The sequence below is a fragment of the Actinacidiphila bryophytorum genome (genome assembly GCF_016916835.1).
GTDB lineage: Bacteria > Actinomycetota > Actinomycetes > Streptomycetales > Streptomycetaceae > Actinacidiphila > Actinacidiphila bryophytorum.
On sequence record NZ_JAFFIX010000031.1, the window covers coordinates 1 to 55824 of the forward strand.

The 55824-nt window shown below is 73.6% G+C and carries 54 protein-coding genes and 1 pseudogene (1 of these 55 only partly in view); 29 read left to right on the plus strand and 26 right to left on the minus strand.

What is annotated here, in order from left to right; genetic code table 11:
- Positions 1-312: pseudogene (locus JT723_RS31115) on the minus strand (discoidin domain-containing protein); the annotation flags it as partial.
- Between the two features lie 388 nt (positions 313-700).
- On the minus strand, positions 701-1612 hold the full coding sequence (locus JT723_RS31120; RefSeq protein WP_205048206.1) for an aldo/keto reductase: 912 nt from the start codon (positions 1610-1612) through the stop codon (positions 701-703).
- 206 nt (positions 1613-1818) lie between these two features.
- Between JT723_RS31120 and JT723_RS31125 the strand changes: the two genes are divergently transcribed.
- The 6 genes from JT723_RS31125 to JT723_RS31150 all read left to right on the plus strand — a co-directional run bounded on the left by JT723_RS31125 (position 1819) and on the right by JT723_RS31150 (position 11339).
- A complete protein-coding gene (locus tag JT723_RS31125) occupies positions 1819-2928 on the plus strand; it encodes a PP2C family protein-serine/threonine phosphatase (RefSeq protein ID WP_251513123.1) in 1110 nt (369 codons plus the stop codon).
- A 106-nt stretch (positions 2929-3034) separates the two neighbouring features.
- Positions 3035-3856, plus strand: coding sequence for a slipin family protein (locus JT723_RS31130; protein WP_205048207.1), 822 nt, complete (start codon positions 3035-3037; stop codon positions 3854-3856).
- Positions 3857-3888: 32 nt separating this feature from the next.
- Entirely contained in the window at positions 3889-4620 is a 732-nt protein-coding gene (locus JT723_RS31135; protein WP_205048208.1) for a class I SAM-dependent methyltransferase, read from the plus strand.
- A gap of 105 nt (positions 4621-4725) precedes the next feature.
- Entirely contained in the window at positions 4726-6144 is a 1419-nt protein-coding gene (locus JT723_RS31140; protein ID WP_205048209.1) for an SMI1/KNR4 family protein, read from the plus strand.
- Between the two features lie 76 nt (positions 6145-6220).
- A complete protein-coding gene (locus JT723_RS31145) occupies positions 6221-6601 on the plus strand; it encodes a CU044_2847 family protein (RefSeq protein WP_205048210.1) in 381 nt (126 codons plus the stop codon).
- Positions 6555-11339 carry an NACHT domain-containing protein gene (locus tag JT723_RS31150; RefSeq protein ID WP_205048211.1) on the plus strand — a complete coding sequence of 1595 codons (4785 nt, stop codon included), beginning with the start codon at positions 6555-6557 and terminating at the stop codon, positions 11337-11339. Before JT723_RS31145 ends, JT723_RS31150 begins: the two co-directional genes overlap by 47 nt.
- Positions 11340-11374: 35 nt before the next feature.
- Here the strand turns inward: JT723_RS31150 and JT723_RS31155 are convergent, their stop codons facing one another.
- Positions 11375-12190 carry a methyltransferase domain-containing protein gene (locus JT723_RS31155; RefSeq protein ID WP_205048212.1) on the minus strand — a complete coding sequence of 272 codons (816 nt, stop codon included), beginning with the start codon at positions 12188-12190 and terminating at the stop codon, positions 11375-11377.
- A gap of 354 nt (positions 12191-12544) precedes the next feature.
- Here JT723_RS31155 and JT723_RS36525 point away from each other — a divergent pair, with 354 nt between their 5' ends.
- Positions 12545-14164 carry a carbohydrate binding domain-containing protein gene (locus tag JT723_RS36525; protein ID WP_205048213.1) on the plus strand — a complete coding sequence of 540 codons (1620 nt, stop codon included), beginning with the start codon at positions 12545-12547 and terminating at the stop codon, positions 14162-14164.
- 140 nt (positions 14165-14304) lie between these two features.
- Here JT723_RS36525 and JT723_RS35580 read toward each other — a convergent pair whose 3' ends face one another.
- Both JT723_RS35580 and JT723_RS31175 read right to left on the minus strand, forming a co-directional pair.
- Positions 14305-15069 (minus strand): transglutaminase domain-containing protein, encoded by a 765-nt coding sequence (locus JT723_RS35580; protein WP_240166473.1) that lies wholly within the window; start codon positions 15067-15069, stop codon positions 14305-14307.
- A gap of 60 nt (positions 15070-15129) precedes the next feature.
- On the minus strand, positions 15130-16293 hold the full coding sequence (locus tag JT723_RS31175) for an epoxide hydrolase family protein (protein ID WP_205048214.1): 1164 nt from the start codon (positions 16291-16293) through the stop codon (positions 15130-15132).
- Positions 16294-16407: 114 nt separating this feature from the next.
- On the opposite strand from JT723_RS31175, the gene JT723_RS31180 reads away from it, so the two are divergent.
- Positions 16408-17007 carry a TetR/AcrR family transcriptional regulator gene (locus JT723_RS31180; protein ID WP_205048215.1) on the plus strand — a complete coding sequence of 200 codons (600 nt, stop codon included), beginning with the start codon at positions 16408-16410 and terminating at the stop codon, positions 17005-17007.
- A gap of 29 nt (positions 17008-17036) precedes the next feature.
- Here the strand turns inward: JT723_RS31180 and JT723_RS31185 are convergent, their stop codons facing one another.
- Positions 17037-17717, minus strand: coding sequence for an SDR family oxidoreductase (locus JT723_RS31185; protein WP_205048216.1), 681 nt, complete (start codon positions 17715-17717; stop codon positions 17037-17039).
- A gap of 55 nt (positions 17718-17772) precedes the next feature.
- Here JT723_RS31185 and JT723_RS31190 point away from each other — a divergent pair, with 55 nt between their 5' ends.
- Positions 17773-18144, plus strand: a complete 372-nt coding sequence (locus JT723_RS31190) for a winged helix-turn-helix transcriptional regulator (protein ID WP_205048217.1) — start codon at positions 17773-17775, stop codon at positions 18142-18144.
- A gap of 44 nt (positions 18145-18188) precedes the next feature.
- Here the strand turns inward: JT723_RS31190 and JT723_RS31195 are convergent, their stop codons facing one another.
- The 3 genes from JT723_RS31195 to JT723_RS31205 all read right to left on the minus strand — a co-directional run bounded on the left by JT723_RS31195 (position 18189) and on the right by JT723_RS31205 (position 22208).
- A complete protein-coding gene (locus tag JT723_RS31195; RefSeq protein WP_205048218.1) occupies positions 18189-19064 on the minus strand; it encodes an SCO6745 family protein in 876 nt (291 codons plus the stop codon).
- A 177-nt stretch (positions 19065-19241) separates the two neighbouring features.
- Entirely contained in the window at positions 19242-20648 is a 1407-nt protein-coding gene (gene pntB, locus JT723_RS31200; protein ID WP_205048219.1) for a Re/Si-specific NAD(P)(+) transhydrogenase subunit beta, read from the minus strand.
- A 6-nt stretch (positions 20649-20654) separates the two neighbouring features.
- The gene (locus JT723_RS31205) at positions 20655-22208 is read right to left on the minus strand and encodes a Re/Si-specific NAD(P)(+) transhydrogenase subunit alpha (protein ID WP_372441397.1); all 1554 of its coding nucleotides are present in this window, start codon (positions 22206-22208) and stop codon (positions 20655-20657) included.
- 236 nt (positions 22209-22444) lie between these two features.
- Between JT723_RS31205 and JT723_RS31210 the strand changes: the two genes are divergently transcribed.
- Entirely contained in the window at positions 22445-23875 is a 1431-nt protein-coding gene (locus JT723_RS31210; RefSeq protein WP_205048221.1) for a serine/threonine-protein kinase, read from the plus strand.
- Here the strand turns inward: JT723_RS31210 and JT723_RS31215 are convergent.
- Positions 23857-24933 carry a sigma-70 family RNA polymerase sigma factor gene (locus tag JT723_RS31215; RefSeq protein ID WP_205048222.1) on the minus strand — a complete coding sequence of 359 codons (1077 nt, stop codon included), beginning with the start codon at positions 24931-24933 and terminating at the stop codon, positions 23857-23859. The two genes, JT723_RS31210 and JT723_RS31215, sit on opposite strands and share 19 nt — an antisense overlap.
- A gap of 206 nt (positions 24934-25139) precedes the next feature.
- On the opposite strand from JT723_RS31215, the gene JT723_RS31220 reads away from it, so the two are divergent.
- Together JT723_RS31220 and thrS are read left to right on the plus strand one after the other, a co-directional pair.
- Entirely contained in the window at positions 25140-25868 is a 729-nt protein-coding gene (locus JT723_RS31220) for an SDR family NAD(P)-dependent oxidoreductase (protein WP_205048223.1), read from the plus strand.
- Between the two features lie 197 nt (positions 25869-26065).
- Positions 26066-27289, plus strand: coding sequence for a threonine--tRNA ligase (gene thrS / locus JT723_RS31225; RefSeq protein WP_205048224.1), 1224 nt, complete (start codon positions 26066-26068; stop codon positions 27287-27289).
- 15 nt (positions 27290-27304) lie between these two features.
- Here the strand turns inward: thrS and JT723_RS31230 are convergent, their stop codons facing one another.
- Positions 27305-27748 (minus strand): MarR family winged helix-turn-helix transcriptional regulator, encoded by a 444-nt coding sequence (locus JT723_RS31230; protein WP_205048225.1) that lies wholly within the window; start codon positions 27746-27748, stop codon positions 27305-27307.
- A gap of 140 nt (positions 27749-27888) precedes the next feature.
- On the opposite strand from JT723_RS31230, the gene JT723_RS31235 reads away from it, so the two are divergent.
- A complete protein-coding gene (locus tag JT723_RS31235) occupies positions 27889-28869 on the plus strand; it encodes an NAD-dependent epimerase/dehydratase family protein (protein ID WP_205048226.1) in 981 nt (326 codons plus the stop codon).
- Positions 28870-28889: 20 nt separating this feature from the next.
- Here the strand turns inward: JT723_RS31235 and JT723_RS31240 are convergent, their stop codons facing one another.
- The 3 genes from JT723_RS31240 to JT723_RS31250 all read right to left on the minus strand — a co-directional run bounded on the left by JT723_RS31240 (position 28890) and on the right by JT723_RS31250 (position 31078).
- Entirely contained in the window at positions 28890-30137 is a 1248-nt protein-coding gene (locus tag JT723_RS31240) for an amidohydrolase (RefSeq protein ID WP_240166474.1), read from the minus strand.
- A gap of 90 nt (positions 30138-30227) precedes the next feature.
- Positions 30228-30410 (minus strand): DUF6126 family protein, encoded by a 183-nt coding sequence (locus JT723_RS31245; protein WP_205048228.1) that lies wholly within the window; start codon positions 30408-30410, stop codon positions 30228-30230.
- Entirely contained in the window at positions 30407-31078 is a 672-nt protein-coding gene (locus tag JT723_RS31250) for a helix-turn-helix domain-containing protein (RefSeq protein ID WP_205048229.1), read from the minus strand. The genes JT723_RS31245 and JT723_RS31250 overlap by 4 nt, the downstream gene beginning before the upstream one ends.
- Before the next feature lie 140 nt (positions 31079-31218).
- On the opposite strand from JT723_RS31250, the gene JT723_RS31255 reads away from it, so the two are divergent.
- Positions 31219-32247 (plus strand): NAD(P)/FAD-dependent oxidoreductase, encoded by a 1029-nt coding sequence (locus tag JT723_RS31255; protein ID WP_205048230.1) that lies wholly within the window; start codon positions 31219-31221, stop codon positions 32245-32247.
- Between the two features lie 208 nt (positions 32248-32455).
- Here JT723_RS31255 and JT723_RS31260 read toward each other — a convergent pair whose 3' ends face one another.
- Positions 32456-33100: a hypothetical protein gene (locus JT723_RS31260; RefSeq protein WP_205048231.1), complete on the minus strand. Its 645-nt coding sequence runs from the start codon at positions 33098-33100 to the stop codon at positions 32456-32458.
- A 36-nt stretch (positions 33101-33136) separates the two neighbouring features.
- On the minus strand, positions 33137-33859 hold the full coding sequence (locus tag JT723_RS31265; protein WP_205048232.1) for a polyamine aminopropyltransferase: 723 nt from the start codon (positions 33857-33859) through the stop codon (positions 33137-33139).
- Between the two features lie 205 nt (positions 33860-34064).
- Here JT723_RS31265 and JT723_RS31270 point away from each other — a divergent pair, with 205 nt between their 5' ends.
- Positions 34065-35870 (plus strand): hypothetical protein, encoded by a 1806-nt coding sequence (locus JT723_RS31270; RefSeq protein WP_205048233.1) that lies wholly within the window; start codon positions 34065-34067, stop codon positions 35868-35870.
- Here JT723_RS31270 and JT723_RS31275 read toward each other — a convergent pair.
- The gene (locus JT723_RS31275; RefSeq protein WP_205048234.1) at positions 35862-36473 is read right to left on the minus strand and encodes a TetR/AcrR family transcriptional regulator; all 612 of its coding nucleotides are present in this window, start codon (positions 36471-36473) and stop codon (positions 35862-35864) included. The genes JT723_RS31270 and JT723_RS31275 overlap by 9 nt on opposite strands.
- A 157-nt stretch (positions 36474-36630) precedes the next feature.
- Between JT723_RS31275 and JT723_RS31280 the strand changes: the two genes are divergently transcribed.
- On the plus strand, positions 36631-37569 hold the full coding sequence (locus JT723_RS31280) for an alpha/beta fold hydrolase (protein ID WP_205048235.1): 939 nt from the start codon (positions 36631-36633) through the stop codon (positions 37567-37569).
- 16 nt (positions 37570-37585) lie between these two features.
- Here the strand turns inward: JT723_RS31280 and JT723_RS31285 are convergent, their stop codons facing one another.
- Positions 37586-38461 (minus strand): LysR family transcriptional regulator, encoded by an 876-nt coding sequence (locus tag JT723_RS31285; RefSeq protein WP_205048236.1) that lies wholly within the window; start codon positions 38459-38461, stop codon positions 37586-37588.
- A gap of 395 nt (positions 38462-38856) precedes the next feature.
- On the minus strand, positions 38857-39603 hold the full coding sequence (locus JT723_RS31290; protein WP_205048237.1) for a phosphotransferase family protein: 747 nt from the start codon (positions 39601-39603) through the stop codon (positions 38857-38859).
- Positions 39604-39771: 168 nt separating this feature from the next.
- Between JT723_RS31290 and JT723_RS31295 the strand changes: the two genes are divergently transcribed.
- The 3 genes from JT723_RS31295 to JT723_RS31305 all read left to right on the plus strand — a co-directional run bounded on the left by JT723_RS31295 (position 39772) and on the right by JT723_RS31305 (position 42740).
- Entirely contained in the window at positions 39772-40806 is a 1035-nt protein-coding gene (locus tag JT723_RS31295) for an aldo/keto reductase (RefSeq protein ID WP_205048238.1), read from the plus strand.
- A gap of 181 nt (positions 40807-40987) precedes the next feature.
- On the plus strand, positions 40988-41773 hold the full coding sequence (locus JT723_RS31300) for a LamG domain-containing protein (protein ID WP_205048239.1): 786 nt from the start codon (positions 40988-40990) through the stop codon (positions 41771-41773).
- Positions 41774-41867: 94 nt separating this feature from the next.
- A complete protein-coding gene (locus JT723_RS31305; RefSeq protein ID WP_205048240.1) occupies positions 41868-42740 on the plus strand; it encodes a VOC family protein in 873 nt (290 codons plus the stop codon).
- Between the two features lie 265 nt (positions 42741-43005).
- On the opposite strand, the gene JT723_RS31310 is transcribed toward JT723_RS31305, so the two are convergent.
- Positions 43006-43674, minus strand: a complete 669-nt coding sequence (locus tag JT723_RS31310; protein ID WP_205048241.1) for a TetR/AcrR family transcriptional regulator — start codon at positions 43672-43674, stop codon at positions 43006-43008.
- Between the two features lie 171 nt (positions 43675-43845).
- Here JT723_RS31310 and rpmG point away from each other — a divergent pair, with 171 nt between their 5' ends.
- The 3 genes from rpmG to JT723_RS31325 all read left to right on the plus strand — a co-directional run bounded on the left by rpmG (position 43846) and on the right by JT723_RS31325 (position 45126).
- The gene (gene rpmG, locus JT723_RS31315; protein ID WP_205048242.1) at positions 43846-44010 is read left to right on the plus strand and encodes a 50S ribosomal protein L33; all 165 of its coding nucleotides are present in this window, start codon (positions 43846-43848) and stop codon (positions 44008-44010) included.
- A 69-nt stretch (positions 44011-44079) separates the two neighbouring features.
- On the plus strand, positions 44080-44331 hold the full coding sequence (locus JT723_RS31320) for a type B 50S ribosomal protein L31 (RefSeq protein WP_205048243.1): 252 nt from the start codon (positions 44080-44082) through the stop codon (positions 44329-44331).
- Between the two features lie 147 nt (positions 44332-44478).
- Positions 44479-45126 carry a hemerythrin domain-containing protein gene (locus tag JT723_RS31325; RefSeq protein WP_205048244.1) on the plus strand — a complete coding sequence of 216 codons (648 nt, stop codon included), beginning with the start codon at positions 44479-44481 and terminating at the stop codon, positions 45124-45126.
- Between the two features lie 261 nt (positions 45127-45387).
- On the opposite strand, the gene JT723_RS31330 is transcribed toward JT723_RS31325, so the two are convergent.
- A complete protein-coding gene (locus JT723_RS31330; RefSeq protein WP_205048245.1) occupies positions 45388-45912 on the minus strand; it encodes a GNAT family N-acetyltransferase in 525 nt (174 codons plus the stop codon).
- Between the two features lie 20 nt (positions 45913-45932).
- A complete protein-coding gene (locus JT723_RS31335) occupies positions 45933-46421 on the minus strand; it encodes a GNAT family N-acetyltransferase (RefSeq protein WP_205048246.1) in 489 nt (162 codons plus the stop codon).
- 103 nt (positions 46422-46524) lie between these two features.
- Between JT723_RS31335 and JT723_RS31340 the strand changes: the two genes are divergently transcribed.
- The 3 genes from JT723_RS31340 to JT723_RS31350 all read left to right on the plus strand — a co-directional run bounded on the left by JT723_RS31340 (position 46525) and on the right by JT723_RS31350 (position 48912).
- Positions 46525-47271, plus strand: coding sequence for an SAM-dependent methyltransferase (locus tag JT723_RS31340; RefSeq protein WP_205048247.1), 747 nt, complete (start codon positions 46525-46527; stop codon positions 47269-47271).
- A 139-nt stretch (positions 47272-47410) separates the two neighbouring features.
- Positions 47411-48346: an RNA polymerase sigma factor SigJ gene (sigJ, locus tag JT723_RS31345; protein ID WP_205048248.1), complete on the plus strand. Its 936-nt coding sequence runs from the start codon at positions 47411-47413 to the stop codon at positions 48344-48346.
- 35 nt (positions 48347-48381) lie between these two features.
- On the plus strand, positions 48382-48912 hold the full coding sequence (locus JT723_RS31350) for a GNAT family N-acetyltransferase (protein ID WP_205048249.1): 531 nt from the start codon (positions 48382-48384) through the stop codon (positions 48910-48912).
- A gap of 24 nt (positions 48913-48936) precedes the next feature.
- Here the strand turns inward: JT723_RS31350 and JT723_RS31355 are convergent, their stop codons facing one another.
- Positions 48937-49848 carry an NADP-dependent oxidoreductase gene (locus JT723_RS31355; protein ID WP_205048250.1) on the minus strand — a complete coding sequence of 304 codons (912 nt, stop codon included), beginning with the start codon at positions 49846-49848 and terminating at the stop codon, positions 48937-48939.
- A gap of 55 nt (positions 49849-49903) precedes the next feature.
- A complete protein-coding gene (locus JT723_RS31360) occupies positions 49904-50635 on the minus strand; it encodes a class I SAM-dependent methyltransferase (RefSeq protein ID WP_205048272.1) in 732 nt (243 codons plus the stop codon).
- A gap of 163 nt (positions 50636-50798) precedes the next feature.
- Here JT723_RS31360 and JT723_RS31365 point away from each other — a divergent pair, with 163 nt between their 5' ends.
- Both JT723_RS31365 and JT723_RS31370 read left to right on the plus strand, forming a co-directional pair.
- Positions 50799-51812, plus strand: coding sequence for a hypothetical protein (locus JT723_RS31365; RefSeq protein WP_205048251.1), 1014 nt, complete (start codon positions 50799-50801; stop codon positions 51810-51812).
- 193 nt (positions 51813-52005) lie between these two features.
- Positions 52006-52959 (plus strand): DUF389 domain-containing protein, encoded by a 954-nt coding sequence (locus JT723_RS31370; RefSeq protein ID WP_205048252.1) that lies wholly within the window; start codon positions 52006-52008, stop codon positions 52957-52959.
- Between the two features lie 113 nt (positions 52960-53072).
- Here the strand turns inward: JT723_RS31370 and JT723_RS31375 are convergent, their stop codons facing one another.
- Positions 53073-54518: an ATP-binding SpoIIE family protein phosphatase gene (locus tag JT723_RS31375; protein ID WP_205048253.1), complete on the minus strand. Its 1446-nt coding sequence runs from the start codon at positions 54516-54518 to the stop codon at positions 53073-53075.
- A 129-nt stretch (positions 54519-54647) separates the two neighbouring features.
- Positions 54648-54968, minus strand: coding sequence for an NIPSNAP family protein (locus JT723_RS31380; protein ID WP_205048254.1), 321 nt, complete (start codon positions 54966-54968; stop codon positions 54648-54650).
- A 178-nt stretch (positions 54969-55146) separates the two neighbouring features.
- Between JT723_RS31380 and JT723_RS31385 the strand changes: the two genes are divergently transcribed.
- Both JT723_RS31385 and JT723_RS31390 read left to right on the plus strand, forming a co-directional pair.
- Positions 55147-55596 (plus strand): hypothetical protein, encoded by a 450-nt coding sequence (locus JT723_RS31385; RefSeq protein ID WP_205048255.1) that lies wholly within the window; start codon positions 55147-55149, stop codon positions 55594-55596.
- A gap of 212 nt (positions 55597-55808) precedes the next feature.
- On the plus strand, positions 55809-55824 hold the beginning of the coding sequence (locus JT723_RS31390; RefSeq protein ID WP_205048256.1) for a hypothetical protein. 473 nt of this gene lie beyond the right edge of the window; the window shows 16 of its 489 coding nt (coding positions 1-16); its start codon is at positions 55809-55811; its stop codon lies beyond the right edge, outside the window.

Below are 55824 nucleotides of genomic sequence, written 5' to 3' on the forward strand. Positions count from 1 at the left end.
TCCGTTGCCGAGCGCCGCGTAGCCGGTCTGGTACGTCCTGGTGTACTCGCGCACGTCCGGCCAGGCCACGATCCCGGTGTTCGACGGCGACGGCGGCTGGCCGCCGTTGGCGCTCCAGTGCCACCAGGTGTTGATGGGGGCGCCGTCGCCGATGCAGGCGAACCAGCCCTGGTATCCGACGGTGACCTTGCCGACCACGTCCCCCGGCCCGCTGGCCGCGGACGCTGTGGCGGCGGTGCCCAGGGTGCCGAGGGCCGCGGCGGCGGCAGTGCCCGCTGCGGTGCCGATGAACGTACGACGCGTAACTGACATGGCTGTCTCCGAACGGCGGCGCTCGGCGCGGTCGGCCGGGCGCGACGGTGGACTGAGCGCACGGAAACCTGCTGCTTCAAGCTTCAACTTCAACAGGTGAACCCAGTGCCCCGCGCGCGGCCGTGGCGCGGTGCGCCACGGCCGCGGTGGAATCCGCTTGTTTCGGGCTGACTTGCGGTGGGGGGAGGTGCGCGCAGTCCCATGACACGCACCACGCTGAGCACTTCCGAAAGCGCGGTTTCAGGTACGCAGGGATTCAACTGCTGAAACAAACATCCCGTCAAGGGTCCAGACCAGACACGCGAATTGTCCGCAAAGCGCAGCATTCACGAGACCGATACCGCCATTGCACCCTCTGCAATAACGGCAAAAGATCGGATGAGTTCATTCACGACTTGTCGGACGCCACGGGCCCCGCCGCGTTCAGCAGTGCCATGTCCTGCCCGGTGAGCCGCAGTGCTCCAGCGGCCACGTTCTCCACCAGGTGGTCCGGGTCGCCGGTGCCGGGAATGGCCAGCACGTGCGGCCCCTGCTGGAGCGTCCAGGCCAGCCTGACCTGCGCTGCCGACACCCCGTGCGCGCGGGCGACCGACGCGACCTGCTCGCTGCTGTCCGCGCCCGCCCCGCTCTCCCTGCCCTTGCCCGCGATGGAGTAGAAGGGCACGAAGGCGATGCCCAGTTCACCGCACTCCCGCAGTACGTCCGCGCTGCGCGAGCGGTCGTCGAGGCCGAAGAGGTTCTGCACGCACACCACGGTCGCCACCGCGCGGGCGTCGGCGAGCTGCGCACTGGTGACGTTGGAGACCCCCAGATGGCGGATCAGCCCGGCGGCCTGCAGCTCGGCCAGTGCGCCGAAGTGCTCGGCGACCTCCACCGAGGGCAGGACCCGCAGGTTGACCAGGTCCAGGTGGTCGCGGCCGAGCTGCCGCAGGTTCTCCTCGACCTGGCCGCGCAGCTGGTCGGGCCTGGCCAGCGGCAGCCACTGCCCCGACGGGTCGCGGCCCGGGCCGACCTTGGTGGCGATGACCAGGTCGTCCGGGTAGGGCGCGAGCGCCCGGCCGATCAGCTCGTTCGCCGAGCGGAGCGAGGAGAAGTAGAAGGCGGCGGTGTCGATGTGGTTGACGCCCAGTTCGACGGCGCGGCGCAGCACCGCGATCGAGCGTTCGCGGTCGCTGGGCACACCCAGGTCGAAGGCGGCACTGCCCGTCAGGCGCATGGCGCCGAAGCCGATACGGTGCACCGTCAGATCGCCGAGCTGCCGGCTGCCGGAAGCCGCGGCGGTGATGGTCCGTGAGGCCATGGATGATCGATTTCCTCTCGTAGCGGAGACCGGAGTATCGCCCACCGGCCGCCGCGCCGGGAATGCCCCGCTGGACAGGCAATTGTCACAGCGGAAACGGGAACGATCAGGCCCTGCCGGGAGTTGGATCCAGTAGCCGGGGGCGCGGTCGGCCCCTCGTCGGCGGCAGCGCGGTATTTCCGGTTCGCCCCGATACGCTCGGCGATGTGACGACGACCGAGCAGCTCAGGCGCCGCCGCCCGGCCCCCCGCCGGAGCGGCCGCGCCCCGATGGCGCCGATCGTGCTGACCGTGGTGGTCGGCGCTGTGGCCCTCGCCACGCCCAGGGACTTCGCCGTCAGCCGGCTGCTGCCCGCCGCCCCCGCACTGGCCGCCTCGATGTGGTCGGTCAGCGCCACCGTGGGCCTCGGGCTGCTCGCCCTGGTCGTGGTCGTCACCATCGAGGTGCTCTACCACCAGTCCGCCACCTGGTTCACCGGCGGCGCCCTCGCCGCCGTCACCGCCTGCGCCGGCTACGCCAGCCACATCAGGCTGCAGCGCGAGCGCGCCCTGTACGACGTCCGCTCGGTCGCCGAGGCCGCCCAGTCGGTGGTGCTGCGACCGCTGCCGCAGCGGATCTGCGGTGTCGCCATCGAGACGCTGTACGTGGCCGCCGCCGCGCAGGCCAGGATCGGCGGCGACCTCTACGAGGCCGTCGACACCCGGCACGGCCTGCGGGTGATGATCGGCGACGTGCGCGGCAAGGGCCTCGCCGCGGTCGGCGCGGCAGGCGCGGTGGTCAACTCCTTCCGCGAGGCCGCCTACGACGAACCCGACCTGGCGGCGCTCGCCCGGCGGATGGACACCAGCATGGGCCGCTACAGCGCCACCTTCCCCACCTCGGAGTCCGCCGAGCGGTTCGCCACCGCCGTACTCGCCCAGATCCCGCACGGCGGCGGCGAGGCGACCGTCCTCAACTGCGGCCACCCGCCGCCGATCCTGATGCGCGGCACGGACGTCCGCGCCCTCGAACCGTCCGCACCGTCACCGCCGCTGAACATGGCCGGGCTGATCGGCGGCGACTACACCGTCGACACCGTGCCGCTCGCCCCCGGCGACCGGCTGCTGCTCTACACCGACGGCGTCACCGAGACCCGCAACCGCTCGGGCTCCTTCTTCCCGCTGGTGGCCTGGCTGGGCCGGCAGGGCGCGGCCCCGCCGCGCCGGCTGCTCGACGAGCTGCACGAGCAGCTGCTGCGCTTCAGCGGCGGCGGCCTGGACGACGACATCGCGGCGCTGGTCGTACGCGTCGAGCCCGCGGGCGACCAGCAGGCCTGACGGCAGGGCCGCCGCCCGCCCCTGGCGGTGTCCGCGCGGGGCGGCGGCAGGCGAGGGATGCTGGAAGTGAGCCGGTTTCGGGAGTCAGCTTTCGGGAGGCGGGCGTATGCCGAACATGGGAATCGCCATCGTGCGGCAGTACGAGCGAGGGGTCGTGTTCCGGCTCGGCCGGCTGCGCGGCATCCGCAGACCGGGCATCCACTTCATGATCCCCTTCTCCGACCGCATGTGGAAGGTCAGCCTGCGGACGGTCACCATGCCCGTACCGTCACAGCAGGTGATCACCCAGGACAACGTGTCGATCGGCGTGGCGGCGGTGGCGTACTTCCGCCGGGTGGACGCGGTCAAGGCGATCGTGGAGATCGAGAACGTCGCCCAGGCCGTCGGCCAGATCGCGCAGACCACGGTCCGCAACATCGTCGGCCGCTCGCTGCTCGACCAGGTGCTCACCGACACCCAGACGCTGAACCTGGCCATCCGGGAGATCCTCGACAACATCACCCAGCAGTGGGGTGTGCAGGTCTTCCTCGTCGAGCTCAAGGACATCGAGCTGCCCACGAGCATGCAGCGGGCGATGGCCCGGCAGGCCGAGGCCGAGCGCGAGAAGCGGGCGAAGATCATCGCGGCAGAGGGCGAGGCGCTCAGCGCCGGGCGGCTCGCCGAGGCGGCCGACGTCATCGCCGACCACCCGGTCGCCCTCCAGCTGCGCAACCTGCAGATCCTCGCCGAGATCGCGGCGGAGAAGAACAGCACCATCGTCTTCCCCGCGCAGCTCCTGGACAGCGCCCGGGCCGTCACCCAGTTCGTGGAGGCCCAGGGCAACCCGGGGTCCGACACCCCGCTGCCGAGGATCGACCCGGCGGCGGACACCCCGGCCGTCGAACCCCCGGACCCCGACACCCCGCCGCAGATCAACCCGGGGGAGTGACCGGGGGCGCCCGCGCTTGTAGCGTCGGCCCCATGGCAGACGAGGCCTTCGCACACCAGCGGCTCGCTCCCCTCTACGACCCCCTCGACCCCGACCGCAGCGACCTGGACGCCTACCTCGCGCTCGCCGGCGAGCTGGGCGCCCGGCGGGTCCTGGACATCGGCTGCGGCACCGGCACCTTCGCCCTGCTGCTGGCCGGCCGCGGCATCGACGTCACCGGCCTCGACCCGGCCCGCGCCTCGATCGAGGTGGCACAGGCCAAGCCGGGCGCCGAGCGTGTGCGCTGGATCTGCGGGGACGCCACCGCACTGCCGCCGCTGCGGGCCGACCTCGCCACCATGACCGGCAATGTCGCCCAGGCCATCACCGACCCCGGCATGTGGCAGCAGACCCTGCAAGGCGCCCACCGGGCGCTGCGGCCCGGCGGCCACCTGGTCTTCGAGACCCGCGACCCCGCACGGCGCGCCTGGGAGGAGTGGAATCGCGCGGCCTCCGAGCGCGTCACGCACATACCGGGCGTCGGCGAGGTTCGCACCTGGTACGACCTGCTCGACGTCACCCTGCCGCTGGTCACCTTCCGGGCGACCTTCGTCTTCGGCGCCGACGGGCAGACCCTGACCTCCGACTCGACCCTGCGCTTCCGCGAGCGCACGGAGATCGAGGCGGACCTGGCGGAACACGGCTTCGCCGTACGGGAGGTGCGGGACGCGCCCGACCGGCCGGGCCGGGAGTTCGTCATGGTGGCGCAACGGCCGCGGGAGTGACGGGCGGTCAGACCGCTGCCCCGTCCGGCGGTTGCGCTCTGTGATAATCGTGGCGGGTCCAGGGCGCTCTGGACGCCCCGCAAGCCGAGCCGCCGGAGGCCGCCGTTGCCGTCGCTGTACGACTTCGCCACCTGGGGGCCGCTGCTGCGGATCCTGCGGGCCGACAACGCCGAGCGCCTCGCGGTGCCCGGGGGAGAGGTGTCGGGGCTGATCGGGCGGGGCGGCTGGAGCCTTCCCACCCGCCCGCGGGCACCGCGGCCCGGGCAGGCGCTGCTGATCTCCGACATGCCCGAGTTCGACGCGGCGGACCTGGTCGTCGACGCGCTGACCGCGTCGGGCACCGACCACCTGGCCTTCACCGCCGCCATCTCGCCGGACGGGGCGGCGGTGCTCCACCTGCTCGGCCCCAGCCCTGCCGTCCAGCCCGCCCTGAGCGGGCCGCACCCCGGGGCGATGATCCTCGTGGAGGGCGCGGCCCCCGCGCCCTGGCACCGGCTGCCCGCACCGGTCCCCGGCGCCGCACCGGCCGCCTCTGCCGATCCCGTCCTGCTCGAACGGACGCTGCGCGAACGGCTCCCGGGCGCCGTCGGCGCCACAGACGCGGAGATCGCCGCAGCGCAGGCCCGCCTCGGAGTACCCTTCCCCGAAGAGCTGGCGGCGCTCTACCGGGTCACCCGGGGCAGGGCAGAGGACTGGCCGGAGTACGCGGCGGCCGGCCGTGCGGCGGACGCGGTCGGCTGCGAGGTCCTCCCGCTGGACGAGCTGCACGTCGCCGACGCGGCGTCCCGCCCCTTCCGGTGGGAGTCCGCCGCCACCGCTGCGCTGACCCAGGCGCCGGGCGCCGCCGTGCAGGCACTGGTGGGCTCGCCCGGCTGGATCGCCTTCGCCGACAACGGCGCGGGCGACCGGCTCGCCGTCGACCTGACGCCCGGGCCGGGCGGGCACCTCGGCCAGATCGTCGTCATCCCGCACCAGCAGGACACCGGCGCCTGCCTGCTCGCCGACTCGCTCACCGACCTCGTGGTCAAGGCGCGCACCGACGAGTACGAACCGTACGAGTCCCCGGCCGGCCAGGCCCCCGCGGTCGCCGAGGTCCGCACCCGCGGCCTGCCGGACGTCGAGGCGGCAGCCCACCCCGACCTCGAAGTGCTCCGCATCGGCGCACGGAACGGCCCGCCCCTCAGCCTCGCCCCCGTCACCGCCCTGCCCCGCCTGCGCACCCTGGCCGCCCACCCCGGCGCCCTCGCCGACCCCCTGGAGATCGCCCGGCTGACGGGCCTTGAGTACCTGGAGATCGCCCCTGAGGACTGGCGCGCCCTGCTCGACGCCAACGCCGTCCCCCGCACCCTCGCCGCCGCGTCCGTCCACATCCACGGCGCCCGCCAGGTCCTCCCGGTGGTGGACCTCGTCAACGAGATCCTCGCCCTGTGGCACCGCCCGCCGATCCCCCGCACCACCGTCACGGGCCACCTCGGCGCGGCCCCGCCCGCCGGAAGCGGCGGGCGGCGGGCACGAACCCGGTGACGTCGGACCCGTTCCGCGGACGGGGGCCGGGGCGGGGTCCTACGCTCTGCGGTAGCCGGGGACGACAGGGGGATTCGTGCGCTTCGTGGACTTCACCTTCGACGACGGGACGTCGGTGCTGGTGCGGGTGTCGCCGGGGCCGGGAGACGGCGCCGGGGAATGGGAGGGCGACACCGCGGTCGGTCCCGTGGGCGTCGGCAGCGGTGCGGTCCGGCGGGTGGGGCGTGAGCTGGAGCGTGCGTTCGCCCCGCTGGTGCCGGTGCTCGAAGGGATACGCGGCCAGGCCCGGCGGATGCAGGACGCACCGGACGAGCTGTCCGTGCAGTTCGGGGTGCAGTTCACCTCGGGGCTGAAACTGGCCGTGGTGGGCTCGATGGAGGCGACCTTCACCGTCACGGCGACCTGGCGGGGTGAGACCCCGCAGGCGGGCGCGGGCGACGACGGTGCTGGAGGCTGACGACCGGCTGCGCTCGGCCCTGGTCACCGTCCACACCCCGACCGGCCAGGTCGCCGGCGGCGGGGTGTACGTGCGGCCGGGACCGCCGGGCACCGCCCCGGTCCTGCTGACCTGCGCCCATGTCGTCAGCCTCGCCCTCGGCCGGGACGGGCTCACCGAACTCCCGCCGCAGGGCGCCCACGTCGGCCTGTCCTTCCCCGCGCTGCCCGGCATGCGGGCCGCCGCCCGCGTCACACGGTGGTGGCCGCCGCAGCCGGCGGGCGACGTGCCGGGCCGCTGGACGGGCGACGTGGCCGTACTCGACGCGGCAGAAGCGCTCCCCGAGGGCCTGCGGGCCGTGCCGCTCGCGGTGCCGGAGCTGGGCGACCGGCTGTGGGCCTGGCGGGGCAACGGCGACCCCCGCACCGTCGTACCGCTGCGCGTCAACGGGACGGCGGGCGAATGGCTGGTGCTCCAGGCGCCGCCGACCGGTTTCGCGGTGCAGCCCGGATACAGCGGCGGGCCGCTGTGGGACCGGCGCCGGCAGGCGGTGGTCGGCCTGGTCGTCAGCGCCCACGAGCACACCGCTTTCAGCGCGACGACCACCGCGACCCCCGCCCGCCAGTGCTACGCCGTCCGCGGCGACGTCCTGCTGCGCAGGCTCGCCGACGGCCAGGCCGCGGGCGAGATGCTCGACCCGCGGCTGGTCACGCTGCTGGCGGCGCAGCGGCAGGCCGCCCGCACCTTCCCCTACCGCTCGGTCGGCCTGCACCGCGACGACCTCACCCAGGTATACGTACGCCAGCAGGTCGCGGGCGCCGAGCCGGCCCCCGTCGAGGCCCGGCTGCCGGAACCGGGGGCGGAGGACGGCGGCGGGCAGGACCACCGGCCGCCCACCACCGTCGAGGAGTTCCTGGTCCACCACCGGCATGTGCTGGTCACAGGGCCGCCGGGCTCCGGCAAGTCCACCCTGTCGCTCCAGCTGTCGGCGGCGCCCGTCGTCCTGCCCGGCGCCCCCGGCGGCGACCGGCCGAGCGTGCTGGTCCCCGTCAGGGTGGCGGCCAGGGACCTGGCCGCCAGGCCCGAGGTGGACCTGACGGCCGGTGTCTCCGCGCTCGCCCGCAGGACCGCGCTGGCCCGCACCCAGGCCGACATCGGCGCGGGGCTGTGCGTTCCGCCGTATCCGGCGGCCGGCACCGCCTGGCTGGTGATCGTCGACGGCCTCGACGAGGTGTCGGACCCGCACGAGCGCGCGGAGCTGACCGACCGGCTGCATGCCTTCCTCGACACCGGCAGCGGCCACCAGGTGCTGGTGACGACCCGTCCGCTGCCGCCCAGGGAGCGCGAACGCTGGCAGTCCCGCACCGACCTGCTGCACTGCGCCGTCGAACCCTTCGAGCGCGAACAGCGCCGGCAGTTCGCCCACCGCTGGTTCCGCGACGCCCACCTGGCCGACTCCTTCATCGCCAGGATCGCCGCCGCGCGCCTCGCCGACCTCGTCTCCGTCCCGCTGCTGGCCACGGTGGCGGCGGTGGTCTTCGAGGAGGCGGCAGGCCAGGCGCTGCCCAGCACCGCCTTCGGCATGTACCAGCGGTTCGTGGCGCACCTGTACGAGTCGCGGACGGCTCCTGCCACCTTCGACCTGCGCGGCAGGCTCGCCGCCGTAGCCGGGGGAGAGCAGCTGGCCGAACGCCTCGCGACCGGGCGCATCGACCTGCTGGAGCATGTCGCGACGGCCTGGCTGGAGGGAGCCGACCTGCTCCCGGCTGCCCTGAAGCGGCTGCGCGCGACGGGCACACAGCCGTATCCGCTGCCCACCGACTGGGCCGAGACCGTCACCGCCGTCCTCACCTCGACCGGCCTGGTCGCCCATGACGGCGCTGGGCTCGGCTTCGTGCACCGCAGCTTCGCCGAGCACCTGGCCGCGGCGGCAGAGGCCCGCAAGCTGCCTGCCCGCTTCGACCCGGACGCGCCGCCGTGGTGGGACGCCCTGCGGCACGCGATGGAAGGGTCGCCCACGGATCGCGACGCGCTCGTGCACCGGGCGCTGCTGGCCGACGCCGACGGCCTGCTGGACTGGCTGCTCGCCGGCAACCACAAGGCGCGCGAACTCGGCGCCCGGCTGGTCTTCGAGGGAGTGCCCAGCCGGCCCGCCCACCACACGGCGCTCGCCGAGTCGTTCGCCTACTGGGCGTACAGCGGCCACGCCGTGAACGGCGTGCAGCCCCGGCGGCACGAGGCCGTACTCGTCCGCGCCCTGGACACCGTGCGGCTCGCGCCCGCGCCCGTCCTCGACGTCCTGGAGACCCTGCTCGACCCGGACCGCTTCACCCTCCAGGTGCGCGACGCGGCGATCCGCGCGCTGCTCCGCAACGGCGAGCGCGCGGCCACCGCGACCGCCGCCCTCACCGCCGTGGTCGGTGAACGCGGGCTCACCGGGGCGCAGCGCGTACGCGCCGCCGAAATGCTCATGGACCTCGGCGGGGAGCACCGGGCCGCGGCCAGGGCGGGCCTGGACCGCATGACCGAGGAGCGGCACTGGGTACCGGCGGAGCAGCGGGAGCGGGCGGCACGCCTGGTGCGGGAGATCGACGCCGCCGCGGCCGAGGGTGCGGCGGCCGGCGGGACATCCGCGGAGGAACGCGCGGGGGAGCGGTCCCTGCTCTTCGACCTGGCGGCGCCGCCGCGCGCCCCCGGGCCGGCCGGCCGGGACGAGCCGGCCACGTCCGAGCCGCCGGCTCCCCCTCGCGCCCGCCGCAGGCGCCGACGCGTCCCCAGCTGGGACGAGATCCTCTTCGGTACGGCCCCGCTGTACACGGCGGACGACGAGGCCGCCGACCTGGACGAGGAGCCCGAGGAAGCCGCCGACCTGGACGAGGCGCCCCGCCCCACAGGACTGCCCTACCCGCTGGGGGCCGAGCTGGGCCTGCCCCCGGACGCGTCCCCCGCCGCTACGGGCACGGTCGTCAGGGCCGCCCTGCGGGCCGCGAGCGCCCCGAGCAGCCATGCGGCCGCGCAGGCCCGCCGTGACGCGGCCGCCCCTACCGGCGGGGCGCGTCCCGCGCCCGGGAATCCGCACGGCCCGCAAGGGCCCGGCCTCACCCGCGACGAGTGGGAGGCGCTGGGCAGGTGGCTGTCCGCGCAACCGGGCCTCGCCGTGCTGACCGCCGCGGACCTCCCCGACGACCCGGTCGGCATCGTCGCGCAGAGCGGCCGTCCGCTGGCCGTGGCCGTGGCAGGCGCCCTGATGCACGGCGGCGGACCGAGCACCCGCCTGGCCTGCGCCGTCCTGGCGCGGGTCGTCCACCTCAGCTTCACCGACCCGGCGCCACTGCTCGACGTGTTCACCGGCGCGATGCGGGCCGCACCCGCCCCCTTCGGGGCGTGGGCCGTGGAACCGATGCTCGACGCCCTGTACAGCGGGCTGAACGCCGCCAGGTGGACGTCCTCCTTCCGCGCCGCGCGACAGGTGGAGAGCGACCTGGTCGCATACATCCTGTCCGCCGACCGGCAGCCCGACACGGCGGTGCGGGCGCTGCTGCGCATCGGCGAGGACCACGCAGCCGACGGCCTGGAGGTCCTCGCCGCCCAGCTGCCGGGATTCCCCTACGGCACCGGGCCGTGGTGCGCCGCGCTGCGGGTGCTGGTGCGCCAGCCCGGGTGTGCGCCGGCCGCCGTCGAACTCCTGCGGGACGCCGCCGACGCGGTGACCGCCCCCGAGGACGTGCTGACCGTCGCCGAGACCCTGGTCCCGCACGCCCCCGACACCGCCGCGGAGCACCTGGCCCGCCTGGCGCAGGACGCCACCGCCCCGCCGCACGTCCGGCGGGAGGCCGCACGCCTGCTCGCCGGCCTCCCGGGGAGCCGCCCCACCGCGCACCGCGTGCTCGCGGAACTCGTCGCTGCCGACCCGCCCGCAGCCGACCGGCTGCATCTGGCCCGCGTGCTGTGCGGCATCGACCCGCAGGGCGTGGCGAAGGCCGCGGATCTGGGCTTCGGGCTGCTCCGGCAGACGCAGCTGCACGCCACGCTCAGGGAGGAGACGCTGGCGCTGCTCGCCGACCTCGGCCCGCAGGTGCGCCGCCGGGTGCTCGGCGGCCTGGCGGACACCCACGCGGAAGCCGCGGAGGCCGCCGCGGTCCGCATGGCGCGCCTGGAGCGCCTGTCCGCCTGGGGTCCGGACTTCCACCGCGCCGTGACCGCCGTGTGGGAGCGGCAGGTACGCGCCGCCACCGGCCCCGCACGCGTACCGCTGGCCGCCGACCTGTACGGACTCGGCTGGCTCAGCGCCGACCGGGCCTCCCGCCTGCTGTCCGCGATGGCCCGCGACCCCGGAGGTGACCCGCTGGTGCGCCTGAACGCGGCCCGCGCGCTGCTCAGCCACCAGCCGGACCGCCGTCAGGTCGCGGGCCGCACCGTCGAGGACCTGCTGACCAGCCGTGCGATACCGCCGCAGGCCGCCCTCCAGGTCGCCCGCGACCTGGCCGCCGCGGGCAACCTCACGACCGCCCGCGCCGTCCTGCAGCACCTGTGCACCGACCAGGACCTGCCCGGCCCGGTCCGCTACAAGGCCGCCACCCTCCTGCTCATGACCGACCGGGAGTGCGGCCCGCAGACCCGCGCGGTGCTCGCCCGCCTGGCCGCCGACCAGAGCCTGGACCCGCCGACCCGCGCCTGGGCGTCCTTCGCCCTCGACTTCACCGCCGACGGCATCCAGCCCCCGGGTGCGCTCCGCCCGCCGAGCTGGCCGGCCAGCTGAGCACCCGGCACGGCCAGTGCTGTGACCGCATAGGGTCACCGGTTGGTGGACAAGGGCAGCGTGCCCGCAGTCAGGAAAAACGTGACGGCGTAAGTGAAGCGACCTGCGTGCACGGCATCGTCGAACTGAGCCACGTACCGGTCCGCGTCCACAGGGCCGAGGCAGCCCCGCGCTGCGGCGGTGTGCGCCCAGGTGCGCAGGCCCATGACATTGTCGGCCGCCGACGGGTCGCGCACGACCAGAGTCCGAGCTTCCACCGTGATGTCGTAGATGCCGCGGGCGGCGAGCAATCCGGCATGCCGGTGGGCCAGCGTGCCGTTGCGCAGGGCCACGTCCGCCCTGAAGCGCAGCACCCGGCGGGCGAGCTCCTGGTCGTCGATGTCGAGTACCTGAGTGTCGTAGTCCGGGTCTGCCAAGGCAATCCGGCCGCCAGGGCGGACCACCCGCAGCAACTCGTCCAGCACCCGGGCCGGTTCGACGACGTGCTGCAGGACCCGGTCCGCCCAGGCGCCGTCGAACACACCCGCTGCGAACGGCAGCCGGTGCCCGTCCGCGACAGCGGCCTGTGGCAGTCCTCGGTCCCGTACCTGCGCGATCATCGTCGAGGAGCTGTCGACCGCGACGACCCTGGCCCCACGGCCCGAGCGCAGGGCCACGGCGGCATCCCCGGTGCCCGCTCCGACCTCAAGGAACAACCCGTCGGGCTCGGCACGCAGGAAGTCCTGCAACCGCTGCTTGTAAGCGGCGTAGAACGGCTCCGCGCTCAGCCGGTCCAAGACCTGAACCCACTCAGCGGGCCGGGGCTGCGTGTCCACCGACGTGAAACCGTGAGCAATACCGTGATCGTTCATGGGAGCACGCTAGACGGGCCGACCAAGCCGGTGAATTCGTGCGGTCACAGCACTGGATCTCCGGGCGGGCCACGCGCAGGCAGCCGAGCGAATTGCTGGTGCCGCCGGGCCCGGTGGCGGTGCACAGGACGGAGCCGGTCCCGGCCGAGTGAGCCCGCGGCTTCCTGCCGCGTGAGCCCGCAACCGTTGGGGCGTCCACGCTGCCCATTGGTCCAGACCTATTGACGCGCCCTGCCGCCGCTCCTACGATCCCGGTCGGTCACCTGAGCCGTTTCCCCCGCTCCGGCCACCGCCGCGCACCATCCCCCCACGACTTGCTGGTGCCGCTGGCACGTGGCGAGAAGGGAGCACCGCATGTTCCGTCGCACGAGCCGTGCCGAGCACGGATCGGCCTTCAGGAAACGGGCCGTCGCCGGGCTGAGCGCCGCCGCCGTCATCGGCTCCGCCGCCGCGCTGGCCACCTCGGGCGCCGCCGGCGCCGCCACCCCGAACCTGGTCGCCAACGCCGGCTTCGAGAGCGGACTGTCCGGCTGGACCTGCTCCGGCGGCTCCGGCTCCACCGTCGGCAGCCCCGTGCACTCCGGCAGCTCCGCGCTCAAGGCCACCCCCGCCGGGTCCGACAACGCCCAGTGCGCCCAGACCGTCAGCGTGCAGCCCAACTCCCAGTACACGCTCAGCGCCTACGTCCAGGGCTCCTACGTCTACCTGGGCGCCACCGGCACCGGCGGCGCGAGCGAGCCGTCCACCTGGACGCCGGGCGCCACCTCGTACACCCAGCTCAGCCTGAACTTCACCACCGGCGCCAACACCACCTCGGTGACGGTCTACCTGCACGGCTGGTACGGGCAGCCCACGTACTACGCCGACGACGTGTCGCTCACCGGCCCCGGCGGCAGCGGCACCACGCCGCCCACCTCACCCACCACCACCCCGCCCACGACACCCCCCACCACGCCCCCGACGACACCGCCCACGACGCCTCCCACCACGACCCCGCCCACCAGCACCCCGCCCGGAGCCACCTGCGCGACCAAGCCCAAGCCGTCCGGCAAGGTGCTGCAGGGCTACTGGGAGAACTGGGACGGCGCCGCCAACGGCGTCCACCCCGGCCTCGGCTGGACCCCCATCACCGACAGCCGGATCGCCCAGCACGGCTACAACGTCATCAACGCGGCCTTCCCCGTCATCCTCTCCGACGGCACCGTCGAGTGGCAGGACGGCATGGACAGCGGCGTCAAGGTCGCCACACCCGCCGAGATGTGCCAGGCCAAGGCCGCGGGCGCGACGATCCTGATGTCCATCGGCGGCGCGGCGGCCGGCATCGACCTGTCGTCGAGCACCGTCGCCGACCGCTTCGTGGCGACCGTCGTGCCGATCCTGAAGCAGTACAACTTCGACGGCATCGACATCGACATCGAGACCGGCTTGTCCGGCAGCGGCAACATCAACACGCTGTCCGCGTCCCAGGCCAACCTGGAGCGCATCATCGACGGCGTGCTGTCGCAGATGCCCGCAGGCTTCGGCCTGACGATGGCCCCCGAGACCGCGTACGTCACCGGCGGCAGCGTCACCTACGGCTCGATCTGGGGTGCGTACCTGCCGATCGTGAAGAAGTACGCCGACAACGGCCGGCTGTGGTGGCTCAACATGCAGTACTACAACGGCAGCATGTACGGCTGCTCCGGCGACTCCTACGAGGCCGGCACCGTGGCGGGCTTCACCGCTCAGACCAGCTGCCTCAACAACGGCCTCGTCGTCCAGGGCACCACGATCAAGGTCCCCTACGACAAGCAGGTCCCCGGCCTGCCGGCCCAGCCCGGCGCGGGCGGCGGCTACATGGCGCCCAGTCTGGTCAGCCAGTCGTGGAACTCCTTCAGCGGCTCGCTCAAGGGCCTCATGACCTGGTCGGTCAACTGGGACGGCTCGAAGGGCTGGTCCTTCGGCGACAACGTGAAGTCCCTCCAGGGCCGCTGACCCCCGCTCCACCCGCCGAGGCCGCCCTGCGGCACCGCGTGGAGTCCGGACTGTCAACTGCCGCCACCAAATGACGGCGGACCGTTGGGAGTCCGGCTCCCGGGTGGGTGGGCATGCCGGGTCCAGCGTCGTCGTGAGGGTCACCGGGGTGCCAGGCGGTCGGTCAGCAGGGCGGCCATGGCGCGCACGCCGTGGCCGATCGCCCGCTCGTCGGCGGCGAAGTCGGGCGTGTGCGGCGCTCCGTTCATCCCCGACGCGGCGTCCGCGACGCCGAGGTCCATGTCCGCGCGGTACGCCACTGTCGGGCCGTCCGCGGAACCGTCGAGCACCGCGAGGATGCCGTGCCCGCCGACACCGGTCACCACCTCCAGCCCGGCCGTCCCCCGCTCCTCGCCGGCTAGTTCGGGGCGGCGGTGGATCTCCCGACGCAGCTCGATCAGTTCGTCGTCAGCGACGTGGAACTCCGGCCAGGCCAGGACGACCTGAGCGGGCACCAGTCGGCGCAGCCGGGGGAAGCGCGGGTACCAGAAGGAACCGTCCACGACGAGTCCCCGTACGCGGGTGGGAACGCCTGATGCCCGTGCGACCGTCTCCAGCACGGCCATCCGCTGGCTGCACGACCCGCGCCCGAGCCGCAGGACCTGGGACACCGGCCGCGTCTCCACCACGGAGTACACCGGCCGCACCTCCCGGGAGATCCACCGGTGCGCCCGGCGCAGCGCCGCCACCTGCGCCGCCGCCCCGCGGTTTTCCAAGCTGCCGACGCCGATATCGCGCACGGCGCCCCGGACCCGCGGATGCCCCCGGTCGAGAATCCCGGTTGCCCCCGTCCCTCCGTCCGCGTGACGCCCGTCGGCCGGGCCCCGTCGATCCCGCCGTCGCGGCGTCAGCAGCGTACTGACCATGACTACCCCTCCCAAGGAACTTGAACACGTTCAAGTATGAGGGTGTGCCAGGTCAGCCGACTACCCGCGGAGGCTTCGCAGGCCGGTGCGGATCTCGGCGGTCAGGATCTCGGGCTGTTCGAATGCCGCGAAGTGGCCGCCCCTGGGTGCCTCGCCGTAGTGGATCAGGGCGGGGTAGGCGTCTTCGATCCAGGTTCGCGGCAGGCGTGGGATGTCGCGTGGGAACACCGTGACGGCGACGGGCAGGGTCAGTTTCGGGCCGGCCATGCCGGCCGACTTGTTCTCCCAGTAGATGCGGGCGGACGACGCCGCACTGTTGGTGAACCAGTGGAGCGATATGGCGTCGAGCATGTCGTCGGTGCTGAGGGCGTCCTCGGCGAGGCCGTCGTTGTCCGTCTTGGACTGGAACTTCTCGTAGATCCAGGCCGCCTGGCCGGCCGGGGAGTCCGCCAGCGCGAATCCGACGGTCTCGGGCTTCGTGCCCTGGAGGTGGTTGGATCCGCCGAGTTCGCCCGTGTAGAGGGCGAGCGTGTCCACGGCGTGGCGCTCCTCGGCCGAGAGCGTCTGGGGTATCTGCGCCGGGAAGGCGTACGGGGTGTTCAGGTGGATGCCGAGGAGGCCCTCGGGCCGCATCGCCGCAAGGGCACTGGTGACGACGGCGCCCCAGTCGCCGCCCTGGGCGGCCCAGTTCTCGTACCCGAGGCGCCGCATGAGTTCGACCCACGCGCGTGCGACACGTGAGACGTTCCACCCCGTGCCGGTCGGCTTCTGGCTGAACCCGAACCCGGGCAGCGACGGGATGACGACGTCGAACGAGTCCTCGGCATTTCCTCCGTGCGCCACGGGGTCGGTCAGCGGCCCGATCAGCTTCATGAACTCGACGACCGACCCCGGCCATCCGTGCGTCAGGAGGAGCGGCATCGCCTGCGGGTTCGCGGACTTCACGTGGACGAAGTGGATGTCGAGCCCGTCGATCTCCGTCAGGAACTGCGGGAGCCGGTTGAGTTCGGCCTCGAAGCGGCGCCAGTCGTATGCGTGCTCCCAGTGGTCGATCAGCGCTCGGGCGTGCTCCAGGCGGACCCCTTGCGACCAGTCCCGGACGGTCTCCGGATCCGGCCAGCGAGTCCTGGCCAGCCGCTGTTTCAGGTCCTCGATCTCGGAGCCGGGGATCGCGACGGCGAAGGGGCGGACGGTGGGCGGGGGTGCGGGCGTCGATCCGGTCATGGCCATGTCTCCTGGGCACTCGCTTCACCATGCAGCGAACTGTTGCACAGCAGTGTGCATTGCACACTGCTGTGCAACCTACTCCATTGCACACCGCTGTGCAATGATGGGACCGTGCAGACAGAATCCGCCCGCGGGCGCTCCGTGAACGAGACCCGCAACCGCATCCTCGACGTCGCCCTCGATGTCCTGGGGCGGAACCCGGACGCAGGCATGGGCGACATCGCCTCATCCGCCGGCGTGGTCCGCCGCACCGTCTACGGCCACTTCCCCACCCGCACCGACCTCGTGCGGACCCTCGCGCAACGCGCCGTGGGGGAGATCGTGGCCGTGCTCACCGAGGTCGACGCGCCGGAGCGAGCCGCAGAAGCGGTGTGGGTCGACTTCGTCGCCCGGATGTGGCCGCTGATGCGCCGCTACCGCGTGCTGCTTGCGCTGCGGCGCGGCGAGTACGGCGAGGAGATCCACACCCTCCTGGAGCCGGTCGACACGATCCTGGCCGGCCTGGTGCAACGAGGCCAGGACCGCGGGGATTTCGGGCGGCATCTGCCCGCGGGCGTCCTCAGTCAGGTCGCCTACGCAACCGTCTTCTCCATCGCGGACAACGGCCTCGCCGGCGGAGCCCCCGGCGCCCGCGCGGCGACGATCACCAGCCTGCTCCTCCTCGGCGTTCCCGAGGCGCGGGCCACCGCCCTCGCGGACGGGCAGCCGTGAGGGGCCTCCGCTGACCGTTCCGGCCGGAATCAGCGGTGCCGGGCGCCGCCGTCGACATGGACCGTCTCGCCCGTCACCCATCCCGCGCCCAGGAGCCACAGGGCGGTGTCGGCGACGTCGTCGAGCGTCCCGACCCTGCCGGCGAGGGAGGCCGCGGCGGCACTGTCGTACAAAGCGCGGCGGCGCTCGTCCGGGAGCCGGTCCCAGGTGCCCGAGTCGGTGACGCCGGGCGCGACGGCGTTGACGCGCACCGGCGCGAGTTCGACGGCCAGGTGCGTGACCAGCGCTGCCAGGGCCGCGTTCGACGTGCCTTTGACGACGGTCCCCGGCTTGGGCCGCCAGCCCACGATGCCGGAGAAGAAGAGGAACGACCCGTGTGCGGGCATCCGCGGGAAGAAGTGCTTGGCCAGCAGCAGCGGGCCGACGACCTTGGCGGAGAACGCGGCCTGGATCTTGTCGTGTTCCAGCTCGGGCACCGGCACGTCGTGGTGGGCGGAGGCGGTGGAGATCACGTGGTCGAAGGCGCCGAGCGATTCGGCGGCCCTCGCGACGGTGGTCTCGTCGGTGACGTCGATCCGGACGCCGGGGCCGGACCGTGCGGCGACCACGACGTCGGCGCCGGCCTGCCGGGTGCGCCGCACGATCTCGGCGCCGATGCCGCGGCCGCCGCCGACCACCAGGATGCGCTTGTCTGTCAGTTTCTCGCTCATGACGTGGACGGTATAGATTCGATACCGGTATCTTCAACGCTACCGGGAGGACCCCGTGGGCACGGCGTACAACGTCATGGCGGCCACCTGCCCGAGCCGCACCGTACTGCACCGCATCGGGGCGCGGTGGACCGTCTTCGTGGTCAACGCACTGGAGGACGGGCCGATGCGCTTCACCGAGCTGAAGGCGCACATCCGGGGCATCACCCCCAAGGCCCTCACCGAGACGCTGCGCGCCATGGAGGCCGACGGCCTGCTCGTCCGCAGCGACCTCGGCGGCAACCCGCCGCACGTCGAGTACGCCCTGACCGAACTCGGCCGTTCCCTGCTGGTCCCGCTGCGTGCCGTCCGGCAGTGGGCCGAGACGCACGTCCCGGACATCCTCGCCGCGCGCGAACGGGCCGGCGCCGAACAGGCCCCGGGCTGACGACGCCCCCGGAGGCCGGGCCGGCGGGCACGGGCCGCGCCTGCTCAGCTCCCTGCGAAGATCCCCTTCGGGTAGGCCCCGTTGGCCAGCGCCGTCGCGGCGAATCCGCCGGCCAGCTCCGTCAGGCGCGCGACTCCGGCTGCTCCCAGGCGGTCGTACGGTGCGGCGGCCAGGCGGTCGGTCTCGTGTTCCAGCTCCGCGCGGAGGGTGGTCCCCGCCTCGGTCAGCTCGCCGTCGGCGTCCAGCAGGCCCTTGTCCCGCAGGCGCTCCTGTGCCGCCGACCACTCCTCCCGGCTCCAGCCGCGGGACGTCCGGGCGAAGTCCGGGGTGAAGCCGCGCCCTGATGACGTGTGGGAGACGAGGGCCTCAAGACCGTCCAGAGCCGCATGGGTGAGCAGGGCGATGTGGCCGTCGCCGCGGTGTTCGCGCAGGACGGTCGCCGCCTGCCAGAGCGCCAGGTGCGGCTGCTCGGCCACGGGTTGGTCCGCCTCCGCCGCGCTCAGCGGGCGGCCTGCCGGGTGGCAGCCGCCGGCCGCGCGCAGGGCCAGCTCGGCGGCCTCGGCCATCTCCGCGGAGGCGGGTGCGTCGTCGCCCAGCAGCCTCCGCAGCAGCTTGTCGACGGCGCGCAGCCGTGCCGCCAGCAGCTGCCCGGGCGTGGCGACGGCCCAGACCGCGGGAACGTGCCGGGCGATCAGCGTATGGCTGAAGTTGAAGAAGGTCGCCGTCACCGTGCCGGGGCCGACCGCGCCCATCGCGGCGGAGCGGGCGGCGAAGTACCCCGCGGCGCTGAAGTAGGGGCGGGGGGCTCCGGCGAGACCGAGGGCCTCCACCTCCGCGGCGAACTCCGGCGAGAAGTACAGCGCGGAGTGCAGGGCGTTGAGCGGATTGTGGCAGCGGCGTCCGGCCCTGGGGTCCGTCATGCGGATCAGGCTACAAGGCGCATGGCCGGGCACGGCAGCGGGTCTGGCGGCGGTCCTCGGCACCCCCCGGCCTGGCAGCGGTCCTCGGCACCCCCCGGCCTGGCGGCCGTCCTCCGCCGCCCCCCGGCCGGGCGGCGGCGGAGGTGTCCGCGGCCGCCCGGCCGGAAGCGGGCGTTCTCACAGCGCCCGCAGGATGTCCTCCACACGCTCCTTCGCGTCACCGAAGAGCATCTGGCTGTTGTCCCGGAAGAACAGCGGGTTCTGCACCCCGGCGTAACCGGGGTTCATCGACCGCTTGAAGACGATGACGCTCTCGGCCTCCCACACCCGCAGCACCGGCATGCCGGCGATCGGGCTGCCGGGGTCGTCGATAGCGGCCGGGTTGACCGTGTCGTTCGCACCGATGACGAGCACCACCGTGGTCGCGGCGAGGTCGTCGTTGATCTCGTCCATCTCCAGCACGATGTCGTACGGCACCTTCGCCTCGGCGAGCAGCACGTTCATGTGCCCGGGCAGCCGGCCCGCGACCGGGTGGATGCCGAACCGCACCTCCACCCCGCGCTCGCGCAGCTTGCGGGTCAGGTCCGCGACCGGGTACTGCGCCTGCGCCACCGCCATGCCGTAGCCGGGGGTGATGACCACCGAGTCGGCGTCCCGCAGCAGCTTGGCGGTGTCCTCGGCGTTGATCTCCCGGTGCTCGCCGTACTCGGTGGTGTCGGCGGGTCCCGTCTCGATGCCGAAGCCACCGGCGATGACCGACAGGAAGGACCGGTTCATCGCGGTGCACATGATGTAGGACAGGTACGCACCCGAGGAGCCGACCAGCGCGCCGGTCACGATGAGCAGGTTGTTGTCGAGCAGGAAGCCGGACGCGGCGGCCGCCCACCCCGAGTAGCTGTTGAGCATGGAGACGACGACCGGCATGTCGCCGCCGCCGATCGAGGCCACCAGGTGCAGGCCGAGCGCCAGCGCCACCGCGGTCACCGCGACCAGCAGCCACAGGTGCGGGGAGACGACGAAGGCCACGGTCAGTGCGACGAAGGCGGCCAGTCCCCCCAGGTTGATCGCGTTGCGCCCGGGCAGCATCAGCGGGCTGGACCTGATGCGCGCCGACAGCTTGAGGAAGGCGATGACGGAACCGGTGAAGGTCACCGCGCCGATGAAGACCCCGATGAAGACCTCGGCGTGGTGGATGCGCAGCAGGTCGGAGGCGATCTCGTGCTGCCCGGCGCCCTTGGCCTCGACGTCGAGGTAGCCGTCCCAGCCGACGAGCACCGCGGCCAGGCCGACGAAGCTGTGGAGTATCGCGATGAGTTCCGGCATGCCGGTCATCTCCACCCGGCGCGCCCGCCACAGGCCGATGCCCGCGCCGATGACCATCGCCAGCGCGATCAGGCCGATGCCGGTCGCAGCGATGCTGCGGGACGCCAGGCCGATGGTCGCCACCAGCGCGATGGCCATACCGCCGATGCCGTACGCCACACCGGAGCGCGACGTCTCGTGCCGGGACAGCCCGGCGAGGCTGAGGATGAAGAGCAGGGCGGCGACAACGTAGGCCGCCTGTGCGGCAGTCGATGCAGTCATGGCCGCTCAGTCCTTCGCGAACATGCTGAGCATGCGCCGGGTCACGGCGAAGCCGCCGAAGATGTTGATGGACGCCAGCAGCACCGCCACGAAGGACAGCACCGTCACCGCGGTGTGCGTGTGCCCGATCTGCAGCAGCGCGCCGACCACGATGATGCCGGAGATCGCGTTGGTCACCGACATCAGCGGGGTGTGCAGGGCGTGGTGCACATGGCCGATGACGTAGTAGCCGATGACGATGGCCAGCACGAACACCGTCAGGTTGCCGATCAGCTGCTCGGGCGCGAAGGCCGTCACCAGGAACAGCACCGCGGCCCCCAGCCCCACCAGGGCGTACGTACGGCTCGGCGACGGCGGTTTGCGGGCGGTGGCGGGCGCGGCCGGGGGAGGAGCGGCCGGGGCGGGCGGCGCCGCGGACACCTGGACCTGCGGTGGCGGCCAGGTCTTGGCACCGTCCCGCACCACCGTGACCGAGCGCTGCACCACGTCGTCGAAGTCCAGCACCAGCTGCCCGTCCTTGCCGGGGGTCAGCAGCTTGAGCAGGTTGACCAGGTTCGTGCCGTACAGCTGGGAGGCCTGCGCGGGCAGCCGGGACGCCAGGTCGGTGTAGCCGATGATCGTCACCTGGTTGGGGGTGACCACCACCTCGCCTGCGACGGTGCCCGCCACGTTGCCGCCCTGTGCGGCGGCCATGTCCACGATCACGCTGCCGGGCCGCATGGCGGCCACCATCTCCTCGGCGATCAGCAGCGGCGCGGGCCGGCCGGGGATCAGGGCGGTGGTGATGACGATGTCCACCTCGGGGACCTGCCGGGCGTACAGCGCGGCGGCGCGGGCGTTGTAGTCGTCCGACATCTCCTTGGCATAGCCGGTCGCGCTCACCTCCGCCTCCGCCGACTCCACCGACAGGTACTCCCCGCCCAGCGACCTGACCTGGTCGGCGACCTCGGGGCGCGGGTCCGTCGCGCGGACGATCGCGCCGAGGCTGCCGGCCGCGCCGATCGCCGCGAGCCCCGCCACCCCGGCCCCCGCGACCAGCACCTTCGCCGGCGGCACCTTGCCCGCCGCGGTGACCTGGCCGGTGAAGAACCGGCCGAAGGCGTGCGCGGCCTCCACCACCGCCCGGTAGCCGGCGATGTTCGCCATCGAGCTGAGCACGTCGAGCGACTGCGCACGGGAGATCCGCGGTACCGCGTCCATCGCGAGCGCCGTGACCGGCCGCCGCGCGAGCGCGTCGAGCAGGTCGGGGTTCTGCGCGGGGCCGAGCAGCGAGATCAGCGTCGAGCCGTCCGCCAGCAGCGCGATCTCCTCCGCCGAGGGCGCGTTGACCGCCAGGACGACGTCGGCGCCCCACACTTGCGTCCGGCTCCCGATGTCCGCGCCGGCTTCCCGGTACGCCTCGTCGTCCAGGCTCGCCCCGAGTCCCGCGCCGCTCTCGACCACCACCTGGTAGCCGAGGCCGCGCAGCTGCGCGACCGTCACCGCGGTGGCCGCCACCCGCGTCTCCCCGGCCCGTGACTCGGCCACGACGCCCACTCGTTGCCCTGACTGACTCATCATGGGTCCTCTCTGGTCGGCGAACCACCTCGGATGAGGCAATGACTACCGGGAAGGTAGCCGCAGTTCGCAAGGACGTGCGCCCCCGAAACGGGCACACTCCCCGCGCCGCACCGCCCCGGCGTCCGAAAACCACCCGTGCGCCGCTCCGTGCCCAGGTGACGAGGGTGATGGCCGGTGCGGGACGTGGACGTGGGCTTCGTCATAATCACGGGGTCGGACATGGGGGAGGGGCCCGTATGGAGCGGATCGGGGCGTACGCCGTCGAGCGCAGGCTCGGCGAGGGCGGCATGGGGACGGTGTGGCTGGCGCGTTCACGCGGCGGGCGCCTGCTGGCGGTCAAGGTCGTCAGACCCGAGCTGGCGGCCGACCCGGGCTTCCGGGCGCGTTTCCGCGGCGAGGTGGCCGCGGCCCGCAGCGTCGGCGGCTTCCACACCGCGCAGGTCGTGGACGCCGACACCGAGGCCGCACAGCCCTGGCTCGCCACCGCGTACGTGCCCGGGCCGACGCTCGCCCAACTGCTCGCCGCGGAAGGCCCGATGGGCCAGGACCGGCTGAGCGCGCTGGGCGCCGCGCTCGCCGAGGCGCTGCAGGCCGTCCACCGCTGCGGCCTGGTCCACCGCGACCTCAAGCCCGGCAACATCGTCATGGCCGCCGACGGCCCCCGGGTCCTGGACTTCGGCGTCGCCCGCGCCATGGAGGACGCCCGGCTCACCGCCACCGGCACCGCCTTCGGCACTCCCGGCTTCCTGGCGCCCGAGCAGGCGGAAGGGCTCGACGTCGGCCCCGCCGCGGACGTCTTCGCGCTCGGCGCGGTGCTGGTCGCCGCGGCCGGAGGCAGCGCCTTCGGCGGCGGCACCCCGGTGGCGCTGGTCTACCGCTCGGTCCACCACGAGGCCGACGTGTCCGCCGTGCCCGAGCCGCTGCGCCCGCTGGTCGCCGCCTGCCTGGACAAGGCCCCGGAGCGCCGCCCCACCACCGAGCAGCTGCTCGACCGGCTCGGCGCCCTTGCGTACGGAGCCGAGCCCGCCCCGGCGACGTCGTACGACCTGGCCCCGCCCCGGCCGCGCGACCCGGCGGACGGGCACGCGCCCAGCGCGGGCGGTTACCCGCCCGGCCCGAGCGGTCCCGCAGGCGGGCACCCGCCTCACTCGGGCGATCCGCAGGCCCCCCGCGACACGCGCGGCGGTGCCGCGGCTCCAGGGCCGTACGACACGCCCGGCCCGTACGCGCCGCACAGCACACCGCCGCCCCCCGCCGTCGTACCCGCGATGCCCGCCTACCCGCCCGCGGCCCGCGCCGCCGCGGCCCCGCCCGCCCTGCCGCCGTCCCCGTACGGCCCGGGCGCCCCCATCCCGCCGATGGGCGCGGCGGCGGGACTGCCCGGCGCGCCCGAATTCCTGGCCATGGACCGCAAGAACGCCGTCGTGCTCGACCCGGGCGGCATCCTGCTCGGCACCAACGGGCAGGTGCTGTCCTTCCCCTGGCCCGCCGTCGACGTCGCCTGGTGCGAGAAGGGCCGCGGGCGCGGGCAGGTGCTCGTCGTGGCCCTCGCCCTGCGCGACGGCACCCTGCACACCTGCGAGGTCGGCACCCGCAAGCCAGGCGAACTCGACGCCTGGATCGCCCAGTTCGACGCGACCCTGGCCTACTACAGCCCGGAGGAGTGAGCGGGCGCCGGCAGCTCGGCCGGCAGCCGGAAGAACGGGAAGAGCCGCAGGTCGCGGAAGGCGGTGATGCGGGCGACGCCCGAAGGGGCGCAGGTGAGCACCGTGATGACGTACGCCCGGTAGCGCCCGTCGGCGCCGCGGTCGTACGCCGCGAGCGCGGGCTGCCCGTTCGCGGACAGCGGCACCGTCCGCAGGTCGCCGGGGCCGCGCAGGACGTGCCCGTCCAGGAAGCGCACGATACGGTCCCGGCCGCTGAACCAGGTCGGGGTGGGCGGCATCTCCAGCACCGCGTCGGAGCGCAGCAGTCCGGTCAGCGCGGCCACGTCGGCGTTCTCGAAGGCCGCCGCGTACCGGTCGAGCAGCGCGCGCTGCTCGGCGTCGGCGGGCTCGTGCAGCTCGTCCTGCACGGGGGCGGCCTCCCGCAGCCCGGCCCTGGCGCGCTGCAGCGCGCTGTTGACCGCGGCGGTCGACACACCGAGCAGCTCGGCGACCTCCGCCGCCCGCCACTTCAGCACGTCGCGCAGGATCAGCACCGCACGCTGCCGCCCCGGCAGGTACTGCAGGGCCGCGATCAGCGCCAGCCGCATGCCGTGCCGTGAGGCGGCGATCGCCGCGGGGTCGGCGAACTCCGCGCCGAGCAGCACGTCGGGGAAGGGCTCCAGCCACGGCACCTCGTGCTGCTCGGGCTCCAGCGGTTCCGCGGGGTCGCCGGACGGGCCGCCGAGCCCGGTCGGCAGCGGCCTGCGGGCGCGGTTCTCCAGCGCCCGCAGGCAGGCGTTCGTGGCAATCCGGTACAGCCAGCTGCGCAGGCTCGCCCGGCCCTCGAACCTGCCGTACGCCCGCCAGGCCCGCAGCATCGTCTCCTGCACCTGATCCTCGGCGTCGTGCACGGATCCGAGCATGCGGTAGCAGTAGGCGAGCAGCTCGGGACGCAGCGGATCGGTGAGGCGCGCGAAGTCCCCGCCGACCTCCGCCGGGGGGAGCCCGCCGTCCTGAGCCGGTGCGAACCCGCCGTCCTGAGCCGGTGCGTACCCGCCCTCCGTCGCTGGTGATGCCACAGAACCTCCCGCGTGCTCGTCCCGTGCCGGCCCGCCGACATGGGCCCGCACGGATAGGGACCTCGCCCGGCGCCGGAAGTCATCGGGCGGGCGCAGGCCGGGCGCGATGAGTTCTGTGCGCGGCGCGGATCTCTGGGAGTAGGAGCACCGCACGCGCCGCACCTGGCGCAGGCGGGCACACCACACACGAGACGGAGAGCACCGCCATGGCCACCATCGCAGACAGGGCAGTTCTGATCACCGGGAGCAACCGCGGCATCGGCCGCGCCCTCGTCGCGGAGGCGCTGCGCCGGGGAGCCGGGCGGGTCTACGCCGCCGCCCGGCAGCCCCTGCCCGCGGACGACGCGCGGGTCACCCCGCTGACCCTGGACATCACCAGCCCCGAGCAGATCCGCGCGGCCGCGGAGCAGGTCGAGTCCCTCGACGTCCTGGTCAACAACGCCGGCATCGCCCGCTACGACGACCTCAGCGACGGCGAGGTGCTCCAGGAGCACCTCGCGGTGAACGTCCTCGGCGTCCTCGGGGTGACGCAAGCCTTCCTGCCGCAGCTGATCCGCTCGGGCGGCGCCGTGGTCAACAACGTGTCGATCCTGGCCTTCGCCCCGCTGCCGCTCATCGCGTCCTACTCGGCCTCCAAGGCCGCGGCCTTCTCGGTGACGCAGTCGCTGCGCAGCAGCCTGGGCACTCAGGGGGTGAGCGTCCACGCGGTGCTGACCGGCACCGTCGACACCGACATGACGCGCGGGTTCGACATACCGAAGGCGTCCCCCGAGTCCGTGGCGGCGGGCATCTTCGACGGGCTGGAGAAGGACGAGGAGGACATCTTCCCCGACGAGGAGTCGGCAGTCATCGCCGACAGCTGGCGCAACGGCACGGCCAAGGCCTTCGAGCGCGAGCGGTCCGGCCTCGCGCGGGCCGCCCGTGCGGCCTCGTAGCGCCGTGCGGGGAATCCGGCTGCACCGGACGCGCGGCCCTGCTAACCTCCGCTGCATGAAGCGCAACGGACAGACGACGACGCCGGAGAACGTCCCGGCGCGCTGATCGATGTCCGCAGCGAAGCCCCGGGGCGGGTGCCCCGGGGCTTCGCCGTGTGGTCTCCCGTCCCTCCGTCCCACCCCGAGGGAGACCCGCCGTGAACGACCACCGCAAGCTCGGCCGCGAACTGTCGCTCTTCGACACCGACCCGCTGATCGGCGCGGGCCTGCCGTACTGGCTGCCCGACGGCGCCGCGGTCCGCCACGCGCTGGAGGAGTACATCCGCGAGGCCGAGCGACGAGCCGGCTACCGGCACGTGTACTCACCGGTGCTCGGCAAGCGCGAGCTGTACGAGGTGTCGGGCCACTGGTCGCACTACAGCGACGACATGTTCCCGCCGATGGACGTCGGCGGCGAGCAGCTCGTGTTGCGCCCCAGCCTGTGTCCGCACCATGCCCTGATGTACCGCCGCCGCGCCCACAGCTACCGCGAACTGCCGCTGCGCATCGCGGAGATCGGCGGCATGCACCGCTCCGAGCTGTCCGGGGTGCTCGGCGGCCTGACCCGGGTCAGGGCCATCCAGCTCAACGACGCCCACATCTTCTGCACCCTCGACCAGGTCGCCGAGGAGGCGCGGGCCGCGCTGGCGATGATCGGCCGCGCGTACCGGGCGCTCGGCGTCGTACCCGTACGCCACCGCCTGTCGCTGGCGGGACCCGGCGGCAAGTACGTGGGCAGCCCCGAGATGTGGAGCAGGGCCGCCGCGCTGCTCACCGACGCGCTGGACGCGGCGGGGCTCGACTACGAGGCGGTGGAGGGCGAGGCCGCCTTCTACGGTCCGAAGATCGACGTCCAGGTCGCCGACGCGGCGGGGCGCGAGAGCACCCTGTCCACCGTCCAGGTCGACTTCCACCAGCCCGAGCAGTTCGGCCTGGAGTACGTGGGCGCCGACGGCGCCAAGCACCGGCCGGTCATGGTGCACCGCAGCATCGTCGGCAGCGTGGAGCGGGCCGTCGCTCACCTGATCGAGCAGCACGGCGGCGCATTCCCCGCATGGCTCGCCCCCGTCCAGCTGGTGCTCCAGCCGCTGACCGAGGCCGAGGTGCCCTACGCGCAGGCGCTGCTCGACCAGTGCCTCGACAAGGGCCTGCGCGCCGAGGTCGCCCACCCTGCCGACGGCACCCTGGGCGCCAGGATCCGGGCCGCACGGCTGGCCCCCTACCAGGCGGTCGTCGGCCCCCGGGAGTCGTCGGCCGGCGCGGTGGCGCTGCGGCTGCGCGACGGGCGCCGCCCCGCGCCGATGCCGGCCGCGGAAGCCGTCGGGCGCATCGCGTCGGTGGTGGGCGCCCGCAGCACCGAACTGTGGGACGAGCAGCCGTAGGACGGCGGGCGCCGGTCAGGTCCCGCTGTCGTCGTACAGGGCGACGGCCTGCAAGGCGGCGCGGAAGCGGCCGGCGTCCGCGGCGGCGAGCGGGGCCAGGAAACAGCGCTCCGCCGCGTCGCTCGCCGCGGTCGCCTCCCGGAGGGTGTCGGCGCCCTTCGGGGTGAGGACGACGACATTGCGGCGGCGGTCGTCCGGGTCGGGGCGGCGGGCGACCAGCGCCTTGCCCTCAAGGGTGTCGAGGAAGGCGACCATCGTCGTCCGGTCCACGCCGAGGCGGGCGGCCGCCTGCTGCTGGGAGGCGGCCTCCTGGCCTGCCAGCACCAGCAGCACCGCCAGTTCGCGCCCGCTGATGCCGAAGGGCGCGAGCGCCTGCGCGTTGAGTTCCGCGAGCCGCAGCTGCGCGTGCTTGAGGAGGTGGCCGAGCCGGCCGCTCAGCTCCGGTGCTGTGGTGGACACCGGGAAACTCTACAGCTAGCGTGAACGTCAGTAGAGCTGACGTTCTTCATGGCTGACATTCGTGTGGGCTGACGGTCAGCTCTTTCAACGTGATCCCGTGCTCGCCACCCCGTACCCGACCGACCCACCGGAGCACCCGCATGATCCTGATCACCGGCGGCCTTGGCTTCATCGGCACCCACACCGCACGCGCCCTGCTCGACCTCGGCGAGTCGTGCGTCCTGGTGCAGCGGCGCGCCGCCACCGCGGTGCCCGCCGTCCTCGCCGCCGAGCACGGCACCCGGCTCTTCGTCGAGCAGGCCGACCTCGCCGACCCCGCGGAGCGCGGCCGGCTGCGCGAGATCGGCGCCCGGCACGGCGTCACCGGCGTCGTCCACCTCGCCGGGTCCGCGCCCTGGCCGCCCGCCCCCGGCGACCCGGTGGACGCCGCCCGTACCGCACTCGACAGCCTCTTCGCCGTCGTGCAGGCGGCGGCCGAGTGGAAGGCGGAACGGGTCGTCGTCGCCAGCACCATCGGCGTCTACGGCGGCGTCGAGGCCACGGGCGGCCCGCTCGGCGAGGACCTGCCGCTGCCGATGACGGCGGGGCACGTCATCCCGGCGTTCAAGAAGGTCGGCGAACTGCTCACCGGCCACCTCGCCGCCGCGACCGGTCTCGACCTGGTCAACGCCCGCATATCCGCGGTCTGGGGACCCTTCGGCCGCCCGGCCTCCGTCTTCTTCGCCGCCCCGCAGCTCGTCCACGCCGCCGCCCGCGGCACCGCCCCCGACCTGTCCGACCTGTACGCCCCCGCGTACGCCGACCAGGGCACCGACCTGATCTACGCCGGGGACTGCGGCACGGCGCTCGCGATGCTCCAGCTGGCGCCGCGGCTGGACCACCGCACCTACAACGTCGCCTCCGGGCGTGTCACGACGAACGCCGAGATCGCCGCCGCCCTGGCGGAACTGGCCCCCGGCACCCCGATCGACCTGCCGCCGGGCCGCGCGCCCCAGGCGCCGGAGGACATCTGCCTGGACATCACCCGGCTGCGCCAGGACACGGGTTACGCCCCCCGGTACGGCACCGCCCGCGCGGTCGCCGACTACCTCGGCTGGCTCCGCGCGGGCAACGCCCGCTGAGGCCGGGGCCGGTCAGCTGATCAGCCGGCCAGCCTGCCGAGGGCCGCGACCGTCAGGGCCTCCACGCCGGTGGTCAAGGTGGGCTGGATCACCGGCGCGAACTTCGGGGAGTGGTTGCTCGGCAACTGGTCCTGCCGCCCCTCCTGGAAGGCGGCCACGGCCGTCGCGGCGTCCAGCCCGCCCCAGAACCAGAACACGGTTGGCACCCCTGCCGCCTCGCCGAAAAGCCCCACGTCCTCGCTCGCCGCGATCGGCGGCAGCGGCAGCAGCCGCTCCTGCCCGAAGTGCGCGCCCAGGTCGGCGATCACCGCACGGGTCGCGTCCACGTCGCTCACCAGCACCGGCGCCGCCGGCTTCCAGGTGACCACCGGCGGCTTGGGCGAACCGCTGGCCGCCGCCTCGCCGTTGACGATCCGCTCGACCGCGTCGATCACCAGGCGGCGCACCTGCGGGGTGTACGAGCGCACGCTGATGCCCAGCTTCGCGGTGTCCGGGATGATGTTCTCCTTCGTCCCGGCCTGCAGCCGGCCCACCGTCACCACCGCGGTCTCGGCGGCCGGCACCTCGCGCGCCACGATGCCCTGCAGGCGTACGACCACGGACGCGGCCAGCAGCACCGGGTCCACGGTCGCCTCGGGGCGCGAACCGTGGCCGCCGCGCCCGAAGAGCTCGACGTCGGCGAAGTCGGCCGCGGCCATCACCGGACCCTCGCGGTGCCCGATCACACCGGCCGGCAGCGGGCCGACGTGCTGCCCGAGCACGATGTCGGGCCGCGGGAAGCGCTCGAAGAGCCCGTCCTCGATCATCCCGCGCGCGCCCGCGACCAGCTCCTCCGCGGGCTGGAAGACCGCGAGCACGGTGCCCGACCACTGCTCCCGCAGCCGGGCCAGCAGCGCCGCGGCCCCGGCCAGGCACGCCACGTGCATGTCGTGCCCGCACGCGTGCGCGACCGGAACGCTGTCGCCGTCGGGACCCACCGCGAACACCTCGGACGCGTACGGCAGCCCGGTCTCCTCGCGCACCGGCAACGCGTCCATGTCGGCCCGCAGCATCACCACGGGTCCCTCGCCGTTGCGCAGCACCCCGACGACACCGGTGCCGCCGACGCCCTCGGTCACCTCGTAGCCGGCCTCGGTCAGCGCCTGCGCGGCCTTCGCCGCCGTGCGGTGCTCCTGCCCCGACAGCTCGGGGTGCCGGTGCAGATCCTCGTACATCGATGCGAGCCCCGGGAGGAGTTCGGTCCGCCATGCGTCGTCGAGCAGCGCCATCGGGTCCACCTTCCACGTGCCGTGCGGTCCTGCAGGGACCGTTCGGCCCATTCGACCACGTCGCAGCCGTGCGGCAACCCCGCGGAGCGGTCAGTGCTTGGCGGCGACGTCGAAGAGGAAGTAGAGGTAGGCGGCGAGCAGGTGGGCCACGACCACGTAGACCAGGACGCGGGCGACGACCCCGCGCTGCTTGCGCTTCTCGGTGCCGTTGGTGGTGGGGACGACGAGCGGGGCCTGCGGGGCGGGGTCGTGCGGGGTGGCGTGAGTGGTCATGACCGGTCTCCTCGTGGGGTGGCGGTGCGGTGCGCCGCGGGGAGCGCGGCGGTGGTACGGGAGGACGGGGCGCCCACGCACAGCGCGGACGTCTCGCTCTGCATGAGCGTGTGCACGAACAGCACGTCGGCGCCGGTGCCGCCGGCCGCGGCCAGCCGGTGCGGCACCAGCGAGTCGAAGTGCGCGGAGTCGCCGGGGGCGAGGGTGTGGGTGCGCTCGCCGAGCGTCAGGTCGAGGGTGCCTGCGGTGACGTACAGCCACTCCTCGCCCGGGTGCACCCGCACCAGTGCGCGCTGCGCGCCGGCCGGGATGTGCAGCCGCAGCGCCTGCATGGCCCGGCCGTTGCCGCCCGCCCGCCAGTACGTCCAGCCGCCGGCCGGCACCGCTGCGGCGTCGGCGCCGCGTACGATGGGATCGGGTTCGCCCGCGGTCTCGCCCAGCAGGTCCGAGACCGTGGTCCCGTACATCCGGGCGAGCCCGAGCAGCACCGGGAGCGAAGGCTGCCGGAGACCCGACTCCAGCCGCGACAGATGGGCCGCGGACAGTCCGGCCCGGCTTGCGGCGCTCTCCAGCGTCAGACCTGCGGCCTGCCGCAGGTCCCGCAGCCGCGGGGCCAGGACCAGGTCGTCTTCGGGGGCCGGGGGAGGCTGGTGGTCGGTGGCTGCCATGAGTCCATGGAACAGCAGGCCTGCCTGAGAGGCAAAAAACTTGCCCCAGAGGCAAACCCGGCTCTGGGGCGTTGCTGTTTCCGCACGAAGGTTTGCCGATTGCGGACCGTCCGCCGACGATCGCGGGCAAGGAGGCAGACATGACGAACCAACCGCCGCACAGCCGCCCGCACACCACGCCCGCCGACCCCGAACCGCGCTACGAGGCCGTGGTCGTCGGCGGCGGCGCAGCAGGCCTCGCCGGCGCGTCGACCCTGGCCCGCGCCCGCCGCTCGGTCCTGGTGGTCGACGCCGGACACCCGCGCAACGCCCCCGCGTCCGGCGTCCACACCTACCTGGCCCGCGAGGGCACCCCGCCCGCCGACCTGCTCGCCGCCGGCCGCGCCGAGGTCGCGGGCTACGGCGGTGAGATCCGCCGGGGCACGGTCACCTCCGCGCGCCGCCGCCCCGACGGCGGCTTCCGCCTCACCCTGGACGACGGCAGCGCCGTACTCGCCGACCGGCTGCTGGTCACCACGGGCCTGACCGACGACCTGCCCGACCTGCCGGGACTGGCGGAGCTGTGGGGCCGCGACGTGCTGCACTGCCCGTACTGCCACGGCTGGGAGGTGCGCGACCAGGCCGTCGGCATCCTGGCCACCGGCCCGCTCGCCGTCCACCAGGCCCTGCTGTGGCGCCAGTGGAGCGACCGGATCACCCTCTTCCTGCACACCGCACCAGAACCCGGCGACGAGGCCTACGAGCAACTCGCCGCGCGCGGCATCGCCGTCGTCGACGGCGAGGTCACCCGCCTGGTGGCCGACGGCGGCCGGCTCGCCGCGGTGGAGCTGGCCGGGGGCCGCCGCATCGACTGCACCGCACTCGCGGTCGCCCCGCGCTTCACCGCCAACAGCGCCGTCCTCGACGGACTCGGCCTCGCGGCCGAGGAGCAGGAGATGGCCGGCCACGTGCTCGGCACCCGCATCCCCGCCGACCCCACGGGTGCGACCGCCGTCCCCGGCGTGTGGGTGGCAGGCAACGTCACCAACCTCGCGGAACAGGTCATCGGCGCGGCAGCCGCGGGCGTCCGCGCGGCGGCGGCCATCAATGCGGACCTGGTCACGGCGGACACCCGCGACGCGGTCGAAGCCGCCCGCCTGGCTCCCCCCGGCCTGCTCCCGGCGAGCTAGGCCGTGTTTTGGAAGTCCCGCCTGCCCCGCGACGCCTGGCACGCACGCTCGCTGCGTTGTCGGAGTCGTCCGAGTCGTCCGAGTAGGCCCACTACGAGGACGACCCTCCGCCTTGCGATCGCACGCACCGGACGCCGCGGGGCCCGCCCTGTGGGCGGACGGCGCTACTTCCAAAACACGGCCTAGCCGCCCGGAGCTCCTGCGAGGGCTACCAGTGGGCCTGCGAGGCCAGGTGATCGGCGAGGTCGTTCACCTGGCCCGTCGTCAGTTTCGTCTGCTGCGAGTCCTGGCCGGTGCCGCAGGAGAGCATCAGCGCCACGCTGTCCCCGCCGGCGCCGGGCAGCCGCACCAGGGCCACGTTGCCGGACGGGGTGGCGACGGGGGTGCCGGTGGGCGCCTTGTGGACAAGGGCCAGATACGTCCTCAGCTGGGTCGTGGACATCTGTGCGTTCCGCTGTATCAGCGGGGCCAGCAGATTGCTCGCGGTCCCCTTCTGCGCGGCGAGGGTCTCCACGGACACCGCCTCGGGTCCCACCCGGTAGTCGCACTCCACGTCGGTGGCCTGTGCGGTGCGGAGCACAGCGCCGTCGTCCGCGTCCTCGGGCAGCGAGACGGACGCCGAGACCGGCCTGGCGGGCCCGGGAACATGGGCGGCCGACGCCGCCTTGTCCAGGTCGTAGTCCAGCGGGCAGTGCGTGCCCTCCTTGGCCGCGGTGCGCACCTTGTCGTGCAGGCCCGACTCCGAGAGGCTGCCCGTCCCGGAGCCACTGGAGCACCCCGTGAGCACCACGGCGGCTGCCATGCCGGCGACCGCGGCGGCGCGCTTCCCCCACTGACGGGTGCTGACGGTCACCGGCCCTCCCCCTTCGGCTGGAAGACGCCATCCTAGCTACCGGCGATCACCGGCCGGCGTCCTGCCGAGGTAGACCGTGTTGGTCGCCTCCCGGTCCTGCAGCGGGTTGGCGAAGGAGACGACCTGGGCGCGGACGGCGGTGAAGACCTCGGCCAGCGCCGCGGTGAAGTCCGGCTCGGGCGGGTCGTTGGACCACAGCGCGAACACACCGCCGGGACGCAGGAGTTCGCGGACGCATCGCAGCCCGGCAGGTTCGTAGAAGGCGGCGTTGCCCGGGTGCAGCAGATGCCGGGGGGAGTGGTCGATGTCGACGACGACGGCGTCGAAGCGCCGGCCGGGGGCCTCGGGGTCGAAGGCGCCGGGGGAGCGGACCATCGAGAAGAAGTCGCCGTGCACGAGCCGGCAGCGCGGGTCCCGCGCGACGCCGCCGGGAATCAGACCGTCGCGGTGCCACTCGATGACCTCGGCGAGTGCGTCGACGACGGTCAGGGAGCCGACCCTGGGGCTGTCGAGCACCGCCTGCGCTGTGCAGCCCAGCCCGAGGCCGCCGACGACCACGTCGAGGCCGTCGCCGGGAAGCTCCTCGACGGCGAGCCGTCCCAGCTCCACCTCCGCCACGGTGAACAGACTCGACATCAGGAACTCGTCGTTGAGCTTGATCTCGATGACGTCCCGTTCGAAGGCCGGGTCCCACCGCCGGCGCAGGACGAGTTCGCCCAGCTGCGTCCGGCGCCAGTCGAGTTCCTGGAATCGCGCCACGGACGCGACCTTACCGTCACCTCCGCGGCCCGAGCGCCGCGTCGTGGGGGTGTCCGATCCGACGTCTCCACGGGCTCCGCCGCAGATCCTCACCTGCCCCGGCGCCCTCACCCGTTCCGGTCGACTCGCGGCTGTGGCAGGGTTCTGCACCTGAACCGGGTTCGCTGCGGCGGCGACGGAAGTGGAGACGATGGCGCGCTATGTGATGGCTGCGACCGATGCCGGTGGCGAACGGTTCAAGGAGCGTGTCTCGCTCGAAACGCCCACCCCCAGGGAGGTCGCCGCTTTCGGCGACGGGTACCAGTCGACGTATGTGCAGGTCAGTGACGAGCACGGCACCGTCACCCTCTACGGGAGGAGCGCCGGCGGCGCGTGGTCGGTGATCGCGGCCGACGTCGATGCCGAGACCGCGGGCGAGGTGGGCCGCTGGTTCGACCTCGTCGAGCACCTCCCGGGCCGAACGCCGGCCGGCGTTCGGAACGGTGCCCCGATACCGGAAGGCGAGCCGATGGCGAAGGCGCGGGCCGTGTCGCTGGTCGTGGAGCGGATCCGTGCCCGGCGCCTGGACTACCCCACGGAGGGGCTGGCCGCGGACCGCTTCGCCGGGGGCTGGAGCGTCTACGCGCCGGTCGACGTGGACGAGAGCGACCCGATGGCGTTCCTGGACATGCCGGTGGGGCGTTCGGTGTTCCTGGTGGGCGACACCGGGCGGGTCAAGGAGACGTCCAGCTCGGTCCCGCCGCAGATGGCGGAGGAGATGTTCACCGCCGAGGAGGCGTACGTCCGGCGCAGGCTCGACGGCGAGGAGTTCATGGCCGACCTGCAGGACGAGGTGGCCCGGCTCAGCTCCGGGGCGGAAGGCCCGGCGGGCATCGCCTCGTTCACCGTCGAGACTCCCAGCGAGGCGATCGCGGCCAGGGCGCAGGCGCTCCTCGGGCCGATCGCCCAGCAGCTGGCCCTGCTCGGTCCGCCGGGATGGGACAGCTTCACCGCGACGTTCTCCTTCACGGTGTCCGGCGAGGTGGCCCAGCTGCGGTTCCGGTCGGCAGGCCGGGACGTCGAGGTCCTGGTACCGGAGCAGACGGCCCTGCTGGTCCGCCGGCAGCGGCACCTCGCCGCCCGGATGCCGGCCGGCCCGTGGTGGCGCCTGCTGCTGTCCCTGGGGCACACCGCGGGGACGAACGCGGTCATCGCCACGGAGTACGACTACGGCGACCGGCCCTTCCCCGACGACCACCTGCTGGCACCCGGCAACTACCGCGACGACCTGGCCGCCTACCCGCGCGCCCAGACGCCGGCGTGGCTCTCCGCGTACGCCGCGGGCGGCCGAGGACCCGGCCCCGCGTCCCCTCCGGCACCCCGGGCCGCCGCGGCACCGGCACCCGCACCCGCACCGTCCGCGGCACCGTCCCCGGCACGCTCATCGGCCCCGCCTGCCGAATATCCGGTCCTCGACACCACGGTCGGCGGGAAGCGCCTGCACGCCGACCCCCGCGTGATCACCTACGGCAGGAAGTCGATCGCGCTCGACGAGGTGGAGTGGGTCGGCTTCTCGGCGACCCGGGTCGCCGAGAAGCGCTTCATGTTCCCCACCTTCTACACCAACACGTGGCAGTTCCAGGTGGGGCGTTACCCGTACTACGGCGGTCCGAAGGTCTCGGTGCTCATCTCGAAGGGGGGCCGCGAGGCCGAGCAGCCGGCCGAGTGGGCCTTCCTGGTGAACCTCGTCGGCCGCTACCTGGAGCCCCGGCTGCTGGGCGACCTGGTCACCCGGGTGCGCCGGGGTGAGACCGTCACGGTCGGCGGCAGCATCCAGGTGGCCCGGGACGGCATCGCGTGTCCGAAGCCGCGCTTCTCCCTGCCCTGGACCGTGCTCGGCCCGGTGCAGTTCTCCAACGGGATGATCCTCATCCACCAGGCGGGCTCCGAGAAGCCCCTGCTGCGCGTGCCGTTGAGCCACCCCAACGCGGTCCTGATCCCCGATCTGTTCACCGCACTCGCGTCAGCCTGAGCGCACCGGGGGCCGGCCGGGTGCGCGCGACGCCTGCGAGAGCGCGTCGAGCGTCACGCCGACGATGGCCAGCAGCTGCTCCGGGCTCGCCCCCGCCCTGCTCATGACGGCGAGGGACTGGTTGACGGCTGCCACGTGTACGGCGAACGTCCCGGCGTCGTGGTCGTTCAGCCCGCCGGCCTTCAGCGCGGCGTGCAGGCGTACGTACTGGAAGCCCAGCACTTCCTTCGTGTGTGCCGCGACCCTCGGGCTCAGCGTGGGAATCGCCATGGCCGACTGGGCGATCAGGCATCCGTCCGGCAGTTCGGGATCGGCGATGCGATCGAGGGTGACGCCGAAGAAGGCGCGGAAGGCTGCCGGCAGTTCGGCGGCGGCACACGACAGCGCCTCGTCGTACCTGCCGCCGTAGCGCGTCGCGTAGCGATCCAGGCAGCGCAGGAAGACCGTGTCCTTGTCGCCGAGCGAGGAGTAGATGGAGCTGCGGTTCAGGCCGGTGGCACGGGACAGGTCGTCCACCGAGGTGGCGGCGTAGCCGGCGCGCCAGAACTGGACCAGCGCGGCGTCCAGTGCGGTGTCCATGTCGAACTGCTTCCTGCCTGCCACGGTGCCCTTCTTCGGTGGTGCGTCGGTGTTCCGAGCCTGCGGTGCGCAGCCATCTTATCTTGAACCGATTGGTTCAAGATGTGTTAGCGTCCCGGCGTGGCCACGGCCGGGCGCTCCCGGACTCGACGACCGCGCGTGCCACAATTGGAGGATTCCTGTGATCGGCCCCGCGACCAGCGCCCTGCGCAGCGCCGAAACCCGTCCCGTCCGCGACCTGCCCCTGCACGACCTGCCGGGATTCACCCACCGCTGGGCCGACGCCGGCGGTGTCCGCCTCCACGCCGTCGAAGGCGGCCCGCACACCGGTCCGGCTGTCGTGCTGCTCGCCGGATTCCCGCAGACCTGGTGGGCCTGGCGGAAGGTGATGCCCGCCCTCGCCGACCGCTTCCACGTCATCGCGGTCGACCTGCCGGGCCAGGGGCATTCCGAGCGGCCTGAGGGCAGTTACGACACCCACACGATCGCCGCGCACGTCCACGGCGCCGTGAAGGCCCTGGGAGTGCCGACCTACTGGCTGGTCGCCCACGACGTCGGCGCCTGGGTCGCCTTCTCCCTCGCCCTCGACTTCGGGAACCACCTGCACGGGGTCGCCCTGCTCGACGCCGGGATCCCCGGCATCACCCTCCCCGAGGCGGTTCCCCTCGATCCGGAGAAGGCATGGAAGACCTGGCATTTCGCGTTCCATCTCGTGCCCGACCTGCCCGAGGCGCTGCTGGCCGGCCGCGAAACGGAGTACGTCGGGTGGTTCCTGAGGGCGAAAGCCCTGTCCCCCGACACGTTCGACGACACCGAGATCGGCCACTACGCGGCAGCGGTCGCCGCCGACGGCGGGCTGCGCGCCGCCCTCGCCTACTACCGGTACGCCGCCGAGTCGGCGCGCAGGAACCACGAGGCGCTCAGCCGGCAGCAGCTGAACGTGCCCGTCCTCGGCATCTCCGGCAGCCACGGCTCCATACCCGACATGGCGGCGTCCCTCAGCCCGTGGGCCGGCGACGTCACCGGGGTCGTCGTGCCCGACGCCGGGCACTTCATACCGGACGAGCAGCCCGCAGCGGTCGCCGCCGCCGTCGCCGACTTCATCGCCGGCAGCCGCTGACCGGCGGCCGGGTGGTTCAGAGGTTCAGGTAGGACAGGAGGGAGCGGGCGGCGGGGGAGTGGCGGTCGGCGGCGGGGAGGGCGACGGAGACCTCCCAGGGGTGGTCCTCCTGGCCCTTGAGCGGGACCACGGCGAGAGCGGAGGCCTCGGGTTTGCGGGAGATGGGCTGGGGGACCACCGCGATGCCCAGGCCGTGGCGCACCATGTCGATCAGGGTGTGCACGTCGTAGACCTCGACACCGATACGGCGGGGTGTGCCGCTCGCCGCGAAGGCGCGGTCGGTCAGCCGCCTGGCGCCCCAGTCCTCGTGCCAGTCCACGAACGTCTCGTCCGCCAACTCCCCCCACTCCGCATACGGTTCGCCCGCCAGCCGGTGCCCCGGGTGGCAGAGCAGCACCATCGGCTCGCTGGTCAGCGGCAGCAGCCGCACCCCCTCGGGCGGCGGCCCCGGCAGCGTGATGAAGGCCAGGTCGAGCCGCCCGTCGGCGACGTCCTGCGCCATCACCGCGGACCCGGCCTGGCGCAGCCTGACCTCCACATTGCCGTGCTCGGCGCGGAAGCGGGCGAGCAGCGCGCCCACGTCGACGTTGACGCACTGCTCGGTGCCCACCGCCAGGCTGCCCCGCAGCAGCCCCTGCACCGCGGCGACCGCGTCGCCCGCGGCCCGCGCGGCGGCCAGCGTGCGGGTCGCCTCGGTCAGCAGCGCCCGCCCGGCGCCGGTCAGTTCGACGCTGCGCGTCGTCCGGGTGAAGAGCGCGGCGCCCAACTCGCGTTCCAGCGCCCGCACCGAGGCGGAAAGCCCCGACTGGGACACCACCATCCGGTGCGCCGCCCGCGTGAAGTGCCGCTCCTCGGCGACGGCGACGAAGTACTCAAGCTGCCGCAGTTCCATCCCTGCCCCTCTCACTGCCCGGACGCCACCGGAACCAGTAGCCCGTCCCCTCCACACGGTGGCCGGTTCCGGTGTACAGAAGCTCGCCTGGGAGCCGTCGCGCGTCGCCCGGCACACGGTGGTACGGCCCGAGCAGGGCGTCCAGCTCGTCGTAGCGCGCGTCGACCCCCGCCTCGCCGGAAACGGACGCCCGGCCGCTGCTCCCCCGCACCCGTCGACGTAGTGCAGCGTGCCGTCGACGTCGGCCAGACCGACGCGTGGGCCGTCGTACCACTCGAGCTCGATGTACATGCGCTCGAAGCCGTCCGCAACCAGATGCTCTTCGTCCCACGTCTCCGCCACATGTGCAGGCTACAGACGTGCGGCCGGCCCCGGTGCACGGGCGGCGGCCTGCCTCACATCCGGGACTTCAACACGTCGACCTCGCAGCCCGGGGCGGACGGGTCGAAGCCGTGCTCGACCAGCCAGCGCACTCCCAGCAGGCTCCGCAACGACCACCACGCGCGGATCACGTCGAGGTCGACGCCGGCGCCGTAACCCGAAACAACGTCGGCGAGGTGCTCCTCGTGCCCGAGGGTGAGGGTCGCGAGGTCGAACAGTGCGTCGCCGCGGCCCGCCTCGGACCAGTCGATGATGCCGGTGACCTCGTCGCCGTCGACGAAGACGTGGTCGACCTGCAGGTCGCCGTGCGTGAAGACCGGGGTCCACGGCCGGATCGCGGCCTCGGCGACGTGGCGGTTCCGGGTGACCAGGTCGGCGGGCAGGATGCCGTGCGCCACCAGCAGCTCGCACTCGCCGTCGAGTTCCGCCGCCAGCTCCCCGGGATCCCGGCGGCGCCGGCCGTGCCAGGGCGGCAGCGGCGCCTCGTGCAGCCGCCGGACGGCGGCACCGGCCGCGGCCCATGCCGTCGGCGATGCGGCCGACGGCTCACCGAGGCGCCCGAGCGCCCTCCCCGGGACGGCGGCGAGCGCGAGCACGGGCGGCCTGCGCCACAGGACCTCGGGGGTCGGCACCGGCACCAGCGCCAGGGCCGCGACCTCGGCGTCGATACGCGCCTGGTCGGTGTCCACCTTCAAGAACACGTCGCCGACGCGCAGGGTCGCGCGCTCGGAGTGGGCGACGACGACCGCGACCTCATCCATGGCCGACCAGTATCCCGGTCACGCTCATCGCGAGGCAGACGGCGTGATTGAGAAGCCCTGCCGATGAATGCAACCGCTTTCTTCTATTGGACGGCTCACCGATGCCGGGGTGAGCATGGTCGACGGCCGTTCGGCCACCCACCAGGCAGCTGTCTAAGGAGCTTCACCGTGGAGTACCGCAATCTCGGCCGCAGCGGATGCGCCGTCTCCGCCCTGTGCCTGGGCACCATGACCTTCGGCTCGGAGTCGGACGAGAAGACCGCCTTCGCGCAGCTCGACCGCTTCGTCGAGGCCGGCGGCACTTTCATCGACACCGCCGACGTCTACAGCGGCGGCCGCTCCGAGGAGATCGTCGGCCGCTGGATCGCCGACCGGCCCGCCGATGTCACCGAGCAGGTGGTGATCGCCACCAAGGGGCGCTTCCCGATGGGTCCGGGACCCAACGACGCCGGCCTGTCGCGGCGGCACCTCGACCGCGCGCTGACCGCCTCGCTGCGCCGGCTCGGCGTCGACTCGATCGACCTCTACCAGGTGCACTCCTGGGACCCGCTGACCCCGGTCGAGGAGACCCTGCAGTTCCTCAGCGATGCGGTCCACCAGGGCCGTATCCACTACGTCGGCCTGTCGAACTTCACCGGCTGGCAGCTGCAGAAGGCCGTCGACACCGCCGACTTCCGCGGCCTGGTCCGGCCGGTCACGCTGCAGCCGCAGTACAGCCTGCTCAGCCGCGAGATCGAGTGGGAGATCACCCCGGCGTGTGAGTCCGAGGGCCTGGGCCTGCTGCCGTGGAGCCCGCTCGGCGGCGGCTGGCTCACGGGCAAGTACCGCCGCGACGAGCGGCCCACCGGCGCCACCCGGCTCGGCGAGAACCCCGACCGCGGTGTCGAGGCGTACGACCGGCGGGCCGCGATGGCGCGCACCTGGGCGGTGGTGGACGAGGTCCAGGCGGTCGCGGAGGAGACCGGCGCCACGATGGCACAGGTCGCCCTCGCCTGGCTGCTCGACCGCCCGGCCGTCACCTCGGTCATCCTCGGCGCCCGCACCGTCGAGCAGCTCGACGACAACCTCGGGTCCGCCGACCTGCGGCTGACCGCCGAGCAGACGGCCCGGCTCGACAAGGCCAGCGACCCGGGCGCCGCGGACTACCCGTACGGCGTCCCCGGCGTGGACCAGCGCTCGCGCCGTATCGAGGGCGGTCGCTGACCGATCCGGCCACCCGCCCGGCGCGGCCCTGACCTCGCGGGCCGACCCGGGCGGGTGCACCACAGGCGCGGGGGGCGTGCGCCGGGCTGCGCACGCCTGTCCGCGCCTCCGCACGCGGCTTACCCTGGGGTGGCCGAACCGGATTGAATGGGGTCATTCCGGCCGTCAGGAGGGAGACGGGATGACCGACCGCCCCACCGCCACCGTGGTCTTCGACGCGCCCTTCGACGACCGCACCGCCTGGGCGGTCGGCCGCACCTCCGCCTATCCCGGCGACGGGCGCAATCCCGGCGACAACAAGCTCGACGTCATCGGCCCCCGCCACGGCCCCACCGCCGACGGCGTGTTCACCGCCCGCCGCGCCCGCGGCGGCGACTGGTACACCGACCTGGTCTCCACCGAGTTCGCCCCCGGCGGCTTCGAGCTGCTGCCGGACGACGAACTCACCGCGACCTGCACGGTCCACGACGTCCAGGGCGCCTGGCCCGCGCTGTGGACCTGGGGGCGCGACACCCGCGGCCGCCCGCAGCCGGGGCACGGCGAGGTCGACGCCTTCGAGTACCACCCCACCAACCCCGGCCTGCTCGAACTCACCAACCACGTCCGCCCGGCCGCCCACTACGCCGAGGGCGCCGTCACCGCGGGCCGCCCCTTCGCGCTGCGGGTGGTCTTCGGCACCGAGAGCGTCGAGTGGTACGCGGACGGCCGCCTCCTCTACGCCGACCACCAGGGAGTCGGCCCGCACTGGCGGGCCTGGCCGGTCGTCTGCATCAGCGTCGCGGCCGGCCGCTACGGGCATCTGCCGCCGCGGGCCGGCACCGGCGAACTGCACTGGCGGTGCGCGGGGCTGACCGTGCGCCGCGCCACCGCCACCGGGAGCGCCGCCACGAGCGCCACCACCGGCACGACCAGGAGCGCAGCCCCCGCCGCCACGCCCGGCGCAACAGTTAAGGATCTCCCGGCATGATCACGCGCGGACCGGGCAGGTGCGCATACGAGACCCTTGCGCGCCAGGGGTTGTTCTCCCATGGGCACGAGACGAACGAAGCGGAGTCGGTGCGATGACCGGGCGGCGGCAGCCGGTGGAAGGGGGGCCGCACGCCACGCGCGCGGCCGACGGGACGGGCACGCCCCGTGAGGGCGGCACCTCCGGTGCGGAGACGACCGGCTCCCAGGTCGCGTGCGGCGCCCCCTGCTGGGTGAGCCTGACCGCACGGGACCTGGCCGCGGCGGAGAAGTTCTACGGCACCGTGCTGGACTGGGAGTTCCGCTCCACGACGCTGGGCGAGCGCTTCGCCGTCGCGGTGACCGGCGGCCGTCCGCTCGCCACGATCGGGGCGGTCGCCGGCGACATGCAGGTCGCGGTGGGCTGGACGCCCTTCTTCGCGGTCTCCCAGGCCGACGAGGCGACCGCCAGGATCCGCGAGCGCAGCGCCACCGTGGCGCTCGGCCCGGTGTCCTTCGCCTCCGGCCGCGCGGTCCTCGCCGCCGACCGCGACGGCGCCGTCTTCGGGGTCTGGGACGGCCGCCTGCCCGGCGGCTGGCAGTCCTGGCACGACCGCGGCCCGGTCGTCGTGCGCCTGCGCACCAGGGACGCCTTCGAGTCGGCCATCTTCTACGGCGGCGTCCTGGAGTGGGCCGACGAGGGGCGCGGCTGCTGCAGCGTGTCCTACGAGTACGAGAAGGCCGAGGTCGTCGTCCGCTCCTGCGGCGAGGTGGTGGCGCGGATCTCCTCGGGAGCCGTCGAGGCGGCGCCGGACCCCGCGGTGCGCCCGCACTGGGCCGTCCACTTCGCCGTCGAGGACGTGGCGGCGTGCATGGAGGCGGCCCGGGCGCTGGGCGGCGCGGTGCTCGGCAGCGGCGGCGGCCCCGCCGGTCCGTGGGCCGACCTGCGCGATCCGGACGGCGCCCTGTTCACGGTCTTCTCGCGCTAGCCGCGTCCGGCGCCACGGCCGGTACCCGCCCGCGCGCGGCCCGCCGGGCACGCCTCTCGGGGACCCGCAGCGGCGGCTCGGGCAGCAGCTGCGCGTCTATCAGCGCGTCCAGATGGTCCTTGATCCACTGATTGGGCCCCGGCCGGGACCCCGCGGAATGCGCCATGCCCTGCCCCCTGTGGTGACGGCTGCTCGGAGCAGAAATATACACGAACGGTCGTGCTAAAAGTCGACCCGGGAGAGGAAGGGCGGTCAGAAGGGGACCTCACCCCGCGTAGCGCTCGGGCAGCAGCGAGGGATCGGTCGCGGCCTCCCGCAGCCGCCGCAGGATGCCCGCGGCCGCCATCGCGTAACCCGCGTCGTCCCCGTGCAGCACCGAGTCCCCGTTGGCCATCTCCATCAGCGCGCACATCTCGAAGACCAGTTGCGGCAGGTCCAGGTCCTCCCGCGCCTGCCCGGCCTGCTGCGCCTCCCTGAGCGTCTGCTCCAGGAAGGACGACCAGTTCCTCCTGGCCGCCGCGACCGTGTCGTGCACCCGCCCGGGGCGGGAGTCGTACTCGGCGGCGGCGGCGTAGAAGAAGCAGCCGCCGGGGAAGACCCGGCTCCGCGAATAGGCCAGCCAGCCGGCGCACAGCCGCCACAGCCGGTCCATGCCGTGCGGCAGCTCGTGCGCGGGGTGCACCACGTTCTCCAGGAAAATCCCGATCGCGGCGCGCACGGTCGCCAGCTGAAGGTCCTCCTTCGAGCCGAACAGGGCGAAGACCCCGCTCTTGCTGAGCCCCAGGTCGCCGGCGAGCCGCCCGACGGTGAGCCCGTCCAGGCCCTCGACGGAGGCCACGCCGACGGCGTGCTCCAGCACCACCCGCCGCGTCTCGTCCCCGCGCGCGACCCGCCCGTCGGTACGCGCGGTGCCCGTCCTCGCGGTCGTCGCCACTGAAGCCTCCCTCGTGTCGCGGAACCGGTGCGCCCAGCGTACGCGAGTGACCGTACGACCGTGCGGTCACTCGTCCGGGGAGGGTGCCGCCCGGGAATGCGGGCCGGACCCCTTGCGTTGACCACGGCGACGGACAAGAAAACGATAACGATGACGGAAAGAGGTGGACCCATGGCCCGCAGCGAACTGCGCCCGGTCGTGAAGCTCCGCTCCACCGCCGGCACCGGTCACACCTACGTGACCCGCAAGAACCGCCGCAACGACCCGGACCGGCTGACGCTGCTCAAGTACGACCCCGTCGCCCGCAAGCACGTGCTCTTCCGCGAGGAGCGCTGACACAGCGCACCCCCGCTGCCACGCGACGCAACGTACGCCCGGTACCGCACCCACCACGAAAGGACCCCCATGAAGAACGGCATCCACCCCACGTCCCGTCCGGTGGTCTTCCGCGACCGGGCCGGTGACCTGGCCTTCCTCACCCGCTCCACCGCGACCTCCGACCGCACCGTCGAGTGGACGGACGGCAGCACCTACCCCGTCATCGACGTGGAGATCTCCTCGGCGAGCCACCCCTTCTACACCGGAAGGGCACGCGAGCTGGACACCGCGGGCCGCGTCGAGCGCTTCCGCCGCCGCTACGGCCACAGCGCCGGCTGAGCCGGCAGCCGCTCCGCGCACCATGGGCCGCGCCTCCCGAGCAGGGGGGCGCGGCCCGTCACGTTTCCCCGGCGCCCTCCGTCAGTGGGGTGCGCGGCGGCGCCGCCCGGCGCCGACGCACCGCACGGCAACACCCGGAGGGGAACGATGAGGAACAGCGCATTCACCCAGGACATGACCATGATGTACGTGATGCACGACGCCCTGCGCCGCGAGCTGGGCCACATCGCGGCCACCGCCGCCCGCACGGACACCGACCCGCGGGCGGTCCTGCGCTCCGCCCCCGGCTGGCAGATGTTCAAGGACTACCTGCACGTCCACCACGGCGCGGAGGACGACATCCTGTGGCCTGCGATACGGGCCGCCGTCGCGGGCAGGCCCGACGAGAACGACCTCCTCGACGCCATGGAGGCGGAGCACGCCGTCATCGACCCCGGCCTTGCCGCCGTGGACGCCGCCATCGCCTCCGACGAGCCGGGCACCGGTGCGCTGACGGCGATCGTGAGCCGCCTGGTCGCGGGTCTGAACGCGCACCTGACGCACGAGGAGGACCAGGGCCTGGCGGTCGTGGACGCCTACGCGACACCGGAGGTGCTGCGGCTGTTCGGCGTGGAGCACGGCAATCGGATCGGACCGGCCATGCCGCTCTACCTGCCGTGGCTGCTGGAGGGTGCGGACGCGGCGGACACCGAGGCGGCGCTGCGCCCGCTGCCCGCACCGGTGCGCGGCGCCTACCACGACGAGTGGGCGCCGGCCTTCGCCGCCCTGGACCGCTGGCGGACCGCGGCGGCCTGACCTGGAACGGCCGCCGGCGCCCGGCCCGCACCCGGCGGAAGCCGTCCGTGTACGGGCCGCACCGTCACTTGATCGGGTGGAGCCGGGCCTGCGGCAGCACGTCCCGCGCTGCCGCAGGCCCGGCCGCCGCTAGGGTCGGCAGCCGGGAGAGTGCCGCCACAAGCTGCGGCGGACAGTGCCTTCGACCAGCCCCATCCGCCCACGCCGGGGGCACTCTCCTGCCCGTGGGCGCAGTCCGCGCCCGTGCGCCCGCCTGCGCCCTCACGGCTGCGCGGGACCGTCCCAGGAGACCCGGTAGAAGGCGAGCTGCCCGGTCGTCGCGACCAGCCGCATGCCCGCCGCCGCCATCACGCGCTGCGAGGCGGTGTTGGCTATGTCGGTGTCGCCCGCCACACTGCTGACGCCCTGGGCGCGGGCGAAGGCCAGCAGGGCGCGCAGCGCCTCGGAGGCGTAGCCCTTGCCGCGTGACGACGGTACGAGCCCGTAGCCGACGGTGACGCCGCCGTCCTGGTCCGGCGGGCCGTGGAAGTCCACCCCGCCGACGGTCAGGCCGCCGGCCCGCAGCCGTATCTCGTACGTGCCGAACGGCCGCGGGTCGCCGCTGCTCTCGCAGGTGGCCAGGAAACGCGTCATCGCCGACACGTCGCCCGCGTCGGGGTAGCCGTCGGCCCACTGCTCGCCGCCGCCGGGCGTGCCCTCGCGCACCCGCTCGGCCTCCGCGGCGCTCAGCGGGTGCAGCACCAGGCGGTCCGTGACCAGGTCGTCGCTGCCGTCCGCGCGGTTCATGCGTCCTCCCGGCCCGCGTGTCAGAGCGCCAGATGCATGATGTGCAGGCCGACGTAACCCAGTTGCGGGTGGCGGAAGCCCTCCGGCAGGGTGCCGATGACCTGGAAGCCGAGCGACTCGTACAGCCGGACCGCGGCCGTGTTGCTCTCCACGACGGCGTTGAACTGCATCGCCCGGTAGCCCTCGGCCCGCGCCCAGTCCACCGTGTACGTGCACAGCGCGCGCCCCACGCCCCGGCCCGCGTACTGCGGGTCGACCATGTAGCTGGCGCTGGCGATGTGCGAGCCGTTGCCCATGTGGTTGCGGTTCATCTTCGCGGTGCCGACCACCGTGCCCGCCTCGTCCTCCGCGACGACCGTACGGAAGGGGGCGGGAAGCAGCCACCACTCCCGGCCCTGGTCCTCCGTGAGGTCCGCGGGGTAGGTGAACGTCTCGCCCTCGGTGACGATGCGGTGGAAGAACGGCCAGATGGCGGGCCAGTCCTGCGCGGTGGCTTCCCTGATCAACATCCGGCCAGCATGCCCGCACCCCGCGGCGGTATCCAGCGGATATCCGCACCCCGCGGCGGAAAACCGGATGCGGATCGGCCGCATCTGTTGGAAGGGTGCACCGGTGAATCGTGAAGAGATCTCCCGCATCGCCCATGCCGACCACCCGATCAAGGCGCCGCTCGACGACGAATCGGTGCGCCAGTTGCTGGCCAAGGCCCTGCCGCGCGGGGACGAGCGCGTCCTCGACCTCGGCTGCGGCGGCGGCGAATGGCTGCTGCGCGCGCTGGATACGGGGCCGCAGGTGCACGCCGAGGGCGTGGACGTATCGCCTGAGGCCCTCGCCCAGGCCGACGAGGCGGCGACCCGGCGCGGCCTGCGCGAGCGGCTGGTGCTGCACCGGCAGGACGCCGCGCAGTTCGCCGCGCCGCAGCCCTTCGACCTGGTGCTCAGCGTCGGGGCCGCGCACGCCTTCGGCGGCCTGCTCCCGACGCTGGCCGCCGCCCGCAAGCACCTGGCCCCCGGCGGCAGCGTGCTGGTCGGCGACGGCTTCTGGGAGCGCCCGCCGACCGCGGAGGCCGTCGAGATGCTCGGGGACTTCGGCGACCTGGCGGCCGTCGTGGACAGCGTCGTCGCCGAGGGGTGGACGCCGGTGAACGGCCACATCAGCACCCGCCGCGAGCTGGACGCCTACGAGTGGGCCTGCTGGGGCGGCCTGGCCGCCTGGGCACTCGACCACCGGGGCGACGCGCGGTCCGGCGAGGTCCTGGAAACCGCGGACACCCGCCGGACAGAATGGCTGCACACCTACCGGGACTCCTTCGGCTTCGTCAGCCTGGTCCTGCGCAGGACCCGGGAGGACCGCGCCTGACGCGGACGGCAGCGTCAGCGGCCCGGGACGTTTCGTCCCGGGCCGCGGCGACCGGCAACCGGAGCTTTGGCCTCACATTCCGGAGCGCTGTCTTGTCGGACAGGTGAAGGCACATGCGACCAAGGGAGCCCTCGGCACCATGACCACCCGATTCGGGACGGGACGCGGCCGGCCAGAGCCGGGCCTTGAAGCGATCATGAGCGAGCGCCGCCAGCTGATCAACATCGCCTACCGCCTGCTGGGCTCCCTGGCCGAGGCCGAGGACGCCGTCCAGGAGACGTACGCCCGCTGGTACGCCATGACCCGGCAGCAGCAGGACGCCATCGAGTCGCCCGGCGCCTGGCTGACCACGGTCACCAGCCGGATCTGCCTGAACCTGCTCGGCTCGGCGCGGGCCAGGCGCGAGACCTACGTCGGCGAGTGGATCCCCGAGCCGCTGCCCGAGCGCACCGAGTGGACCAGCGGCCGGGCCGGCACCAGCGCCGACCCCGCCGACCGGGTCACCCTGGACGAGTCGGTCAACCTGGCCTTCCTGGTCGTGCTGGAGTCGATGACCCCGGCAGAACGCGTGGCGTTCATCCTCCACGACGTCTTCTGCCACTCCTTCGCCGAGGTCGCCGAGATCGTCGGCCGCACCCCGGCCGCCTGCCGCCAGCTGGCCTCCTCCGCCCGCCGCCGCATCCGCAACTCGCAGCCCTCCGCGACCCCGGCGGCGCAGAGCGCGGGCGTCGTACGGGACTTCAAGCGGGCCTGGGAGGCGAAGGACATCGACGCCCTGATCGGCCTGCTCGACCCCGACGCGATGGCCGTGGGCGACGGCGGCGGCCTGGCCACCACCTTCCTGCACCCCATCGAGGGCGGCCGGCGTATCGCGCACGCCTGGCTGGAACTCGCCCGCCGCAAGCCGAGCGACATGGCCTTCCTGGAGCGTACGGTCAACGGCCAGCCCGGTCTGGTCGCCGAGCAGGACGGCGTCATCGTCACCGTCTTCGCCTTCGAGGTCACCGGCGACCGGATCAAGCACATCTGGGTGGTGCGCAACCCCGAGAAGCTCCGCCACTGGACCACGGTCTGAGACCTGCTCCTCGGCCCGCCTCGTAGGATCTCGCCGTGAACGACACGACATGCGGCATCCGCATCAGGCCCGGTGGACCGGCCGACGTCGCGGCCACGCTGGACATGCTCGACGGCGCGATCGTCTGGATGAACGCCCGCGGCAACACCGAGCAGTGGGGCACCACGCCCTACTCGCGCAAGCCCGGCGGAGTGGAGCGCGTCGAGCGCTACCTGACGGACAACGACCCCTTCGTCGCCGAGCTGGACGGCACGCCCGTCGGCACCATGGTGCTGGACTCGGGACCCAGTCCGCAGATGCCGATCGCGCCGGCGGGGGAGCCCGAGCGTTACGTGCGGCTACTGGTCTCCGACCGGCGGCACGCCGGGCGCGGCGTCGGGGCCGCGCTGCTGGCGCACGCCGTCGAGGAGACCCGGCGGGCCGGCGTGGACCTGCTGCGGGTGGACTGCTGGGCGGGCGGCGGGGGCGAACTCGTCGCCTTCTACCGGCGCAACGGCTTCACCCCGACCGGGACCTTCCAGGTCGGCACCTGGCCGGGGCAGCTGCTGGCCCTGCGGGTCGGCTGACGCTCCGCGGGCCGCGAGGGCCGCTCACCCGACCCGCAGTACGACCTTCCCGCGGGTGTGCCCGGCCTCGACCTGCCGGTGGGCCGCCGCGACCTGGTCGAGCGGGTAGCCCGTGATGCTGGGCAGGACCAGGTCACCTGCGCGGCACCACTCGGCCAGCTGCCGCAGCCCCGGGGTCGTCCGCCCGCCGACCCGCAGGAAGCCGTGCTCCTGCGCGGCCGCGGCATCGATGGTGGTGCCGACCCTGCGCCGGTCGGCGACCAGCGCCAGCGAGACCGCCGTGGCGTCCCCGCCGACCGCGTCGAGCGCCGCGTCGACCCCGCCGGGCGCCAGCGCCCGCACCCGGTCCAGCAGACCGGGACCGTAGGCCACCGGTACGGCGCCGAGCGAGCGCAGGTAGTCGTGGTTGGCCTCGCTCGCGGTGCCGATCACGGTCGCACCCCGCAGCCGCGCGATCTGCACCGCGACCGTGCCGACCCCGCCCGCGGCTGCGTGCACGAGCAGCGTCTCGCCGCGGCCGATGCCGCCGATCTGCTCCAGCGCGGTGTACGCGGTCTGCCCGACCGCGGGCAGCCCGCCGGCCGCGTCCCAGCCCAGCGCCTCGGGCTTGGACACGACGTCCGCCGCGTCGACCACGACCGACTCCGCGTAGCACTGCCCGGTCGCCGAGCCGAAGACGGCGTCGCCGACGGCGAAGTCCGCGACGCCCGCGCCGACCTGGTCGACGGTGCCCGCGTACTCGTTGCCCAGCCGCAGGGGGAAGCGGGCCTGGGCGACGGCCGCGAAGAAGCCGGTGCGCTGCTTGACGTCGACCGGGTTGACGCCCGCGGTGCGCACCTTGACCCGCACCTGGCCCGGTCCCGCGACCGGCTCCGCCACCTCGGCGAGCCGCAGCACCTCGGGGCCGCCGTATCCGTCGATCACCACAGCGCGCATCAGCACATCCCCACGTCTTCGGCCCGCGGCCTGCTGCCGGGGCCTGCGACAGGGGCTAATCCGCGGCCCGCAGCCGGTATTCCCGCACACCGCCGTCCGCGGTGTCCGCGACGGACGCCACGGTCAGCCCCGCCGCTGCGGCCAGTGCCTCGAAACCGCCGGGGGGATACCAGTGCAGGACCCAGTCGCGGTCCACGGCGGTGCTCACGCCGCCGTGCCGGCGCTCGTAGCGCAGCACCGTCACCTGCGTCCGCGCTTCCTCGTCGCGCTCCTCGCCCACCACCGACACGCGCAGCTCAGCCCCGTCGGCGCCGATCGCGGTACGCGCCCGGCCGAACTGCCCCGCGGGTGTGGGGGAGGGGACGAACAGCGGCACCAGGGCGGTGCCGCCCTCGGCCAGATGGCTGCGGATGCCGCGCAGCGCGGCCAGCGCGACGGCGTCGTCGGCCAGCAGGTTGAAGGTCGGCCCGGCCAGGAAGACCGCCCGGTAGCGACGCGGCAGGTCGAGCGCCTCCATGCGCTGGTGGTGGACGACGACCTCCACGCCCTGCTCCTTCGCCCGGCGCCTGCACCGCGTCAGCATGTCGGCGGAGGAGTCGACGCCCTCGACGTCCAGCCCGAGCTGCCGCAGCGCCAGCAGCGGGTCTCCGTCGCCGCAGCCCAACTCCAGTGCGGGCGAGCCGGCTTCGCGCACGAAGGCCGCGTACGGCCCGGCCTCCTGGCTGACCGCCTTCAGCGGTGCGTACATCTCCGCGACGATGCCGGTGTAGAAGTCCGCTGGGTCCACGTCCACGTCCATGTCCTGCACCCTAGGCGGGGGCGAGGCCTGCGGGCCAGGCGTTTTGCGGCGGGCGGCCGACGCCCCCCCCCGGGCGGCGGGTGTTGACATCAGTTGTACCGGCCATGAAGATTCCGGCACGGACCGTTTCGGCGAGCCCCGGGAGTTGTCCATGCTGGCCCCGCTCGGTATCCCGCCGGAGCACGAGCGGCTGTACGTCCTGCTGGTCGGCCGGCCGGGCAGTTCGGCGGCCGAGGTGGCCGAACGGGCGGGCATCGGCGTCGGGCAGGCGGTGGCCCGGCTGGAGGACATGGCTGCCGGCGGGCTCGTCGTCCGCGAGGAGCCGCAGCCGTTCGGCGCCGCAGGCGCCCAGGACGCGGCCGACCGCACCTACCGGGCCAGCTCCCCGTCCGTCGCACTGGCCCCGCTGCTGGTACGCCGGCGCACCTCGCTCGACGAGGCCGGCGCCGCCGTCACCGCGCTCACCGAGCAGTTCCGCAGCGCCTCCTCGCGGGCCGCGGGCGGCGTCGTGGAAGTCGTCTCGGGCCCGGTCGCGGTACGCCACCGGCTCGGGCAGCTGATCGGCGGCGCCCGCCACGAGGTGCTGATGTTCCTGGCCGAGTCGGTGATCGCGGTGGAGCGCGCCAGCGTGCACCCCATGGAACACGACGCGCTGCTGCGCGGGATCGACTTCCGTGCGGTGATCACCCGCAGCCACCTGGAGGTCCCCGGCATGTGGGACGACGTACGGGAGGCCACCGGTCTCGGCATGAAGATGCGGGTCGCCGCCGACATCCCGATGCGGATGATCGTCTCGGACCGCGCCAACGCCATGGTGCCGCTGTCGCTCGCCGAGGGTCCCGGCACCGCCGACACCGTCGTCGTCCACGGCACGGGCCTCGTCCACGCCCTGGTGCTGCTCTTCGAGGAGCACTGGCAGCGCGCCAGACCGCTGCCGGGTGCTGCGGCCGGCAGCCGCCCCGCGGGCAACGAGCCCGGCGAGATCGACCGGCAGATCCTCGCGTTGCTCGCCCTGGACGTGGCCGACCGCACCATCGCCGTCCAGCTCGACCTGTCCCTGCGCACCGTCGAACGCAAGATCCGCGCCCTGATGGACCTGGCCTCGGTCGGCTCGCGCTTCCAGCTCGGCGCCGAGGCCGTCGCCCGCGGCTGGCTGCGCCGCTGACCGGTTCACCAACAGCGGTGACCGCCGCTGACAGACGTGGCGGTCGCCGACGGCCTGGTGTCCGGCACACGGCCGCTATGCCGAGCCCCCGCCGCCCCCGGCCTTGGGCGCACGGCCGCCTAGACTTCGCCCCGGCGCACCGGGGCGGAGACCACCTGCGCCGTCACCGAGCGCTTCGCAGGAGGCAGGCACCGTGCTCCAGTTCCGGCTGATCGTCCCCGCAGACCTCACCGACGAGGTCGCAGAGCTGATCACCTCGACGGTGGGGGCCACCCATCTGACCCTGCTCAAGGGCGCCGCCCTGGATCCGGTCGGCGACCTGATGACCTGCGACGTCGCCCGTGAGGCGGCGGACCCGCTGCTGGCCGGCCTGCGCGGTCTCGGCCTGGAGGAGCGCGGGCTGATCGCGGTGGACTCCGTCGACATGTCGCTGTCCCGCAGATCGGACGATGCCGAACGGGACGCCCCCGGTGACGGCGCGGACGCAGTGCTGTGGGACTCGATGGCGGAACTGACCGAGGACGAGTCCACCCTCACGGTCACCTATCTCGCGTTCCTGTCCGTGGCGACGATGCTCGCCGCCTACGGGGTCATGCTGGACAGTTCCATCCTGATCGTGGGCGCGATGGCGGTGGGGCCGGAGTTCGGACCGCTGGCCGGGATCTGCACCGGGCTGGTGATCCGCAGGAAGCAGCTCGTGGCGCGGTCGGCGAAGGCCCTCGTCGTCGGCTTCCTGGCGGCGATGCTCGTCACCGGGGCGTTCGCAGCGCTTCTCGACCTGTTCGGCCTGTTCAGCCGTTCGCAGTTCGAGCGCCCGCACCCCGCCACCCAGTTCATCTGGCAGCCGACCGCCGACTCCTTCGTGGTGGCCCTGCTGGCCGGTATCGCCGGAGTGCTCTCGCTGACGTCGGCGAAGTCCGGGGCGCTGGTCGGGGTGGCGATCTCCGTGACGACGGTCCCGGCCGCCGCGAACGCCGCGCTGGCCCTGTCCTACACCGCGTGGCACGAGGTACTGGGATCGGCCTGGCAGCTGGCACTCAACCTCGCGGGCATCGTCGTCGCGGGCCTGGTCACCCTGCTCGTCCAGAAGTGGGTGTGGCACCGGCAGCGCGGGCGCGCCGCGGCGACGTCGCCGCCGGCGCCGTGAGGCCGCCGGCGGCGAACCGGCGGCCGAGGCGATCGTCCGCCCACTCGCCGGCACTGTCGGCCCGGTCGTCCTCGCCGACCACCCGGTGCGCCTCCTCCGGCTGACGGCCGGCGTCACAGCGACTGCTCGACCCAGATGGTCTTGCCCGTACCCGTGTAGCGGGTGCCCCAGCGTTCGGCGAGTCGGCCGACGAGGTAGAGGCCGCGGCCGCCCTCGTCCGTCAGCCGGGCCAGCCGCATGTGCGGCGCGTTGCTGCTGCCGTCGGAGACCTCGCAGATGAGGGTGTCGTCCCGGATGACCCGCAAGGTGATCGGGGCGGTCGCATGCCGTACGGCATTGGTCACCAGCTCGCTGACCACCAGCTCCGTGGTGAACTGCGCCTCCTCCAGGCCCCACGCCGCCAGCCGCTCCGCTGCCGCCGAGCGCGCCGTGCCGGCCGACCTCGGGTCGGCGGGCAGATGCCAGGTCGCGACGCGGTCGCCGGGGACCGACTTCACCCGGGCCAGCATCACCGCGACGTCGTCGTCGGAGTCCGCGGGCGCCTCGGCATACACCCGGTCGCACAGTTGCTGGAGCGACGCGCCGGGCGGGCCGAGTGCGCGGCCGACGGCGGCGAGGGCCGTGTCGGCGGTGCGGTGGCGCAGGTCGAGCAGGCCGTCGGTGTACAGGGCGATCACGGTCCCCTCGGCAAGGGTCAGCTCCGTGGCCGTGAAGGGGGTGCCGCCCATGCCGAGCGGCGGGTGCTCGACCAGCTGCGGGAAGTCGACGGTGCCGTCGGGGCGCAGCAGCGCGGGCGGGGTGTGGCCGGCGCTGGCGAGGGTGCAGACCCCGGAGACCGGGTCGTAGACCAGGTAGAGGCAGGTCGCCCCCAGGCCGTGGCTGCCGTCCTCGTCCAGCTGCTCGGCGAGATCGTCCATCCGCGCCAGCACCTCGTCCGGAGCCAGGTCGAGGTCGGCGAGGGTGCGCACAGCGGTGCGCAGCCGCCCCATCGTGGCCGCGGCGCGCACACCGTGGCCGACGACGTCGCCCATCACCAGGGCGACACGCGCACCGGACAGCCGGATCACGTCGAACCAGTCGCCGCCGACCCCTGCCTCCGCGTCGGTCGGCACATAGCGCTGGCACACGTCGACCGCGCTGCTGCGCGGTATCGCCTGCGGCAGCAGCCCTTCCTGCAGGGCCAGGGCGATGTCCCTGGCCCTGTTGAGCCGCTGTTCCCGGGAGCGCGCCTGGCTGATCAGCACCGCGACCGCCGCGGCCGCCGACACCAGGGCGAGCTTGATCACCGCGACCTCGGGCTCGTCCTCGGTGCGCCACTGCCGCAGCGCGGCGAAGACGGCGACGGACAGCGCGCCGATCACGGCGGTCGCCTGCACGCCGTGCACGGCGGCGGCGAGGAAGGGCACGACGGCGACGAGCAGCCCGAAGTGGTCGTCCGGCGGGGCCGCGAGCAGCAGGCCCGCGGCGGCGAGCAGCGCAGCGGAGGGAAGCACCCGGGTCAGCAGAGCACCGGCCCTGGTGGTCGGCCGGCTCCCTGCGGCGGCCCGTTGCTCCTCCATGGCGTGCCTGCCTCCCCTCTCGGGCGCTACACGCTCGCATGACACGTTGATTACCTTGATTTTACCAAATCGGGATCATTGCAGCGTAAATGCGACGGTCTGCCGGTGCGACGCGATCTGTGCCCGCCGCTACGGTGCCGCGTCGGGTGGGAGGAGCGGGCGCATGAACGTGCGGCTGTAGCGGACCACGCATGAGCTGTCGTCGCGGACGGCGTCCGCGGCGATGAACTCCGGGTCCCGGCCGAACAGCTCGCGGTACGCCTCGTAGGCGGCGAGGGAAGGGAAGCTGAACAGCGCGAGGGCCTTGTCGCTGGCTCCCTCCGCGGGCAGGAAGTAGCCGTGGTGCGTACCGCCGTTGCGGTTCACCAGGTCGATCCAGCGGCGGGCGAACTCCTCGAACGCGGCGATCTTCGACGGGTCGATGGTGTAGTCGACGACGCAGGTGATCACGGATGGCCTTTCTGGCGGAGGGTCACTGCGTGATGAACCGTCGCACATGGCCGCCATCGCCGTAGGCGGGATCACCGTCTGCCGGACAGGGAATTCCGAGTGATAAAGTATGACCCTCATAATACTTGACCGGGCCGCGCCGATCAGGTGCGTCCGGCCCGTTTCCTCGGGAGGAAGCGTGCGTCACACATTCGGACAGCTGGGCTGGAACGTCCGGGCAGTCGTCATGACGGCGGCGGTCGCGACGGCTGCCGCAGCATTCACCGCTCCCGCCGGCCACGCGGCGAGCGCCTCCGCGTCGAGCAGTTCGTCGGTGGTGCAGGCGACCAGGTGGGTCGACGGATGCGAGGCGATTCTCTACAGCAACGCGTCGCTCCAGGCCAGCGCGGGTGTCTACATGAGCCGGACGGCGGACGCCACGTACCGGTGCACCGGGTGGCTTGAGCGGTCGGCAGACGGAGGGAAGAGCTTCACGACCGTCTCGGGCTACCACACCATCTCCACGCCGGGCGCGAGTTCCTACACCGGCTGGTACTACGACAGCGCGCCGGATGTTTCGAAGGCGTGCGTGGAGGAGGAACCCCTTATCGCCGGAAACGTGCTCACCGTCTGCACGGCGGCCTGGTAGACCGCCGTTTTCCATCGGATCAGGCGGTCTCCTGCCGGGTAATGGCCCGTGTCGTACGCGCGGCCTTATGCCCCGCGCCGCCCCGGCCGGGGGGCGGTTGTGCGGCTTCGGCCGGGTTGGTTCAGGTCGTTGACAGCGGCGACCGGCGGGTGTGGAGTACGCGATGCACTCCCTACTGCGCGCATACCAATCCGTACGGAAGGGATCCCCCCATGCACCCCATCCGCC

Bases quoted from the DNA above. Each gene is read 5' to 3' on its own strand.
- JT723_RS31120 (WP_205048206.1), bottom strand. From the start codon at position 1,612: ATGGCCTCACGGACCATCACCGCCGCGGCTTCCGGCAGCCGGCAGCTC.
- JT723_RS31130 (WP_205048207.1), top strand. From the start codon at position 3,035: ATGCCGAACATGGGAATCGCCATCGTGCGGCAGTACGAGCGAGGGGTC.
- JT723_RS31135 (WP_205048208.1), top strand. From the start codon at position 3,889: ATGGCAGACGAGGCCTTCGCACACCAGCGGCTCGCTCCCCTCTACGAC.
- JT723_RS31155 (WP_205048212.1), bottom strand. From the start codon at position 12,190: ATGAACGATCACGGTATTGCTCACGGTTTCACGTCGGTGGACACGCAG.
- JT723_RS36525 (WP_205048213.1), top strand. From the start codon at position 12,545: ATGTTCCGTCGCACGAGCCGTGCCGAGCACGGATCGGCCTTCAGGAAA.
- JT723_RS35580 (WP_240166473.1), bottom strand. From the start codon at position 15,069: ATGGTCAGTACGCTGCTGACGCCGCGACGGCGGGATCGACGGGGCCCG.
- JT723_RS31175 (WP_205048214.1), bottom strand. From the start codon at position 16,293: ATGACCGGATCGACGCCCGCACCCCCGCCCACCGTCCGCCCCTTCGCC.
- JT723_RS31185 (WP_205048216.1), bottom strand. From the start codon at position 17,717: ATGAGCGAGAAACTGACAGACAAGCGCATCCTGGTGGTCGGCGGCGGC.
- JT723_RS31195 (WP_205048218.1), bottom strand. From the start codon at position 19,064: ATGACGGACCCCAGGGCCGGACGCCGCTGCCACAATCCGCTCAACGCC.
- pntB (WP_205048219.1), bottom strand. From the start codon at position 20,648: ATGACTGCATCGACTGCCGCACAGGCGGCCTACGTTGTCGCCGCCCTG.
- JT723_RS31205 (WP_372441397.1), bottom strand. From the start codon at position 22,208: ATGATGAGTCAGTCAGGGCAACGAGTGGGCGTCGTGGCCGAGTCACGG.
- JT723_RS31210 (WP_205048221.1), top strand. From the start codon at position 22,445: ATGGAGCGGATCGGGGCGTACGCCGTCGAGCGCAGGCTCGGCGAGGGC.
- JT723_RS31220 (WP_205048223.1), top strand. From the start codon at position 25,140: ATGGCCACCATCGCAGACAGGGCAGTTCTGATCACCGGGAGCAACCGC.
- JT723_RS31235 (WP_205048226.1), top strand. From the start codon at position 27,889: ATGATCCTGATCACCGGCGGCCTTGGCTTCATCGGCACCCACACCGCA.
- JT723_RS31240 (WP_240166474.1), bottom strand. From the start codon at position 30,137: ATGGCGCTGCTCGACGACGCATGGCGGACCGAACTCCTCCCGGGGCTC.
- JT723_RS31245 (WP_205048228.1), bottom strand. From the start codon at position 30,410: ATGACCACTCACGCCACCCCGCACGACCCCGCCCCGCAGGCCCCGCTC.
- JT723_RS31250 (WP_205048229.1), bottom strand. From the start codon at position 31,078: ATGGCAGCCACCGACCACCAGCCTCCCCCGGCCCCCGAAGACGACCTG.
- JT723_RS31255 (WP_205048230.1), top strand. From the start codon at position 31,219: ATGACGAACCAACCGCCGCACAGCCGCCCGCACACCACGCCCGCCGAC.
- JT723_RS31270 (WP_205048233.1), top strand. From the start codon at position 34,065: ATGGCTGCGACCGATGCCGGTGGCGAACGGTTCAAGGAGCGTGTCTCG.
- JT723_RS31285 (WP_205048236.1), bottom strand. From the start codon at position 38,461: ATGGAACTGCGGCAGCTTGAGTACTTCGTCGCCGTCGCCGAGGAGCGG.
- JT723_RS31290 (WP_205048237.1), bottom strand. From the start codon at position 39,603: ATGGATGAGGTCGCGGTCGTCGTCGCCCACTCCGAGCGCGCGACCCTG.
- JT723_RS31300 (WP_205048239.1), top strand. From the start codon at position 40,988: ATGACCGACCGCCCCACCGCCACCGTGGTCTTCGACGCGCCCTTCGAC.
- JT723_RS31305 (WP_205048240.1), top strand. From the start codon at position 41,868: ATGACCGGGCGGCGGCAGCCGGTGGAAGGGGGGCCGCACGCCACGCGC.
- rpmG (WP_205048242.1), top strand. From the start codon at position 43,846: ATGGCCCGCAGCGAACTGCGCCCGGTCGTGAAGCTCCGCTCCACCGCC.
- JT723_RS31320 (WP_205048243.1), top strand. From the start codon at position 44,080: ATGAAGAACGGCATCCACCCCACGTCCCGTCCGGTGGTCTTCCGCGAC.
- JT723_RS31325 (WP_205048244.1), top strand. From the start codon at position 44,479: ATGAGGAACAGCGCATTCACCCAGGACATGACCATGATGTACGTGATG.
- JT723_RS31330 (WP_205048245.1), bottom strand. From the start codon at position 45,912: ATGAACCGCGCGGACGGCAGCGACGACCTGGTCACGGACCGCCTGGTG.
- JT723_RS31335 (WP_205048246.1), bottom strand. From the start codon at position 46,421: ATGTTGATCAGGGAAGCCACCGCGCAGGACTGGCCCGCCATCTGGCCG.
- sigJ (WP_205048248.1), top strand. From the start codon at position 47,411: ATGACCACCCGATTCGGGACGGGACGCGGCCGGCCAGAGCCGGGCCTT.
- JT723_RS31355 (WP_205048250.1), bottom strand. From the start codon at position 49,848: ATGCGCGCTGTGGTGATCGACGGATACGGCGGCCCCGAGGTGCTGCGG.
- JT723_RS31365 (WP_205048251.1), top strand. From the start codon at position 50,799: ATGCTGGCCCCGCTCGGTATCCCGCCGGAGCACGAGCGGCTGTACGTC.
- JT723_RS31375 (WP_205048253.1), bottom strand. From the start codon at position 54,518: ATGGAGGAGCAACGGGCCGCCGCAGGGAGCCGGCCGACCACCAGGGCC.